Source organism: Chromobacterium vaccinii, from assembly GCF_000971335.1.
Lineage (GTDB): Bacteria > Pseudomonadota > Gammaproteobacteria > Burkholderiales > Chromobacteriaceae > Chromobacterium > Chromobacterium vaccinii.
In genome coordinates, this window is record NZ_JZJL01000030.1 from 1 (window position 1) to 55,437 (window position 55,437).

Genomic DNA, 55,437 nt, shown 5'->3' on the forward strand with positions numbered 1-55,437 from the left:
GCCGGCAACGCCGACCTGACCGTCAACGCGGCAACGATAGACAACAGCAAGGGCACGCTGCAAGCGGCCAGCCATCTGGAGCTGAGCAAGCAAAGCACGCTCACCAACGATGGCGGCCATATCGCCGCCCAGAATCTCAATCTCAAAACCGACACCCTCAGCAACCAGTCCGGGGACATCCGCCAGATCGGCGCCGGCGAGGCCAAGCTGAAGATCGGCCAGGCCTTCCACAACCAGCAGGGCCAGTTGCTGAGCAACGGCGGTTTGACGCTGGACGCCGGCCAGCTAGACAACCGCCAGGGCACGCTGGGCAGCCAGGGCGCGCAGGCCCTTACTGTGCGGCAGGATCTGAACAACCAGGGCGGCACGCTGGCCAGCGGCCAGGCGCTGACGCTGACCTTGCAGGGCGCGCTGGACAACCAGAAGGGCACAGTGCAGGGCGACAGCCTGCAACTGAACGCCGCCGGCCTGGACAACCGCGGCGGCGGCATCAAGGCGCTGGGCGCTGGCGATAGCCGGATTCAGCTGGATGGCAAGCTGGACAACTCCGCTGCCGGCGCGCTGGCCGCCAACGGCAACCTGACGCTGACCGCAAATCAGCTGGACAACAGCGGCAGCGTGCTGCAAAGCGCCGCCACGCTGGATGTCCAATTGAAGCAGGACGCGCAAAACGGCGGCGGCACGCTGCAGGCCGGCCAGCTGAAACTCAGCGCAGCCAGCCTGGGCAACCAGCATGGCCAGATCGGCCAGGCTGGCGCGGGGCAGGCCACGTTGGCCATCAGCGGCCAGATCGACAACAGCAAGCAGGGCAAGATCACCTCCGGCGGCCAGCTGCAAGTGACTGCCGGGGATCTCAACAACAACCAGGGCGTGCTCAGCAGCCAGGGCGACCTGACCTTGAGCGGCAAGGCGCTGAACAACCAGCAGGGCACGCTGGGCAGCAACGGCGCGCTGACGCTGAACGCCGGCAGCCTGGACAACAGCGGCGGCCTGCTGCAAGCCGGCCAGACGCTGCAACTGGACAGCGGCAGCCTGCGCAACGCCGGCGGCAAGGTGTTGGCGCTGGGCGCCGGCGACAGCCGGCTGACCGTGGCCGGCCAACTGGTCAACGGCGGCCAGATCGCCGGCAACGGCAACTGGCAGCTGAAAGCGCAGGACCTGGATAACGGCGGCGGCAGCGTCTACGGCCAGCGCAACCTAGCCATCGATACTGTGTCGCTGGCCAACGCCGGTAGCTTGCTGGCGGGGCAAGACCTGTCGCTGAAGCTGCAGGGCGACTTCGTCAACGCCGCTGGCACCCAGCTGCAAGCCAACCGCAACCTCAGCATCAGCGCCAGCGGCAACCTGGTTAACAACGGCCAGCTGCAAAGCAGCGGCAACCTCAGCCTGAGCGGCGTTAACTGGACCAATAACGGCAGCGTCAATATCGGCGGCACGCTGAGCACCCAGCTCAGCCAGAGCTTGGTCAATGCCGGCAGCCTGGGCTCCGGCGTGCTGGACATTCATGCCGCCAGCCTCAGCAACACCGCCTCCATCACCGCCGGCGACATCGCCATCCAGGCCGGTAGCCTGGACAACAGCGGCGGCAAGGCGCTGCTGGCTTCGGCCGGGGGCATGGCGCTGAATATCGGCGGCACGCTGAACAACCACGACGGCGCCTGGTTATATAGCCAGGGCGATATGCGGATTGGCCAATCCGGCGCGGCGGTCGGGCAGGTGGTGAATCACATCGCGACCTTGCAGTCAGATGGGAATATGTTTATCGAAGCTGGGCGGGTGAGTAATCAGTCGAATCCGGTTCAAGTGACCACAGAAACTTCTACCCGGCAGGAGACAAGAACAGTATTTTTGAAAGATATAGCAGCCTTGGTAGGCGGGAATGCTCTAGGGTCAAGCCTAGATTTCTCATTATTTGCGAAAGATGCAGCGGCTTTGGCAGGCGGAAATGCCCCAGTGAAAAGTCTAGATTTTTCATCTGGATCAAATGTCGAGGAGTCTGTGCTAAGGCAGGATGATCCATCATACCGAAATGGAGGTAAATATATTCCGGTATATAGCTATGTTAAGAGAGATGTTGTAGCGGTCAATGAGAGTGAAAAATACATAGATGTTTTGGTTTCAACTGCTTCGAATGTGTGGGGGGGTACTTCAAGCCCACGTTGGGGGATGGGCACTTTTTTATTCCCAGTTGCGGCACTTAATAGACCGGAGAGGATATATTATTTTAGAAAAGAGGGTAATGTTTACGATTTTATAAATGGCTTTGATCCTTCTAAATATTTATTGCCTAGCGACCTGAAGAATATAAACTCGGTTGTAGTGCCTGGGCGTGATTTTGTTGCTCTGCCTGGAGAGGGGAACCGTGTTTCAACCATTGCAACTACTATTGATCATATAAGTGAGACTGCATCGCCTGCTAAAATGCTGGTTGGGGGGAATGTTCAGGCTAATGTAGGAGGTTTTGTTAATCAATATAGTTCTATTGCTGCTGGTGGTAGTGTTTACGTCTCTTCGGGTGGGGTTGAAAATGTTGGCCAGCAGATAAAAAAAACAGTAACGATATCGTCCGTTGCTATGCCTTCAAACTTGGTTAATTCTGGTTTTTTCAGTGAATTCTGTCGCAATGGGATATTCCAGAATTGTTTGATGTCGCCAGTTGCATTACCGCCGACAACTACCACGGAAGTCATTGGTTCCCTCGACGCCACCGTAGCCACCAACCAGCACCTGAGCCTACAAGCCCCCACCATCGTCAATGGCAAGGACGCGGCGCGGGTGAGTGTGTCCACGGTGACCGGCAATGCCGTCAATAACCAGTCAGCGGTCAACCAAACCCAAGGGCAGGCGATCAATGGCGCCGGCCAGCAGGCCGCGACAGCGGGTCGAACTTTGCAAGGTAGCGTGGGTGAGGCGCAGGGCGCGCAATTGAACGGCGCGCTGTCCAGCGTGGCCGGCCAGGCCTTGGGCGGAACTGCGGTGCAGGGCGAGGCGGGCAAGAGCCTGCAGGGCATGGTGGGCCAGACCCAGGGCACGCAGTTGAACGGCGCGCTGTCCGGCGCGGATGGCCAGAAACTGAAGAATGGCGGGGTCGATGCCGCCGCGGCTAGCCAGTTGGCCAAGGCTTATCCTCCGGCCCCAGCCAACCAGCAGGTGACCCTGTCCGCCGGCGGCGCCAAGGCCGCCAATCCGGTGGAGAAGGGCTACGCCGTGCCGGACAACGGCCTGTTCCACGCCAAGCCGGTGCCGCAGCAGCCTTACCTGGTGGAAACCAACCCGCAATTCACCCAGTACAGCAATTTCATCTCGTCCGACTACCTGCTCAAGCAGCTGAATTACGACCCGAGCAAGGTGGAGAAGCGCCTGGGCGACGGCTTCTACGAGCAGCAGCTGGTCACCCGCGCCGTCACCGACATGACCGGCAAGCGCTTCCTGTCCGGCTATGGTAGCGCGATGCAGCAATACCAGCAGCTGATGAGCAACGGCGCGCAGTACGCCAAGCAGTTCCAGCTGACGCCGGGCATGGCGCTGTCGGCCGAGCAGATGGCCAAGCTGACGTCCGACATGGTGTGGCTGGTGAAGCAGAACGTGGGCGGCCAGGACGTGCTGGTGCCCATGGTCTATCTGGCCAATGCCGATCAGAAATCGCTGCGCGGACAAGGCGCGGTGCTGGCCGGCAACAGCATGAGCCTGTTGGCCAGCGGCGATCTGGTCAACACCGGCACGCTGAAGTCCGACACCACGCTGCTGGCGCAGGCCAACAACATCCGCATCGAAGGCGGTAAAGTGCAGGCCGGCGGCGATCTGGGCCTGCTCGCCGCGCAAAACCTGACCATCACCGACGACAGCCAGCACAGCCAGGCCGGCAGCAGCGTCAAGGCCGGCGGCGACTTGCAGCTGCAGGCCGGCAATGATCTGAAACTGCAGGCGGCGGCCATCGACGCGGCCGGCAATGCCAGCCTGCAGGCCGGCCACGATCTGGACATTCTCAGCCGTGAAACCCGTTACGACCTAGGAGGCGGCAACTGGTACAGCAGCTTCCAATACCAGCAGGCGGACCACGTCGGCAGCCAGCTCAATATCGGCGGCAGCCTGGCGCTTGCCGCCGGAAATGACCTGACCCTGTCCGGCAGCGCCGCCAAGGCCGGTGGCAGCCTGCTGGCCACCGCCGGCGACAGCCTGACGCTGTCGTCCACGCTGGACAGCAAGCACGGAGCGGGCAGCTGGTGGGGCGGCGGCTACGATACGCTGAGCCAAACCCGCAATGCCTCGTTGCTGCAAGGCGGCGGCGATGTATTGCTGAAAGCCGGCGGCGACCTGAGCCTGACCGGCTCCACCGCGCAATCCACCGGCGGCAGCCTGACGGCCCTGGCCGGCAAGCAGCTGAGCGTGCAGAGCGAGGTCAATACCCATCACGACATCGGCTACAACTGGGGCAACAGCCATAACTGGCAAGCCGACAGCCTGACCGTGGCCGGCCTGGCCGGCAAGGGCGACCTGCAACTGCGCGCCGGCGGCGACGCGCTGCTGAACGGCGCCAGACTGGCCAGCGGCGGCAAGCTGGCCCTATCCGCCGGCAATGACATCAAGCTGGGCGCGGTGGCGGCGGAAAGCCGCAACGACAACACCTGGGGTGAGACCATCCGCAACAATTACGACCTCACCCAGCACGGCACCGCCGCGCATGGCGAGGGCGGATTGATCCTGCAGGCGGGGCGCGACATTTCTACCCAGGCCGCCAGCTTGACCAGCAACGGCCAGGAAGCGTTGGTGGCCGGGCGCGACGTCACGCTCGGCAGCGCCCAGGAGCGGCACAGCGATTACAGCAAGACCGTGCACCACTCCAGCGGCTGGTTCAGCAGCAGCACCACCACCGACATCGTCGCCCACGATAGCACGCACGAAGCCGGCAGCACGGTATCGGCGGACACGCTGATCCTCAAAGGCCAGCGCGATATCAATATCCACGCCAGCCAGGTGGCGGGCAGCGGCGACGTGACGCTGGACGCCGGCCGCAATCTCAACATCACTTCCGGCACCGATACCAGCCGCCTGTTCCAGTACCACAAAGAGGAGACATCAGGCCTGTTCTCCGGCGGCGGCCTGGGCTTCACCATCGGCAGCAAGGAGTTGATACAGCAGATGGACGGCGCGGGCACCACCCAGAGCCAGAACCGAAGCCTGGTGGGCAGCATAGGTGGCAACCTGAACATCAAGACCGGCGACACCCTTACCCTGCAAGGCAGCGATGTCACCGCCGGCGGCAATCTGCTGCTGGACGCCAAGAAGCAGAACCTGGACGTGGCGGTGGACACCTGGCACAGCGTGCAGAAGACCGTCAGCAAGTCCAGCGGCCTGACGCTGCAGCTCACCAGCCCGCTGATCAACGGCTTGCAGGCGATGGAGTCCGCCTCCGAAACCGCGCTCAAGAGCAAGGATGACCGCGTCAAGGCGCTGTCCACCGCAACCGCCGCGCTGGCCGGCTACAACAGCTACACCGCTTACCAGCAAGCGATGAGCGACGCCGGCCAGAAGACCAAGGGCGGCATCCAGTTGAGTCTGACTGTCGGCGGCAGCCGCAGCGAAAGCACCACCGTCAGCGACAGCCATAACGAAAGCGGCAGCCTGCTCAAGGCCAGCGGCAATGTGATGGACCTGGCGCACGGAGCGGGCAAGGACAGCACCATCACCGCCAAGGGCGCGCAGTTCATCGCCGGCAAAGACCTCACCCTGCAGGCCGAAGGCGACATCACCCTGCTGGCGGCCAAAAGCACTAGCAGCGAACACACCACCAGCAGCGCCAGCAGCGGCGCGGTGGGTGTGGCGATTGGTTTTCAGGAGAACAGGCCGCAATTTGGCTTTACCGCCAACGGCAGCCTTAGCCGCGGCCGCGTGGATGGCAACAGCAGCCAATATCAGCTGAGCGAGCTGAATGCCGGCGGCAAGCTGAACCTGCAGTCCGGCGGAAACTTCACGCTGCAGGGCATCGCCAGCGGCCAGCAGGTGGTGGGCGATATCGCTGGCGACCTCAAGATTGATAGCCTGCAGGACACCAGTACTTATCACAGTCTGAATCAGTCGATCAGCGGCAATGTGACCATCGGGCCTATCGGCTCGGGCGGGAGCGTCAGCCTCAGCCAGCAGAAAATGGATGCCGACTACGCCAGCGTGCAGCGCCAGTCGGGCATCCAGGCCGGCGACGGCGGCTTCCAGTTGAAGGTGAAAGGCACCTCCACGCTGAACGGCGCGGAAATCGCCAGCACCGACAGGGCCGCGCGGGATGGCAAGAACAGCCTGCAAACCGGCGCATTGGTGCTGAAGGACATCGACAACCACGCCGACTTCACCGCCAGCAGCATCAGCGTCACCGCCGGCAGCAGCGGGGTAACCGGCATGGCCATGGCCGCGTCGGACCACGACAACAGCACCACCCGCGCCGGCATCAGCGCCGGCAGCCTGACCATCACCGATAGCGCGCTGCAACAGGCGAGAACCGGCCAAACGGCTGAACAGGCGGCAGCCTCGGCCAACCGCGACGTCAGCACTGGCCGCGACGGCAGCGGCAAGCTGGCCAACAACTTCAACGCCAGCGAAGTGCAGGGCTTGTTTGATGCCGCCAACGCCTTGAACCAGCAGGTGGGCACCTTCATGGCCAACAAGGCGGCAGAGGCCAAGGCCGCCGCGGACGATTTGAAGAAGGCGGATCCCAACAGCCCGGATTACGCCAGCAAGAAACAGGCAGCGGACGATGCCGCCAAGTGGGCGCCGGGCGGCAGCTACAGCCAGATCCTCACTGCTGTCACCGCCGGCATCGGCGGCAACCTGGCCAACGGTCTGACCGGCATGGCGCAGAACGCGGGCATTGCCTACCTGCAGGGATTGGGCGCGCAAGAGGTCAAGGCACTGGCGGATGATCTGGAACGGGCGCAGAGCAACGATCCGGATCATGCGGGCAAGAAGCCGGAAGGCGAAGTCGTCCGCGCGGTGCTGCATGCCGCCCTGGCTTGCGCCGGCGCGGAAGCCAGCGGCCAGAGCTGCGGCGCGGGCGCGGCGGGCGGCGCAGCCAGCGTGGCGTTGAACAACGCGTTGGACAAGCTGCAACATACCGATGCCGACAAGATGACGGCGGAAGAGAAGCTGCAGCGCGAGAATCTGGTCAACGGCTTGTTGACGGGGTTGTCGACCGCGACTGGCGGAGCTGAGACGGCAGCGACGACGGTGAATGCGGCGAAGACGGAGATGGAGAATAATTTCTTAGGCAAGAAAGCGACTAAGGCTCGTGATAACGCATTGGATGTACTCAAAGATAACCAAGGCTTGATTGGAATATTGACAGGGAAGGGCAATCCAGTACATGCCGCTGAGGTTGTATTGGCAGCGAATGATCTAGATCAGCGTAGTGACTACTTGTTGAGTAAATATAAAACTGATCCGACTTCGCTAAGTACGAGTGAAAAGCAGGAGCTTGCTGTATATTTGGGCGATTATCGAGCATCATATGGTGATGCTGCTGTTGCTAATCTGTTGAGAGGTAACTCTAGCCTAAGGTTGGATCGAGGAGATCTGGTTGAACTAACAGGGTATGCACAAGGTTTAGTAAGCTTAAGGGATCAGCATGATTGGCAGGCATTGGTTGGCACGCCTGCACTTTTTGCGTTGCCTGGAGGTGTTGGTATTGCTGTCAGATCGCTGGCTTCTGCTCAATCTGCAACTGAGTTTGGTATTGGTACTAAGCAGTTGACTGCTGGTGATGCTGATGGGTTGTATAATCTTGGCGTGCCTATTCTGAATATTGCTACTGAGGGAGTATATCAGACGCTTAAGTCTGGAAGTAAAGAGATGGCTTCTGGTAAACTGCCTGTTTCTGGATTTTCAGATGAATTGCTTCCAGATGCGGATTTTCTTGGTAAGACACCTGTTCGTCCTGGTAGCTTAGGTGATTTAAGTGGGCATTTAATCAATGCTGAAGTGAAAGTTGGAGCTAGGACTGGACTACCTTCTTCTATTGCTGGGGGACATAACGAAGTGAACTTTTTGAATGCGGTAGAGGCTGCCGGTGGTAGCGTTGTGAAAGAAACCGTTATAATTGAAGGAATTAAGCAGGTAGAGTATAAAATGCCAGGAAATGGATCAAAGATTCTTAATAAGACTGTTTATGATCCGGCCATATATCCAGATTCTGTAATGGCAAATTATGCAAATGAAGCAGGGCAAAAGGCAGCGTATATGTTTAGTAAGGGAGTTTCAGGTAATTTGAAAGGTGGTGATGGTTATGTTGTTGAGGTGGGTGGAATTCGGTGGGAAGTTCCTATTGGAAATTCGGGGCAGACAAGTATTTTGAATAATGGTGAGAAGTTTAGAAGTGGTGAGCGCTATGTTCCAACTGCATACCCATCAAAAAATCAGCGTGGAGTACAATAATGGCAAAGCTTGGTAGGTCTGATTTGGGAATGGCAGGTTTGTCGTGTGTGTCTCGGAGATTTTGTAAACAAGACCATCCTGATGCACCTTTAATGTATGCAATTAGTTATGCACTTGGAGATATGGAGAAGCTGGATACATACTTATACCCAGTATTTCCCCCATATCCTGATGATGTATTGGCGGGAGGTGATCCAGGATGGATCTGGTATGGTGAGCAAGATATTGATGGAAGTGTAGCAATCTATGCTGAGATTTATGATCTAATAGCGCCTCCTGAGGGTATTTGGAATAAGTATAGCCCGCAAAAGGTCAGGTATGAGATTAGAGCAGCTCTAAATAATTTGTTGATCAAATATCCCAATTTGTTATCAGAAGTAGATCAAGTGATTAAAAAGTTTGACTTAATAGAAGTGGAGACTATTGAGGGATTGATGCCTATTCCTAGATGGGATGGTAAGATTCCAGATTGTTTTATATTAAATGAGTCCAACTAAGGGTTTCATCGGAAACATAGGGATGAACCACAATTAAATCCATTTTAATCGAATGGATTGCCGGACTTAGGGCCGTAGGTTGGGGTAAGCTTGCGAAGCCCAACGTTTATCGCGAAAAGTAAAATGATTCCCATAAGGTGGAATCTATTCACTCTCGGTAAACGTAGGGCTTCATTTTATTCAGCCCAACCTACGGCCCTAAAAGCTATTGAGACCTTTGTTGGCGGGGAGTTGGTTTGGTCGCGCAGCGATCAAACCGGTGAATATGGCTTCCAACCAGTTGTGGCGCACAAGGCGACACCGTACCAAGCAATTTACCGCGTGGTAGTCAAAAATGGTTCAGGCTATCGGGAGACTTTTAGAACCACGGCAGAGCACCCGTTCTGGCTTAAGGACCAAGGCTGGTTGAAGGCATCGCTGCTGCAGGCAGGGATGATGCTGGTTGACCATACTGGCCAGCCGCTGATGGTGGTGAGCCAAGCAGAAGAAGGCGAGCTCGATACCGTCTTCAACATTCAGGTAGCTGAGTTCCAGACTTACCATGTGGGTGAGCTTGGGGTTTGGGTGCATAATGCGGATTGCTGTCTTGTTTCAAATAATGATGCTAATCCAATTGGTTATTTAGCTAAGGATGTGCCATCGGCTTGCCAAGGGATGAGGTCAGGTGGCGGTCATGCTATGCGTCATCTTATTGATGAGGGGTTAATTCCGAATGCAGGATCTTTGCAAAGTAGAGCAAAATCATTTGAGGATATAACTGCACCAATATTGGTTGCACCATCATCGACGTTTGATTGGAAAATTGGTGTAACCCAATCTAAAGCGTTTGTTGGTAATGTGGACGGAAAAACAGGGCCGTAGGTTGGGCTAAGCTTGCGAAGCCCAACGTTTACCGCGAGAAATACGATGATTGCCATGTGTGGAGTCTATTCGTTATCGGTAAGCGTTGGGCTTCATCCTATTCAGCCCAACCTACGGACCTTTGGATAGTAAGGGAGGTTGGTCTGCTAACCCAGTAGTTGGTCAGAGTTTAAATGGATTTGTAGGGGCGACGACAAATGTATATGGCAATCCTGACGGTATTCAGTCTCAGGCTTCAGTGAATGGAGGTGCTTTGTTCTCTTATGGGTCTATAACCGGTGTTAGTAAGAATGGGGCGTTCTTGCAAACGCAAGTTGGTGTGGGATTGGGGGGCTCTAAAGTGCAAGATTCTGTTTCGATTCCACTAAAATAGGTGTTTAGGTGATAGTTATGCTATTTGTTGCCTTGGCGGTGGTAGGGACAGTGTTTCAAAAAGGCTGTGTGAGTTGAATGGCGATGAGTTTCATTTTTTATTTACACCAGATAAAGCGGTTTCGTCAAAGCTGCATGTTGCATTGCTTTTTGGGTATCGTAAGTATGGTGATAAGGGGTTGACTTTTTGGGGGGTTATTACTCAGGTATTAGCTTTGGCAATTTTGATTGTTTTTCTAAAGATAGGGCCGTAGGTTGGATTGAGCTTGCGAAGCCCAACGTTTGCCGCGAAAGACACGATGATTTCTATGTGCGGAATTTACTCGTCCTCGATAAACGTTGGGTTTCATTTCATTCAGCCCAACCTACGGCCCTAATGGTATGGGGTAGATGGAAGGCATAGTTAATGGTGTTGATTATGTTTTGGGTGTTAATAAAGGACGAGTGGGTTAGTTGTATCCAAAAAAAATAGTCGGCTTTATTTTTGGCGGGTGTAATTAAAGGTGAATTTTTATGATTAATGTAAAAACCTTTTTTAAGGTTGGTAATGAATTTTTTGATGCGGAAGTTTGGGAAGGTAATGTTGATGATATTAATTACATATATGGAAGTATTTGTCTGATTGTTGATGGATGTGCTGTGTTTGATAAAGAGTTATGGGATTGTGTAGATCAGCTATGGTCTTATGTAGTGGATGGCCTTTATTGTTTGTCTAAGGGGCAGCCATTTTCTTTTTATTTTCCAGATCAGGCAGCATTTGTATCCTTTAATTTGACCCCCAAAGGAGATCAAGTGGAAATATTCATTGATCTTAATGGTGGTCGACATGTTTTGGTGAGTAAGGCATTGTTTTTGCAAAGCATGAAAAAGGGTGGGGAGGGTTTCTTTAATATTATGAGAAATAAGGTTCCAGAGTATGAAGACTCGTGGATGGAGTGCTTGAAGAAGTTAGGCCAGGTTAGCCAAACTGATATTTAGAGGATTGTAGATCGGGCTAAGCTTGCGAAGCCCAACGTTTACTGCGAAAAGTGCGATGATCTCCATGGATGGAGTCTATTCGTCCTCGGTAAGTATTGGGCTTCATTTCATTCAGCTCAACCTATGGCCCTATCCCAGTGAACAAGCCTGATAACAGGACTACAAGTTTGTCTTATCTAGTCTTTTCAGCACTTCTCTAGCGTCCATGTTTGCAAAAAGTAAGAATTCTTATCATTTCTTGCTACGTCCTGCATCAATCTCCCGCCTGATTTTCCTGCATATGGGCTTTATTTCTGTTCTATATGTTTCTCTATGAAAAAGTAGAAAACGCTCGGCTGCCAAATAGTTTTCTGAATTGAAAATTAATCTCAATTGTACACATTTGGCATGAGCGCAGGCCTCTGGAAACCAGGCTCTCACGCGCATGCGTTCCGGATTGCCGCGCCCATTTAGCAACAACTGAGACAGGAAGCGCCGCCCATGAAGAAAAATCTCCCCGTGGACAGCATTGAATTGTTTTTGCTGCCCCATCGTCCCATCGTTACCAAGACAGATCTGAAAGGCCAGATCACCTATGCCAACCGCGCCTTCATCGACATCAGCGGCTTCAGCGAAGAAGAGCTGATCGGCCAGTCGCACAATGTCGTGCGCCACCCGGATATGCCCGAGGAGGCGTTTGCCGATCTTTGGGACACCATCAAGTCTGGCCGCCCGTGGAAAGGGTTGGTCAAGAATCGCAGCAAGCAGGGGCATTTCTACTGGGTGGAGGCCTATGTCACCCCGATTTGCGAGAATGGCCGCCCTGTGGGCTATATGTCGGTGCGCAGGGCCGTAGGTTGGGCTAAGCTTGCGAAGCCCAACGTTTACCGCGAAAAACACGATGATTTCTATGAGTGGAATCTGTTCGTTCTCGGTAAACGTTGGGCTTCATTTTATTCAGCCCAACCTACGGCCCTGTTGTTGCTGTTCGTGATCCTGGGAGTGGTGCACAGTATTTTGTTCCGAAGGCAGAATTTGAATCAAAATTCTCAGGGCAGGTTGTGTTTACTGGGAAGAAGCCATGATAGGAGTTTGGTATGAACGTTTATGAAGCACTTAATGCAATGTCAGACCTTTCTGGAAAGTTGGTGACAATTGAAGCCATCTTTGTAATGAAAGGAGATGTTGGATACGTGGTTTCTAGTAAAGATGATATTGAAACAAGGGGTAAGGCAATCTATCTGGATGTGCCGGAGTTAAAGAAAATACTTTTAGCTAAAGTTCCTGCATTTGGTGGTGGTCTGTATAGCTATTGTAATGAAGCTGTGATTGAAGGGGTGTTGATTGCCAAGGCTGATGATGCGTTCTCTAGTGCGTTGGTTGAGGTGAGACAGCTGGATGTGTATGTGTGTGGTGAGAGAATGGTAGCCATTCCATAAGGACCGTAGGTTGGGCTGAGCTTGCGAAGCCCAACGCTTACCGTGAAAAGTACGATGATTTACATGTGCGGAATCTGTTTCGTCTTCGGTAAGCGTCGGGCTTCATTTCATTCAACCCAGCCTACGGTCCTGATTATTTGAATAATAATCTTCCGCAATTGGAAAATGCCATCAATGGTTGGATAAGAAAGAACTCAGATGCATCAATGGGTGATATGTATGCCGCTCAAGAGATGTTGAGGAATCTACAGAACGTTAAAGAGGAGATGCTAAATGATAGAAAATAAAGAGGCTTTGTTTGAGTTCTTGATGGGAAAATTTCCTTCATTTAAGGAACAGTGGACATCTGAGGGTAATTGCAATGTTGAGCAGGATGGTGGTTATACTTGTGCGGGGCTTTGTGCGGAATTTTCTCAGTTTTTTATTGATAGGTTTTCGGAAATAGATACTGCAAGGGCCGTAGGTTGGGCTAAGCTTGCGAAGCCCAACGTTTACCGCGAAAAGTACGATGATCTCCATGGGTGGAATCTATTCGTCCTCGGTAAACATTGGGTTTTATTTCATCAAGCCCAAGCTACGTCCTTGATCCGCTGGTGCAACCGCCTTGTCTCCAGCGGCGGTGAGCTTGCGGCGGCTGGCGCCGGCCATGGGCCAGCCCTCCGGCAGCCAAGAAGGCTGGCGGCTACTGGAACGGGAAGCTCAGCCGTAGATTGAAGGAATCGCCGCCGACATCGCTGCGGGTGTGGAAGCCGTAGTTGTAGATCGCCATCAGCTTCACTTTGCCAAGCTGATAGCCAAGCAGCGGGCCGATGCCGTAGTTGCTGGCGCGGCAGCCGCCGGTCTGCGTGCAGGCCGCGGCGCCGCTGCCGGAGTCGTCGCTCAGCTGGTTTTCCTGGTAGCCGCCCATGCCTATCGTCCATTTGCCTATGGTTTTGGCGACGGTGTAGTCGATGGCCAGCTGTTGACCGGACTTGTACTGGGTGTCCGGGTTGCGGAAATTGTAGGCGTAGGTGGCGTCCATGCTCAGGTTCCAGCCATTGTGCAGCCAGCTCAGCGCCAGACCAGGCTGCAGCGTCCAGAAACCGTTGGCGGCGCCGAGATAGGTGCCGCTCGGCAGCCGGCGCGGCGATGAGCTGCCGGTGGGCAGGTAGACCGCCAGGCTGGCCTTGAGGTGCAGGTTGTTGGGCAAGGCCCAGGACAGCTGTCCTGGAACCAGGATGGTGTTGAAGGTGCCCCAGCGGCCATTGGGGGGCAGGCCGTCGCCGCTAAGCGTGGTGTAGTCGATGGGCTGGGCGATGGCCACGGCGTAGTCGGCGCCAAACACCTTGATTCCGGTCGACCACAGCACTTCCGGCAATTCGATCAGCGCTCTGACCCGCAGGCCGGTTTTGTCGCCGTTGTGGTCGTATTTGTCCACCCAGGTCCAGTAGTTGTTCAGCACGCCATAGACGCCTTTCGGCGGCAGCACGCCTGCGGCCAGCCCTTCGTTGACGCCGCGCAGATGAGGATCCCACAGCTCCTGACCATTGGCGCTGGAGTGCGGCAATAGGCAGGCGATGGCGACGGACGCGGCCTGCGCGATCATTTTTGCTGGTTTCATCTTGAAAGTGTCCCTGTTCGGTTTTGCTTGGTGGTTGGCGGCATGCTGGGCAACTGTATGCAGGCTTGGCGTTAGGCAAACTGAGTATAGGCCGCGCATTCCAAAGAGGTGGCGCTTGCGAGTAGGCCATGATCATGGATTGTGGACAGAGGGGCATGCATGGACGGGATGCCCTCCCTGCATGCGTGGGAGAGCGGATTTGCCGGCGTGGGCGGTTCGGAAAATGTCGGCAAAAGGAATATCATGTGCCGGAATGCGAATGCGCATGAAAAGCGTTGTAGTTAGGCAACCCGGCCCCGCGCAGCGGCGGTTGGATGAGTGAACCATTAATGAGGGAAGCAGGGATGGAGCAGCCGTTGAAGGCTTATCAGGTTGGCGGCAACGATATCGTCGCCGCCGGTTCCGTGGAAGAGGCTTTGGCCGTGCTGGAGGAACTGGCAGGCGAGACCGATCTGACTATCGGGGATGTCGCTCCGATTGCGGAGGATGAACTGGATATTCCGGTGGAGGACGAGGAGGGCACCGCCTGTCCCACCATCCGCCAGATGCTGGCCGAGTTGAGCGAGCCGGCCTATCTTTTCGGCTGGGATTGACGTCGAGTGTCGCTCTCATGCGCCGCCTGGTTCATGCCGGGCCGGGTGCGGCTGAGGGCGGAAGTGCCAATAGGAAGGCGCCTTCGGCGGACTCCCGCAGTCTTGCATGCAAAACCGCCGGAGGCTCCGGCGTTCTTTCATTCTTGGCAAGCGCTGGATCTCATTTCATTCGGCCCAATCCGCAATCCCGATAGGATTGGGCGGCAAGCCAAAACGCCGCCTCGCCTCAAAACCACTGTCCCAGATTCCGCCAGAAATCGTCCGGCACCCACAGCAGGGCGGCGGTGGTGAGTACGTAGCGCAGGAATTTGCCGATCGCCATGTAGCACACGCTGGGCCAGAACGGGATGCGCAGCCAGCCGGCCAGGGTGCACAGCGGGTCGCCGATGCCCGGCAGCCAGGACAGCAGCAGCATCGGCGCGCCGCGCTTGCGCATCCAGCGGAAGTAGCGCGGATTCAGCGCCGGTTTGCCGCTGCGCGGCGGACGGTTTGTGGGTTCCGCGTGCGGATGGCTATGCGCGCGGTGGCTGCGGCGCAGGCGGTAACGCAGCAGCGCCACCTTGGCGCCGTAACCCATCCACCAGTCGATCATGCCGCCCAGGGTATTGCCCAGCGTGGCGACGGCGATCACCTGCCAGAACATGTCCGGCCTGAGCTTGATGTAGGCGAATACGGCGGGTTCGGACCCTAGCGGCAGCAGGGTGGCGGATACCAGGCTGATCATGAAAATGGCCGACAGGCCCACTTTGGGCAGGGCCAGGGTTCCGAGCAGCCAGTCGAGCAGTCCTTCCATAGGTGCGGGTTCGTTCTTGTGGGGGGCCGTCGATGATATCACCGGCTGGCCGGGGTTTCGCCGCGCATCGCGTGGTAAAGGCGGCTCTTGCGCGGCGGCCGGGAAGGCAGCCCTGCCTGCATCCGCGCGATCCGGCAATCTCGCTGGGAGAGATTAGGTCAGGAATTTAGGCCAGTTTGCAGCGCCGGATGGCGCGGGCATGCTGGCCTTTTCCATTTGCTATGGTTAAACGGCGTGCGATCAGGCGTCCGACACGCATAAAGATGCTTGGCATGGCGAATCGAGGACTGGACGCCTGGTCTTTTCGAAACCTGAAGGGGGAAAGACGATGAAATCATATGGCGCGGAGTTTCTGGGCACTTTCTGGCTGGTGCTGGGCGGCTGCGGCAGCGCGGTGCTGGCGGCGGGGTTTCCCAATCTGGGCATCGGCTTCGCCGGCGTGGCGCTGGCTTTCGGCCTGACGGTGGTGACGATGGCTTACGCGATCGGCCACATTTCCGGCTGCCACCTGAACCCGGCGGTGTCCATCGGTCTGTGGGCCGGCGGGCGCTTTCCCGCGGGACAACTGGCACCGTACATCGTGGCGCAGGTGCTGGGTGGCATCGCGGCGGCGGCGGTGTTGTACGTGATCGCCAGCGGCGGCGCCGGCTTTGATGTGGCCAAGGGCTTTGCTTCCAATGGCTACGCCGAGCATTCGCCGGGCGGCTATTCGCTGCTGGCGGCCCTGGTGTGCGAGGTGGTGATGACCATGTTCTTCCTGCTGGTGATCATGGGCGCCACCGACAAGCGCGCGCCTGCCGGTTTCGCGCCGTTGGCGATAGGCCTGGCGCTGACCCTGATCCACCTGATCAGCATCCCGGTCACCAATACCTCGGTCAATCCGGCGCGCAGCACCGGCGTGGCCTTGTTCGTCGGCGGCTGGGCGGTGCAGCAGCTGTGGCTGTTCTGGCTGGCCCCCATCATCGGCGGAGTGCTGGGCGCGAAGGTGTACCGCCTGATCGCCGGCGAGCCCGAGTAAGCTCCGCTTCTGTTGGCGTATGGAAAAAAAGCCGCGGCGTTTGCCGCGGCTTTTTCTTGTCCGCCCATGCGTCAATCGGCGAGGGTCGCCTGACGCGTTTTCAGCTGCGGCAGGATGCCGGCGACGATCTCGCAGCAGCGCAGCCGGTCGGAAAAGTCGTGGCAGTCGACCGACAGCATGACCTCGTCGACGCCGGTCTCGTCCAGCAGCTTTTGCAGCCCTATCCTCACCGTTTCCGGCCCGCCGAACACCGCCGCGCCCAGCCATTCGCTGCGGACGGAGAACTCCTCGCGCGGGCTCCACAGGCCGTCCATGCTGTCCACCGGCGGCGGCAGCGGGCGGCGGTCGCCGCGGATCAGATTGAGGAATTTCTGGTACGGCGTGGTGGCCAGGCGCTGGGCTTTTTCGTCGCTGTCCGCGGCCAGCACCGGGATGCAGGCCATCGCGTACGGTTGGCTCAGCGCGGCGGAGGGCTGGAACAGATGGCGGTACAACTGCAGCGCCTCATGCAACTGGGCCGGGGCGAAGTGGGCGGCGAAGGCGAAAGGCAGGCCCAGCTGCGCGGCCAGCTGCGCGCCGTACAGGCTGGAGCCCAGCAGCCATACCGGCACGTTGGTGCCGGTGCCGGGAATGGCGCGCACGGCTTGGCCCGGCTGTTCCGGCCCCAGGTAGCCGCGCAGCTCCGCCACTTGCTGCGGGAAGTCGTCGCCGGCGCCCAGGCGGTCGCGGCGCAGCGCGCGGGCGGTGAGCGGATCGGTGCCGGGCGCGCGGCCCAGTCCCAGGTCGATGCGGCCGGGGAACAGCGTGGCCAGCGTGCCGAACTGCTCGGCCACCACCAGCGGCGCGTGATTGGGCAGCATGATGCCGCCGGAGCCGACCCGCATGCGTTGGGTGTGGGCCGCGATGTGGCCTATCATCACCGCGGTGGCGGAACTGGCCACGCCGGCCATATTGTGGTGCTCGGCCACCCAGAAGCGGGTGTAGCCCAGTTGCTCGACATGACGGGCCAATGCGGCGCTGTCGCGCAGGGCCTGGGCGGCGTCGCCGCCGGCGACGATGGGCGCCAGTTCCAGCATGGAGAGGCGCGGGGATGCGGAGGGTGTCATTCAAATCAGCCTGTGTTGGCGCGCGCGGACGGCGCCGGCGCGGGATGAAGCCAGTATACGGAGCGGCGCCGTTCGTCAGAAGTAGGCACTTTCAGGTGGGATAGTTGCCTTCTGGTGCGTATGGTGGTGAAAGAGCTGTCTTGAATTATCCGGGTACGGCCATATTTGAGAACCATTCCTGTTTGAGAGAGCAAGCATCATGACGAATCGCAGCAATCTGGACATTGTCCGCGCCACTTACGAGGGCAAATCCGAAGACAATGGCCGCAACCTGCTGGCGGCGCTGGCGCCGGACGCCGAATGGACCGAGGCGGCGGGCTTTCCGTACGCCGGCACTTACGTTGGCCCGCAGGCCATCGTGGAAAACGTGTTCCAGCGGCTGGGCAGCGAGTGGGACGGCTACCGCGCGGCGGTGGATCATTACTACGTGGATGGCGACAATGTGGTCGCCCAGGGCTTTTACCACGGCGCCTACCGCGCCACCGGCAAGAGCTTCACCGCGTCCTTCGCCCATGTCTACACGCTGAAGGACGGCAAGATCGTCAAGTTCGAGCAGATTGTGGACAGCGCCAAGGTGTGGGAGGCGATGCACCCCTGATCGCTTAGCGCGATGAAAAACGGCCAGCTCCAAAGGGAGGCTGGCCGTTTTGCTTTGTCCGGATGCTTTACACCGGCTGGAGCTGTTCGCCGACGCCGGCGCGCAGCAGGCGCTTCACTATCATTTTCAGCACCACGCCGTACATGGGCAGGAAGAACAGCATGCAGATCAGCACCTTGAAGCTGTAGTCCACCAGCGCGATCTCCACCCAGTTGGCGGCCATGAACGGATCGCTGCTCTTGTAGAAGGCGATGAAGAAGAACGATAGCGTGTCGCTGATGTTGCCGAAGAACATCGCGGCGGCCGGCGCCACCCACCAGGCCTTGAGCTGGCGCAGCCGGTTGAACACCTGCACGTCCAGGATCTGGCCCAGCGCGTAGGCGGCGAAGCTGGCCGCGGCGATGCGGGCGACGAACAGGTTGAAATGCTCCAGCGCCCGGAAGCCTTGCCACGCTCCCTGATAGAACAGCGTGGACACCAGGTAGGAGATCGCCAGCGCTGGCACCATCGCCGCCAGGATGATGCGCCGGGCCAGGGACGCGCCGAAAATGCGCACGGTCAAATCGGTGGCCAGGAAGATGAACGGGAAGGTGAACGCCCCCCAGGTGGTGTGGAAGCCGAAGATGGTGATCGGCAGCTGCACCAGGTAGTTGCTGGAGGCGATGATGGCGATGTGGAACATCGACAGCTGTATCAGGGCGGACAGGCGTTGCCGGTCGGTAAACGCAAACATTGATGCATCCTTTTTGCTGAATGGGGTGAGGGAACCCAGTGAACACCCGCCGGAGGCTCAGGGCCCGGCGACAGAGGGGCGTGATGATACCGCTTTTTTGTCTATACATGAAAATATTTCCGCAAAATCAAGGCCATTGCCAGCTTATATCTGAATGGCGGCATGCAGAATGACTTGTTGTTTGTTGGACAAAGAAAGCTATAAATATTCTAAGTAAATTCTCGTACTCGAACTCGACGCGCCGGGCTTGCAAGGAGTTGGACATGACCATTACCAAAAGACTGCTGTTGACTACCATACTGGCGCTGCTGGCAATGCTGGCCCTGGGCGTGCAGGGTCTATGGAAACAGCAGCAGGCCAATGAGCGCTTCGACTACATGAAGATTAACACCTTCCCCAGCATCCACACGCTGGATGACGCCAAGGAGGCGCTGGCTGACGTGAGGCTGACGCTGGCGCGCAGCGTGGCGTTGTCGGACCCGGCGGCCAAGAAGGCCGAGTTCGCCGCGCTGGCGGATCTGGACAAGCGTTTTGATGCGGCATTGGACAAGTACGAGAAAGAACTGATCTCCAACGATGCCGATCGCAAGCTGCTGCAGGTAGACCGCGATGACATGAAAATGTATCGCCAGCAGCGCGACAAGTATCTGCAACTGGTCCAGGATAATAATGTGGCGGCGGCGGACAAGCTGATGACCGGCGACATGTCCAACGAGGCCAAGGCATTGAACCAGGCGCTGATCGATCATATCGAGTTCAACTACAAGCTGGCCGAGCAACTGAGCAAGGACAACGACTCCGCCTATGCCGCCGCATGGTGGCAATCGGCGATATTGATCGGGCTGGCCGTTCTGATATGCGGCTGGCTCAGCGGCCATCTGTTCCTCAATATCCGCAGCAGCCTGGAGCAGACGCTGAGCACCATGCAGGCGGTGCGGACTTCGCTGGACTTCCGCCTGCGCGCGCCGGTGGCGAGGATGGACGAGATCGGCAAGACCGCCACCGCGTTCAACGAACTGATGGCCAGGCTGCAGCAAAGCTTTCAGGAAATCCGCCGTAGCGTGGAGGACATGGAGGGCTCCATCATCCACATGGTGAATTCGTCCGGCGATATCGCGTCCAGCTCGGTGCAGCAGAGCGAATCGGCTTCGGCGATGGCCGCCGCGGTGGAACAGGTGACGGTCAGCATCAACCATGTGGCCGACCGGGCCCGGGAGGCCAACCATCAGGCGAGGGAGGCGGGCGAGATCGCCGATCATGGCAGCCGGGTGATGCTGGGCACGGTGGATGGCATCAGCGCGGTGGCGGAGTCGGTGGGCGAGGCGTCCGACCGCATCGGCAAGCTGCGCGACGACAGCGTCACCATCGCCACTGTGCTGGGCGTGATCAAGGATATTGCCGACCAGACCAATCTCCTGGCGCTGAACGCCGCGATCGAAGCGGCGCGCGCCGGCGAAACGGGGCGCGGCTTCGCCGTGGTGGCGGACGAAGTGCGCAAGCTGGCCGAGCGCACCGCCAGCTCCACCACCGAGATTTCCGCGGTGATAGACAAGATGCAGCAGGGCACCCAGGCCGCGGTGACCGGCATGCAGCAAGTGGTGACCAGGGTGAACGAAGAGGCGGAGAAAGCGCGCGACGCCGGGGATACCATCCAACAGATCAAGACCAACTCCTCGCACAGCATGCTGCTGATCGGCGAGATTTCCGACAGCATTGTCGAGCAGGGCAGCGCCAGCAATACCATCGCCCAGAAAGTGGAGCAGATCGCGCAGATGGCGGAAGCCAACTCCAAGGCGTCGTCCGATTCGGCCGATTCCGCCCGCGAACTGCGCGACCAGGCTGGCAATATCCAGCGCACGGTGGCGCAGTACAAAGTGTGAACCGAACAATGACAGGGATCGGGGAAGATCCGACAGGGCCGCAAGGCCCTGTTTTTTTTGGGCGGACGTTTTTGCAGGAAAAGCGATAAGCAAGCCAGGATTAATTGCTTAGCCGGGCGCGGCGCGCTTGTTAGATTGGAACGGTATTTCCAACTCGTACCAAATGGACAAGCCATGGCGAAACCGCGCGCATTTCTCAAACTGATCCTTTCCGCCGCATTGGCCGTTTCGGGCGTCGCCGCGGCGGCGGACGCCGTCACCGTCGGCTACCAGACCGGCATCGACCCCACCAAGGTGCCGCAGGCCGACGGCGCTTACGAGAAGGCCACCGGCAGCCGCATCAACTGGCGCAAGTTCGACAGCGGCGCCGACCTGATCGCGGCGGTGGCCTCCGGCAACGTGGCCATCGGCAACATCGGCTCCAGCCCGCTGGCGGCCGCCGCCAGCCGCGGCCTGCCGATCGAAACCTTCCTGGTGGCCGACGAGATCGGCTCGGCCGAGGCGCTGGTGGCGCGCAAGGGCAGCGGCATCGCCAAGCCGCAGGACCTGGTCGGCAAGAAGGTGGCGGTGCCTTTCGTCTCCACCACCCATTACAGCCTGCTGGCCGCGCTGCGCCATTGGGGCGTGGAACCGGCCAAGGTGAAGATCCTCAATCTGCGCCCCGGCGAGATCGCGGCCGCCTGGCAGCGCGGCGACATCGACGCCGCCTATGTCTGGGACCCGGCGCTGGGCAAGATCAAGCCCGGCGGCGCGGTGCTGACCAGCTCTGCGGAAGTGGCCAAATGGGGCGCGCCCACCTACGACATCTGGGTGGTGCGCAAGGACTTCGCCGCCGCGCATCCCGAGTTCGTCTCGCGCTTCGCCAAGGTGTCGCTGGACGCCATCGGCGCTTATCTGGCCGATCCGCAGGCCTTCATCGCCAATGCTTCCAACATCGCCAAGATCGGCCGGCTGACCGGCGCCGCCGCGCCGGACGTGGTGGCTGGGCTGAAGGGCAACCGCTTCCTCGGCCGCGACGATCAGGCCGCGCTGCTGCAGTCGCCGTTCGTGGCCGCGGTGGGCAAGACCGCCGCTTTCCTGAAGGCGCAGGGCAAGGTGGAATCGCTGCAGCCGGACTACGGCCCCTACGTGACCAACCGCTTCGTCAAGACTGCGAGGTGAGCATGGCGGCGCTGATCGCAGATAGGGTGTCGGTTCGCTATCCCGGCCAGGCGCAGCCGGCGCTGGACGGCGTGTCGCTGAGCGTGGGGCCGGGCGAGCTGGCGGTGGCGCTGGGGCCGTCCGGCTGCGGCAAGACCACCTTGCTCAATCTGTTCGCCGGCTTCCAGTTTCCCGACTCCGGCAGCGTGCGCTTCGGCGGCGCGCCGGTGGCCGGGCCGGGCGCGGACCGGGCGGTGGTGTTCCAGCAGCACGCGCTGCTGCCCTGGCTGAGCGCGCTGGACAACGTCGCCTTCGGCTTGCGCCTGCGCGGCGCGCCGCGCGCCGAACGCCGAGAATTGGCCGAGCGGGCGCTGGAGCAGGTGGATCTGGCCGATGCCGGCGCCCGCTATCCCTGGCAGCTGTCCGGCGGGCAGAAGCAGAGGATCGGCATCGCCCGCGCCTTGGCCGGCCGCGCCGGGGCCTTGCTGATGGACGAGCCCTTCGGCGCTTTGGACGCCTTCACCCGCGAGCAGATGCAGGAGCTGCTGCTCAAGGTATGGGCCGAGTCCGGCAGCAGCGTGTTCCTGATCACCCACGACATCGAGGAGGCGCTGTTCCTCGCCACCGAGCTGGTGTTGATGTCGCCGGGGCCGGGCCGCATCGTCAAGACGCTGCGCCCGCCGTTCAGCCGCCGCTGGCGCGCCGGCGACAGCGCGCGGGCGATCAAGTCCGATCCGGAATTCATCGCCTTGAGAGAACAACTGCTGGCCGACGTGTTCGCCCAGCGCCGACAGGAGGCATGGGCATGAGCGGCGTCGAAACCACCGCGGAGCGGGAGCTGTTGACGGTTTCCTCCCGCATCGAGGCCGGCCCGAGGCCGGGGCGCGAGCCGTCCCGGCTATGGCTGGGCGCGGCCAGCCTGGCGCTGCTGCTGGGCGGCTGGTGGCTGCTGGCGCATAGCGGCTGGGTGCCGGCGTTGTTTCTGCCAGCGCCGGAGGCAGTGTTGGGCAAGCTGTTCGTCGTCGCCGGCCAGGGCTTCATGGACGCCACGCTGTGGCAGCATCTGGAGGCCAGCCTGCAACGCATCGCGCTGGCCTTGAGCGCCGCGGTGGCGGTGGGCGTGCCGCTGGGCGCGCTGATGGGGCGCAGCCAGCTGGCACAGGGCTTGCTTGATCCCATGTTGGAAGCATATCGTCCGGTGCCGCCACTCGCCTATCTGCCGCTGATCGTGATCTGGTTCGGCATAGGCGAGCTGTCCAAGGTGCTGCTGATTTTCCTGGCCATCCTGGCGCCGGTGGCCATCGCCACCCGCCACGGCGTGGCCCAGGTCAGCCGCAACCGGCTGCGCGCGGCGCAGAGCCTGGGCGCCAGCCGCTCGCAGCTATTGTGGCTGGTGGTGTTGCCCGAGGCGCTGCCGCAGATACTGACCGGCATCCGCATCGGTTTGGGCGCCGGCTGGTCCACGCTGGTGGCGGCGGAGCTGGTGGCGGCCACGCGCGGGCTGGGCTTCATGGTGCAGTCGGCGGCGCAGTTTCTGGTCACCGACGTGGTGGTGCTGGGCATTCTGGTGATCGCCGCGGTGGCCTTCGCGCTGGAGCTGGGCCTGCGCGCGCTGCAGGATCGGCTGGCGCCTTGGCATGGACAACAAGACTAAATACAAGCAAGAGGGGATTTGAATGAGTTTGCAATTGACCCGCCTGAGCCCGGCGCTGGGCGCGGTGGGGGAGGGGATAGACCTGGCGCGGCCGTTGGACGATGAGCAGCGCCGGGCATTGAACGAGGCGCTGCTGCGCCACCAGGTGCTGTTTTTCCGCGGCCAGGACATCACGCCGCTGCAGCAGCGCAATTTCGCTGTGCGCTTCGGCGATCTGCACACCCACCCGATCTACCCGCAACACCCGGACGCGCGCGAGATCGTGGTGCTGGACACCGATGTGGTGGACTTGCAGGACAACGCTATCTGGCATACCGACGTCACCTTCATAGAGACCCCGCCGCTGGGCGCGGTGCTGGCGGCGCGGCAGCTGCCGGAGCTGGGCGGCGACACGCTGTGGGCCAGCGGCATCGCCGCCTACGAGGCGCTGTCGGCCAGCCTGAAGGCCAGGTTGGAAGGCTTGAGCGCCGTCCACGATTTCGCCAAATCGTTCCCGCTGGCGCGCTACGGCCTGACCGACGACGATCGCCGCCGCTGGGACGAAACGCGGCGCAAGCATCCGCCTGTCAGCCACCCGGTGGTGCGCATCCACCCGGAAAGCGGCCGCCGCGCGCTGTTCGTCAACGAAGGCTTCACCATCGCCATCAACGAATTGCCGGACGGCGAGGGCAACGCGCTGCTGCAATTCCTGTTCGCCCACCAGTCCAAGCCGGAGTTTTCGATCCGCTGGCGCTGGCAGCCGGGCGACGTGGCGTTCTGGGACAACCGCTGCACCATCCATTACGCGGTGGACGACTACCGGCCGGCGCGGCGGGTGATGCACCGGGCGACGATACTGGGAGACCAGCCGTACTAGTTTGGCGGAGTTGAGTCTTGCAGGCAGCAAAAAGGCCATCCTCAGGGATGGCCTTTTCATTTGAATGACGACGGGACGGATCAGCCGACCAGCCGCATCTTGAACTGCTTGCCCTTGATCTTGCATTGCGACAGCTTGGCCAGCGCGTCTTCGGCGATGGAGCGCTCCAGCGCGACGAAGCTGGCGAACTCGAAGATATTGATCTTGCCGATCTGGCTGCCCTGAAAGCCGGCGTCGCCGGTCAGCGCGCCCAGCAGGTCGCCCGGGCGCAGCTTTTCGCGTTTGCCGCCGGCGATTTCCAGCGTCACCATCGGCGGCAGCAGCGGGCCGCCGGGGGCCGGAGTCAGCTCTTCCACGTCGGCCCAGGTCAGGTCGGCCTGCTGGTAGTTTTCGATCTGCACCAGGCGCTTGGCTTCGCTGTCGGTGGCCAGGGTCAGCGCCAGGCCGTGCTGCTCGCCGCGGCCGGTGCGGCCGATGCGGTGGATGTGCACTTCCGGATCATGGGTGACGTCGACGTTGATCACCACGTCCAGTTCCTTGATGTCCAGGCCGCGCGCGGCCACATCGGTGGCAACCAACACGGTGGCGCTCTTGTTGGCGAAGCGCAGCAGGATCTGGTCGCGCTCGCGCTGTTCAAGGTCGCCGTGCAGGGTCAGCGCGTTGAAGCCCTGTTCCTGCAGCTCGCGCACCAGCTCCTTGCAGCGTTCGCGGGTGTTGCAGAAGGCCAGCGCCGAAGTGGGGCGCAGATGGCGCAGGATGCGGCTCACCGTTTCCAGCCGGGTTTCCGGCTTCACCTTGTAGAACCACTGCTCGATGTGGTCGGCGTTGTGCAGCGACTCCACCTTCACTTCGACCGGGTTTTTCAGGAACTGCGCGCTGGCCTTGCGGATGTCTTCCGGATAGGTGGCGGAGAACAGCAGGGTTTGGCGGGTCTTCGGGCAGGCGCGGACGATGCCGACGATCTCCTCGATGAAGCCCATGTCTATCATGCGGTCGGCCTCGTCTAGCACCAGCGTCTTCACGCCGGCCAGGTTCAGCGTTTCGCGGAACAGGTGGTCCTGCAGCCGGCCCGGCGTGCCCACCACGATGTGGGCGCCGTGCTCCAGCGAGCCGATCTGCGGGCCCATCGGCGTGCCGCCGGTCAGCGTCACCACCTTGATGTTGTCGATGGCGCGCGCCAGGCGGCGGATTTCCTGAGCCACCTGGTCGGCCAGTTCGCGCGTCGGGCACATCACCAGCGCCTGCACGCCGAACCAGCGCGGATTGAGGCTGGCCAACAGGCCCAGTCCGAACGCAGCCGTCTTGCCGCTGCCGGTCTTGGCCTGGGCGATCAGGTCGCGGCCTTCCAGAATGGCGGGCAGGCTGGCGGCCTGGATGGCGGTCATCTGGTGGTAGCCCAGGCTGTCCAGGTTGGACAGCAAGGGGGCGGGCAGGGGCAGACTGGAAAAAGCGGCTGGTTTCACAATGACTTGGCGCGGTTGGCTAAAGGCTGGGCAGTGTAACAGCAGTGAGGCTCGCGGCCAAATGCCCGGCGCATTTCCGGTTGGGAAAACGCCCGGCAGAGCCGGGCGCGGGGAACTGTCTATCTTGTTTTATCAGATGCAGCCGGTTTTGCCGGGTTAAGCGCTCACACCCGGAAGCGCGACACCGAGTCGGTCAGCCGCTTGGCCAGCGCCTCCAGCTCCGCGGCCGCGCCCACGGTCTGGCGGATGTCGGCGTCGTTGGTGCGCGCCATGCCGGCGATGGCGTCGATGTTCTCGTTCACCGTCTGGCTGGTGCGGCGCTGCTGTTCGGTCACTTCCACGATCTGCCTGAGGCCGCTGCGCACCTCGGCCACCGACTGGTTGGCCGCGTCCAACACGCCGGCCACGCTGTCGGTGGCGTGGCGGCTGGCCTCCAGTGATTGCAGGCCGGCGCTCACCGCCTGGCGCACCGCGTCGGTCTTGTCATTGAGCGAGCCGGTGACTGCGTCGATCTCGCTGGCGGACTTGGCCGACTTTTCCGCCAGCTTGCGCACTTCGTCGGCCACCACGGCGAAGCCGCGGCCTTGCTCGCCGGCGCGGGCGGCTTCGATCGCCGCGTTCAGCGCCAGGAGATTGGTCTGCTCGGCGATTTCGCGCACTTGTTTGGTCATGTGGGTGATCACGGCGGTGGAGTTGACCAGCTCGCTCTCCGCCTGCGCCATCAGCTGCACCGCGCTTTCCGCCTGGCCTACCTCGCGCTGCAGCCGGTGCAGGCTTTGCCGGCCTTGTTCCGAGCGCTGCAGGCTTTCCTCTGCGCCGCTGCTGACGTGCTCGGCCTTGCCGGCGATCTCGCCGATGTGGGCGGCCAGCTGGTCCACCGCCTCGGCGGCGGCTTGCGACTGGCTGTTCTGGCGATGGGAGCTGGCGGCCAGCTGGCCGGCGCCGTCGGACAGGCTGCGCGCAGACAGCGCCACCGCGTCGGCGCTGTCGCTGACCTGGCGCACCAGGCCGGCCACGGTGCCCAGCATCTGGTTGAACAGGCCGGCGGTGACGCCGATTTCGTCCCGGCTGCGTTCCGGCAGGCGGCGGGTGAGGTCGCCTTCGCCCTTGGCCAGCTCGGCCAGGCCCTCGGACATCTCCCGCAGCGGACGGGTGACGAAGCGGCGGATGAACAGATAGACCACCGCCAGCATCGGCAGCGAGGCGAACAGCGCGAACAGGATGCTCTGGGTGCGGAAGGCATCGACGGACGCGTATGGTTTAGCAAGCGATGTCAAAGGTGGATATAGCGTTTGGACAAAAAAATCCCCCGGCGCAAGGCTGGGGGCAAGGGGTAGAACCTGATTCATGCGGCGGGGATGGTGCCGCGTCCTTCACAGAATGGGCAGGGGATGCGAACGCTCGCGTCTCCTTTGCAGATCGGGCAATGCGATGGATGCCGTTGTGTCAGGAATGGAAGACTGCAAGGCACATGGCGCTTTCCTTTGCATTGTGGGCAGGTGATGAGTCGCATGGCGTCCTTTCCTGACGACGGACATATGACAAGTTGCGCGGTCTAAACATGTCCTGAAATTAACTTAATACATCAATAGTGAACATAACATGTCATTCCACTAATGGGCAAGCTAAGGCAACGTTAAACATCATATGTAGATGCGAAACGTCAAAGAAAATGGGAACAACGCTTGCGGTTAGAGTTGGGGCGAACATCGCAGAGGCCCGGAAGCGTGCAGGGCTGGCACAAAAAGTAGTTGCTGAGCGCATAGGGATGGAAACTGAGTCTTTGTCGAGGATTGAGCGCGGTAATGCATTGCCAGGCTTGGCGACTCTTGATCGGCTCGCGGATATCTTGGGTATCTCGCTGCAGCAGTTGCTGAGCGGGGCCTCCGTGGGGTTGTCGTCACTGGCGGCAACAATTCAAGAGGAAATTGCGCCACTTGATGACGCGGATCGCCTGTTTGTGGTTGAGCAAATCCGGGTGTTGTCTAGGAAACTGGCGGAAAAATCAAAGTAGAGTCCTAGACTTTGTATTAAGCTGCTAGCTTTGGTGGTTTACTGCGCTTAGCTGATTTCTTTTCAATAGTAAGGAATTTCAGTCCGGGTGGGGAGGTGTGGACTCGCATATGCCCTTCCCCTATTAGAAAATTCTTGTAGCTTGCGATTGCAACATTCCACGCTTCTTTTGCAACCTTTTCACCTGTTTCAATAATATTGCCATCTTCATCCACAATGGCCAGCAGTGCAGGCTTTCCCTCCGCTGTTTGAATTGTAAGACCTTCAAATATGACTGCGCTCATGTTGGCACGGTCAAGACTTCCTACCTGAATATTCCCGATACACATTTTATTCCCCTAAGTTAATTAAGCTATGGCTAGGTTGGTTTCTTGCAGCCTTTTTAGCCTGCATCTAAGATTTTTAATTGCTCTTTTCTCTCTTGTATGGTGTGGGATTCCTGTTTTTTTTCCATTAGGAAAGATCAGGACTGGATTTTTTCGTCCTTGCCGTAGCTGGCCTCCGGCTGCGAGGATTGGCGCAATAATAGCGTGGATTTCTTTTTGCATATCAATTGGTGAGGTGGGGTAATTAAACAGCCCGCTATGTGGCGGGCTGTTTGTTACGCTGCGTCAGGAAGAGTGAGAGGCAAGCTGAGCATGGTGTCGCATATGGCTAGCACTGCCCATGGTTCGCTATGGATATATATATCGCCGGTTTCTATTGAGTAATGCATTGAAAGATTCCGTTTGGCTGCTAACGCTTTTACTACGCTAAGCTGTATACCTCTCGTTATGACAATTATGCGAATGTGTGGGCCGGCATTCGTTTGAAGGTGTGCGTTTATATGTTCAATGCAGATAAGAGACTGGCCCTGAATGTCTGCTAGCAGTTCTTTCATCAACCGTAAATGCCTATGGATTTCTGGCATGGCTTTTTGTAGGTTATGGAATTGTTGTTGAATGTCGTCTTGAATTTTCATTGAGTGGAGTCCTGATGGTATAAGCCTGTTGGGAATTGATTATTGCTTTATTTTTTCCAGTACATAGAAGTTTTGCCATTTGCACTATGCTGGCGCTGTATGTGCAATGCGCCTATTGCCATGAGCTTAGCGATATCGCGCCTAGTTTGGTCAGCATGCTCATTTTTGGTTTGTGCGTGCAGCTGGGGAAAGGTATACCGCTGGCGCGATTCCATTGCATCAAAAAGCATTAACTGCCTTTCAGTCATTTTGACTCGTAGTGGATTGGTGAAGCCGCAGGCTAATAATTGCGACATCATCCCCTGCAGCGGAATGACGTTATGAGGGCGCGCTATCATGCGGCTAGCCCTTCCGGCAGTCCTTGCGTCAGGATCGGCCTAAGCTGCTGCAGGTAATCAGCCCATACCATTTGCAGCCGGTGTTTCGGCATGCGCCCCCATTCCGGACTTGCCAGGGCTTCGGCAAAGGTTTGGCCTTTGATACTGAGTTCTGCGATATCGCGGCCAGCCAGATCGGCATTTGGGCGGCGCAGTGTGACAATGCCGGCGATGCGCTCGCGGTTTTCGTGATAGACGCTGGAATCCCGGAATCTGCGGCCGTCTCGTTCAACCGGGCCAAAGTGTTCGTTTTCCCATACCACTATGGGGGCCGAAGTGCTGTCCAGTAGCGCCGCTAGGCCGTCTATGGTGTCGTCCATCGCCTGGCCGCCGACAAGTACGGTATGGATAAACACGCGGCGGCCTGCCGCGTTGAGTACGTCAATGGCGCCGGTCTCTGCTAGATAGCCCGTCGCTGGAATGAACGATGTCGCGCCGTTGTCGATGACTGCAGGGCCGTCATGCTCAAGCAACCACTCCACCATGGTGTCAAACTGGCGGCTGTTAATCTGGTTATCGTGGTTCAGGATATCCAGCCCCCGCGCTTGCAAGGCAGGGAAATGCATCAGGGTTTTGTTGACGGGATCGGTATCGACTCCCAACGGACGAATGCCAAAAATGGCCCAAATCGCTTGGGCGAGAAGGCTTGTGATGTGCGACTTGCCTACGCCGCCTTTGCCTTGAAGCGTAATGTGGGTGTCGTTGTATGTCATGAGTTCACCATTTTGTTTTTCCGTCTCTGAATTTCCCGTAGTCAAAGCGACCTGATCGGATTGACTGAGGCGAGGTCTTGGTGGCCGGCGTGGTTGCGATGGACATATTGGCCGCGCTGGCCGGGATGTTTTGGGTTGCTTGGGCATGGGGTGCTTTCTTGTTTTCCTCGCGGCGGCGTTCACGATAGAGCGCGTTCCGGAATTCAACGTGGCTCATGTGCAGGCCATCGGCCGCCAGTGCCTCGATGATTTGGGCGTGCCTGACTCCGCGTTCTATTGCCGCCTTGATTTGTGGTAGGAGGCTGCGGAATCGTGCCGCTTTGCTCTCGCCTGTTCCTGCTAGAGCCGCAAGCAACTGGTTGGCGTCTGGTTTGCTCATGGGGGCTAACAAACTGCTCACTTTCCGCTAACGGGACGCTTTCGGCGCGCTCACAAACTGCTAACGGCCGGTGACGCGTGCTAACGGAAATGAGCGTAAAAAAACGGCTGGTTAATCCCAGCCGTTGGCGGTGTCGGCGCGCAGGTAGATCCGTTCTGCACGGTCGTTGATTCGTTGTCTTGTGCGATTCCTGCGGGTGGCCATTTCTGGCGGTAGGCCCGGAGGGGCAAAGACGCGCAGCAGCTGTTCGCGTCGATGCATCTGCCGCACGATGTAATGGCGCAGGCTCATTCCATTTCGTCTATCAACTGCGCTTGCTCTGCAATGGCTTCTCTGAGCCAAGTGAGCGAGGAATCCAGATTGTCGGCCATGGCTTCCAGTGATTGGCCGTGAGCGGATCGCAGCTGACTTTCCGGCATTTCGCTGATTGCCTTGCGGGCCTCGTTGAGTTTGGCTTGCAGTTGCTCTTGCAGCTGCTCAAGCCCTTGCTTGAAGGCTTCCAGCGATGTCTTGTCCAGGTGGTGCATTTTTCATTCTCCTTAGATTCGGCAGCGCATGGCTGCATCCGATAACGTCCAATTGGGCGCTATCGGGTGCAGGCTTATGCCGACCAGCGGTTCAGGGACGCGCACGTTGTTTATCGTGCGGCTGGCCGGCATAAGCTTGGTGTCCATGCCTGACTATGTCGGGCATGCGGTTACGGCATCGGAACGGATGCCGTGACGTTTTCATAGATTGTTAATGAGCGGTCTACTTAAAGTAGGTTTGCACATTTTACAATCAAAAGTAGATGTGTCAACTAAAAGTTCATTTAAATGAACTTTATTTCTTCGCTTAGATGGTTCTATTCTAGGTAAGTTGTTATTATTCATTAACTTAGGATGTGTTGGCTGGTTGGCCTGCGCGTCAAGCCCTATTCTTTGGAGGGAAATTGTAGGTTGCAAGGTATATGCGAATGACACCGGAAGTTGTTTCGATGTTGCGAGAGGTGACGCCTTTGGCCATGGCCCAGCTGGTGCCCTGGCAGCGGTCGTTGCTGGCAATGTCGGATCAGGATGATTTGAGGGCGTTCTTGCTTGGGCTGCAGTACAGCTTGCCTGGCTCGCCTCCTTTGCTGCTGGCCAGGATGTCGCGTGACATCCCGTCACGAACACCTATCTTGGCTATCGATTTGGGATGGCCAGGGCGTTGGCTCGACTTGTATCGGCGTCGCTCATGGCATGAGGTCGATCCGGTGATCTTGGCCGGGGCGGGGAGGCCGATAGTATGGTCCGACGAACTGGTGCCGCAGGAAGGTGATAGTAGGCGGCTGCGTGATTTCAAATCAGCCTGCAAGCGGGCAGGGATGATGCATGGTCTGACCTATATTGCGGATCGTGATGAATGTAGGGTGATCATTTCGATGATCGGTGAATCGGTCGAGCGCGAGGCTTACACGAGGCAGATGCTGTCTTTGTTGCTGCCGTCCCTGGCAGATGTTGCCGCCCGCGTATTGGCGCGGGATGCACGAATGGCTAAGTTTACGGATAGAGAAAGGGAGGTTTTCGACTTGCTGGTATGGGAGGGGCTAACGCAAAAGGAGGTGGCCAAGCGCCTGGACATTGGCCTGAGTACGGTAAAGCTGCACCTGAAAAATATGAGAAAGTTACATGGAGTCAAGACTTTATCTCAGCTTGCGTATCGAGTTGCCGCTGTGGAAGGGAGTTAGAGAATCGTTGAAGTAAGTACAAACACGTAATTAGACGAAAGTCTAGTTTTGCTCGTTTGTTTGAACGCGTATAGTTCGCGCTGCATCTTCGAACTACCCAAAAAGCAGAAATAAAAATGCACAAAAATACGGAAAACACAGAGTTAGTTGCTGAGATACGAGTAAGAATTAGAAGTGATGGCAGCATTCTTGTTGACGAGTGGGGCGATGCCTCGCGCGCGTGGGCCTTTATGCTCAGTTCGGCGTCTATGATGGCGCAGCGTCGTCCCTTGCCTGCAAACGCGGCATAGGAAATTACCCTGAATAGAAAAAGCGGCCAACTGGCCGCTTTTACTTTTTCTTCTGCAGGGTGTCCGCCAAGCCTCTCAAAAAGTCCGCTAGCGCGTCGTCGCCCTGGGCGACTAGCCAACTGGCCAGTTCTTTCGGGTCGGATATGGCAATGGTCCGATCCGGGGGCGTGGTCGGTTCTGCCATGGGGGCATCGTGTCGGGTGATGGTGATGCTGGGGCTGGTCACGGTGATGTCTGCCGTGAAGCTGCCATATTCCAAATCTGCTGGTTTTACGCCAAAGAGTTCGGCTAGCTTTGCAAGCTTTTCCGGACGCGGTCGGGCTGCGCCGCTCATGTAGCGCCGCATCATCTCGTAAGTGACTGGAACCTGCGTGGAAAACGCCTTCGGTGCGAGGCCGTGCAGCTGCATTAGGGTGCAGATGTTCCGGGATAGCTGCGTTTCAGTGTTCTTTTCTTCAACCATAAGTTGAATGTTATCTGGATTAGGTAGCATGGTCATGTCTATTTAAGGTTGCTTTTTATGAACTTTGGATCGATAATCCCGGCCCATGAAAGAAGCAACACCTATTGACGCCGTTTTTGCCTTGCTGGATGGACCTTCCGCTGTCGGTCGTGCTCTCGGTGTAACGCCGTGGGCAGTCTGCAAGTGGCGGGTCAAGGTTCCTGCAGGTCGCTGTATCGACTTGGAAAAACTCACTGACGGACGTGTCCGTTGTGAGTCCCTGCGGCCCGATATCGATTGGGCCTATCTGCGCGGGACCGCCCCCTCTGCGGTATCGACTCCAACTTAGATTACTCCTCGTTCCCTTGCTGTCAGCGGGAGCGCTTGCCGGCGTGTCCGGCTTTTTTCTTGCGCGGGGTCGCCTGTTGCGGCCTCTGTAAATGACATTGGTAAATATGCTATCTGGAATGAACATGAATTGCATGCGCCATAGTTCGCACAAAACGCCAATAGCGGTGATACGGGATTACGTAGACCTTTGGCGCAAGCAGGAGGGCTTGAGCCGTCAGGCTGCAGCCGCCCGGATGGTGGAAACCTATTTAGTCATGGGTTTCGAACGCGTGTGGCCCATTGATTTCATGGTGGAGGGCGATGCGTATCAGGTGCTTAAGGCCAATTCGGATCGGATATGGCGTTGGCTGGATGATCAGATGAAAGAAAAGAACCTGCTCAATTGCAATGCCATGCCGGTGGTCCTGATGACATTGCCGCTGAGCATCCGCTTGCAGTGCTTGACCGAGTTGCTGGCGCCGCTGGGCATGGTTCCGGCTCAGTTGCTGATGCATGAGCCAGCTGGTAGCCATGCCGCATTGATGATGGTGGCCACGAAAGAAACTGGACTAGGTCTGTCAGCGTTTGCGGCCTTGGCCGAGGACATGACGCGAGAGCAGTTGACGAGAGCAAGAGCGGGCTTGTCTGAGTCGATCAGCGCCAATGCCGAGTTATTGCGGTTTGTGGACTGCGCTTTGGCTCAGCCGGCTGAAGGAAGGTAGCGCGCAGATGTCCGACTGGCTGCGCATGGAGTTGTACCGCATGGCTTGGAAGGTATCCAAGGCCAAGCCGGAGGATAAGCCGCGGCTGCGGCGCCGCCATATTGAGCTATTGAAAAAATCCTTGGGGAGCCGGGATGGAGTGGGTGAGGGTAAGCGGTGACGTCGTCGCTGATGCCGCCTATGTGCTGAGCTTGCCGACCATACAGCTACGAGAACGCGAGTTGAGGCGCTTGGGCCGAGTCTACGGCGCTGGGCATCGTGAAAGCGTGAGCCGGGCAGCTAAAGAGAACTGGCCGGCGGCAGAGTCGAAATTGCCGCCGTTGCCGATGGAAAAACACAGTAACCCGCGACTTGCCGCGCTTGCGGCGGTTGGGGGGAAAGGGGGGCTATGAGAATTCTGCTATCTGAACTAGAGCAGGCGACTTTGTTGGAATGCAGCTTGGAAGCATACCGACTGTATGTGGCCGGTTTGCGGCCGTGCATGGACATGCAGACAGGCATTGTCGGCCGAGGCTATCCCGTTAGCCGCGCCGTGCTGGCCATCAATTGCCAGTACGTGCCGCCGCGTGGCAGCCAGCGGCCGGCCTGGCGGCCGTCGCATAAGCAGGTTGACGCCTTGATTGAGGAGCTGATCCGGGTTGGATTGGTCAAGCGTGCCGCTGCAGTGCAAGAGGTGCAAAAGCTGGTGGTGAAACTGCCGTTGGCATTGGTGCGTCCGCAGGAGGAACGGGACATGAAAGGGAAAGGCAGAGGGGGAGAGCTTAAGGCGCTGAAAACCCTTGTCTGGAAACATTTTCCTGACCGTTTGAGGCGACTGGAACAGGACGGGAGCGGGTTGAATGAACGGGACATATCGGAGAATCAGGGAAATAAATATACATACCCCGCGCATGAGAGAGGGGCCGCAGGACCGACGAGCCCGGCGGTGACGCTGGTGATTGCCGCGCGTCGGCTGGGGGTGAAGGTCGGTGGCGCTGCCCACCCTGCCGTGCAGGCATGGGCAGATGCCGGGGTGACGGTTCCGACGTTGGAAGAAGGCATCGCCCGCTGTCGCGCTTACATCCCAGCGGATGAACAGATTCCGGTCAAATATCTCGCCAGCGTTTTGAAGTCGATGGATGGGGAAGGAAAACTGTCTGCAGGGCATGCCATACGCCGTGGGCTGCGAGCGGTGAAGGGTGGCCAAGCTGGACGGTCTGCGCCGGGTTGGCTAAGCCTGCCATCTACGGAAGCGCATGAGGGGGCGGCGGTGGCGGGGAATGTGAAGGGGGGCGCTGATGGATGGATTGAATAAGGCGCTGCGATATTTTGATGGGCTGGCTGTCTTGGGGCGCATGGTGCCGGCGACGGGCATTTGTACCGTGCATGGCGAGTATGAAGCCGAGCTATTGCCGGGGCGGAAGCCGATTTGCTTGAAGTGCAGTCAAGAGCGGGAGCGGGAACGCAGAATGCAGGAAAGGCGCGATATGTTGTTGTGGGGGTGCGGTATTCCGGGGCGGTATCGACAGGCGAAGTTCCGGGACTTGCTGCCAGTGTGTGAGGCGCAGGCAGCAGTCATTGAGGCATTTAAGGGCTGGGTGGCTTGGGTGGGGCGGGACCGCAACGCCGGCAACGTGGTGATAACCGGCGGGCCGGGAACGGGCAAAACCCATATGGCCAGCGCCGCGACCTTGAACCTGATTGGACATCGTGGCCTTGGGGTACGCTATGTGACGGCGGATCAGATGCGGACGGAGATATGCGAAACATGGGGGAGGCCCGGACGCAGCGAGCATGCCGAGCTTAGCCGCTTCGCCTCCTATCCGGTGCTGATCATTGATGAAGTCGAAATCCTGGACCCGAACGGGCATGGCCTGCGCTATTTGAATCGGGTGGTAGATAGCCGGTCGGCGGAAGGGCTGCCAACGGTCTACATCAGCAACCAGACAAAGGACGGTCTGCGGGACATGATCGGCTATCGGGCCGTGAGCCGGATGTATGAAAACGCCCTGATTCTGCAATGCAGCTGGGGGGATTATCGGGACCGCCGCCTAGCTGGCTGAGCGCGCCCGCATGGTAAAATTCAGACTAAAACAAAGCCCGGCGCGGATCGGGCTAAGGGGTTTCCTCGCTGACAGATTTGGGGGAATCGTAATGGTTGTTGATGTTGTGGGTGCGGTACGTTGGGCGCTGGAGCTTGTTGGGGCGGGTGGTTTGAAGGCTGCGCCATCCTTTGGCGAGGTGCGTGACGGGATGGTGTCGCGGGGGCCGGAATTGGCGCTGATGAACGCGCATGAACTTCATCGGGCATCGCTGATGATGGAGCAACGTTTCCATGTGGCGTTGATGGCAAGGGTGTTGAGCGGCAGCTTGCCGCACCTGGAAGGATCGTTCAAAGAGTTGACTGCCTATGTTGCTCATTATGGCCAAAAGGGAGGCTTGAACGCCTTGCGGTTTGGCCGGGAGGGGATTGCGTATTGGGTCCGTTACTGGTTGACCGGCATGGGGTCGTTTCGAGAGTTCGGCCGTGAGTTCGGGATCGATGGCCAGACAGCGGCAGCCTTCTACCGGAGCCATATCGAAGTCTTGCTTGATGGCTGGCTATCGGCGGGCTGTGGCGCACTGGAGCCGATTGTATTGCGGCAGATGGAGGATGATGTGTTGCGTGTGGCTTGACGTGGGATAAATTCCGCAATAACATGCCGTCAACACCGCCAGAGGTGCGTCCAAAGCCCAAGTCAACGACTTGGGCTTTTTGCATTTCTGGCCTATCTTCAACTTCCCTGTACTGCATTTTTTTCAAGCCCCGGCCAGTTGGTCGGGGCGTTTCTTTTTCTGGAGCTTCTATGCCTGTCGCACCTTCCCGCCCTTGCCGCTACGCGATGCAGGGTTGTCGCCAGATGGCCGCGCCGGGCAACAGCTGCTGTCCGGACCATGCATCCCATGTACGCCGGGTGGCAGATCAACGGCGGATGTCGGATGAAACCGTGGCCAAGGTCCGACGCTGGTATCGGCAACGCATCTGGTTTGCCCGGCGCGATGCCTGCCTGAAGGCGGCGCTCTATCGCTGCGCCACGGCGGGATGCGTGGAGCGGGCGACCGATTGCGACCACATCCGCCCGCATCGTGGCGACTGGTCGTTGTTCATCGAGTCGTCCAATCATCAAGCGCTTTGCCATTCCTGCCACTCGCGCAAGACCGCGCGGGAGGACGGCGGGTTCGGCAATCGGCGGCGCGAGGCCGGCCAGGGGGTAGGGGGGTGAAATCCTTCAGCCCGACCGCCTGGCCAAGACCGCGTGCCTAACCGCGTTTTTCTCCACGCTGGATTTTCATAGGGGGGGGGTCTAAATCCCCCCAACAAGCCCCGAAAGGGGCTTTTTTGTTTTCTGTCGCGTTCAACTTGCTGAAAGGCTCTGAAATGGCCGGAAAAACCCCTTTGCGAGCGGGTTCCGGCGTGATGCCCAAACCGCCCGCCTTTTTGACTTCGAAGCGTGGCCGCGATGTCTGGAAATACACCATCAACGCGCTGGACAGCGCCGGTCTGGACTGGACATCCGCGCTGCTGCAGATCGCCTTGTTGGCGGACAAGGTCGATGACTGGCGGACGCATGTCGAGGAAGTGGACCGCTACGGCCATCGCTACGACGAGGACGCCAACGGCGGTTCACTGGAAACCGATGAGTCCCGCGCCGAGCGGCGGGCGCGGGGCGAGGTGATGAAAGACCTGGACGAAGGCGGCTTGACGGTGATGGCCGCCGGCCAGGTGCGCGCCCTGGATCGGATGTTGACGGCGGACTTATTCGCCTCCGACCCGTTCGCGGTGATGGACCAGCTGGGCGAGGGCGGCGCCAATTTGCCGAAAAAACCGCCCTGGTCGATGACCAAGGCGGAAGCGCGTGCCTGGCGCGAGATACAGCCGCTGCTGCAGGCGTCGGGCTTCGACTATTCGTCGGCCGGCATCGCGCTGGGCCTGATCTGTGCGGCTATTGCCGACTGGCAAGCCTGCAAGCAGTGGATTTTGGACAATCGGGGCAAGATTTTCGCGGCGGCCAAGGAGACCGGCCGCCGGTATGAAGTCAGCGCCAGCTACAACCGGGCAAAGATCGCCAAACAGATACGCGAATTGCTCAAACGAAATGGAATGACGGTGGCCTCATGCGCAAAAACCAAGGCGCTAAGCAAGGGCCGGGTGATCAGCGAGGACTTGGCCGAGCTGCTGGGGTACATCAACGACAGGCCGGATTGATTCCGGCCTGTTACGTTTTACAGCCGTGGGATCAGTACGGCGTGGACGTGCTGGAAGGCCGCATCAAGGTCGGCCGCTATGTCCGGCTGGCGGTGGAGCGGCATTTCCGCGACCTGCAGCAGCAGGAAGCGCGCGGCCTGGTCTGGCGGCCGGAGATGGCCGCCCATGCGCTGGCCTTTTTCCCGCGCTACTGCCGCCATTTCGAGGGCGAGTGGTCGGGCCAGCCGGTGGAGCTAGCGCCGTGGCAAGCGTTCTGGATCGCGGTCGAGTTTGGTTGGTACAACCGGGACGGCCGGCGCCGCTTCCGCACCTTTTATGAGGAGGTGGCGCGCAAAAACGGCAAGTCCACCAAGCTGGCCGGCCTGGGCTTGTACCTGTTCGCCGCCGACAAAGAGGCCGGCGCGCAGGTTTACACGGCGGCGACGAAGCTGGAGCAGGCCAAAATCACGCACGCGGCGGCGGAAATGATGGTCGCCAAGTCGCCCGCCCTGCGCCAGCTTGTGCAGAACCACAAGAACAAGCTGTGGATACCTGGCACAGCGAACAAGTTCGTGCCGCTGGGCGCGGACGCCAAAACCCTGGACGGCTTGAACGTCCACGGCGCGATTATCGACGAATTGCACGCGCATCCCTCCCGCGACCTATGGGACGTGATCGATACCGGGCGCGGCGCGAGGCGCCGCAGTGTGATGCACGCGATTACCACGGCCGGTTTCAACCAAGAGGGCAGCATCTGCCTGGAGCAGCGAAATTACCTGATCCGGATTCTGGAAAATCAGGGCAAAGACCCGGCGTTGGAAGACGATAGTTTCGGTGGCGTGATCTACACGCTGGACCCGGATGACGATTGGTTTGACGAGTCGGTATGGTGCAAGGCCAATCCGAATCTTGGCGTGTCGGTATTTCTGGAAGAGTTGCGCACGCAAGCCCAAAAAGCGCGCGTGGTGCCGACCGCACTGTTCAACTTCCTGACCAAGCGGCTGAACATCTGGACGCAGTCGGTTGAAAGCTGGATTTCCCTGGACAGCTGGGATAAAGGCGCTGCGGTGGTTGATGCCGAGGCGCTGCGGCATCGGCGCTGCTATGGCGGTCTGGACTTGGCCAGCAAGACAGACATTGCCGCCTGGGTGTTGCTGTTTCCCCCGGAAAAATCAGGGGAACCATGGCACGTTCTACCGCGCTTTTTTGTGCCGGCGGACAACATGCTGGTGCGCGACCAAAAAGACCGGGTGTCTTACTCGACGTGGGCGCGGCAAGGCTATATCACGGCCACCGCAGGCACGCGGATTGATCAGGATGTGATCCGCGCCCAAATCCTGCAGGATGCGGCGAACTTTGATCTGCAGGCCATCGGCTTTGACGAATGGAACGCCGGCAAGCTGGCCAGCGAACTGACGGAAGACGGCTTGCAACTGGTCGCGCTATCGCAGAATTTCCAGAACCTATCTGAACCGACCAAAGAGCTAGAAGCCATGATCTGTTCGCAGTCACTGGCCCATGGCGGGCATCCGGTATTGCGCTGGATGGCCGGCAATGTGGTGGTGCTGCGCGACTCCAACGACAACTATCGCCCTAACAAGGGCAAATCGAGGGAAAAAATCGACGGCATCGTGGCGTTGATCATGGCGTTGAATCGGGCGCTGTATCACCCCATGGCGGAATCGTTTGTTTCCGCCTACGAAGACGAGGTGTGTTTGTGAGTAAGTTGGATTATTTGACGCTGCTGGTCGGACTGGCCGGCGCGGCGGCGGTGACGGTCGGCATGTCGCTGTTGCACGTGGCGGCCGGTTGGATGGTGGGTGGCGGCTTCGCGTTGGCCTGGTCCTGGATGACGGCGCGCAGCGCGGGAAGGGCGTGCTGATGTTCATGTCGCAGCAGTTTGGCCAGTCTGCGGCATCGCCCGATCCGGGGTGGCTGTCCAGCCTGCTGGGCGGCGGCGCCCGGAGCGCGGCCGGGGTGGCGGTATCGCCGGACAAGGCGCTTTCGATTACCACGTATCAGGCATGCATTACTACGCTGGCCGAGTCGCTGGCGCAGCTGCCGTGCGAACTGTATCGCCGCAACGGCGACCAGCGCGAGCGGGTAACGGATCATCCTGTTGCCCAGCTTCTGCGCCAGCCCAACGGCTGGCAAACGCCGTTCGAGTATGCCGAAGGCGCGCAGATCGCTGCCGCGCATGATGGCAACGCTTATTCCTACATCGAGCGCGACGAGGCCGGGCGGCCGGTGGCGCTGTTGCCGATGGAAGCCGGCAAGGTGGCGGTGCTGCGCGGTGCGGATTTGATGCCGTATTACCAATTTAATGGCCAAGAGCCGATGCCGGCGCGCATGGTCCATCATGTGCGGTGGTTTACGCGCAATGGCTATACCGGCATCAGCCCGGTACAGCTGCATTGCGATAGCCTGGGCCTGGCCCTGGCGACGCATGGCCACGCCAGCGCGGTTTTTGCGAATGGGACGCACCTGGCCGGCGTGTTGGAGCGGCCGGCGGTGATCGGCGGCCAGGATGTGAAGCCGCTGAGTGCGGAACGGGTGCTGCAGATCAAAGCGGCGTGGAAGAGGGAGTACGCCGGCCGGGACAACGCGATGAAAGTCGCGTTGCTGCAGGAGGGTATTACCTTCAAACCGCTTTCGATGACGAATGCCGATGCCCAACTGATCGACGCGCGTAAGTTGTCTGCCCTGGAGGTGGCGCAGATTTTCAAAATGCCGCCACACAAAGTCGGTCTCTTGGACCGGGCGACAAACAACAACATCGAGCATCAAGGCATCGAGTATGTGATTTATTGCCTGATGCCCTGGATCAAACGCCACGAACAGGCCCGCATGCGCGACCTGTTGTTGCCGTCCGAACGTGGCGAGCTGTATATCGAATTCAACGTGTCCGGCCTGCTGCGCGGCGACACGCAGAGCCGCTATGCCGCGTATGCGATTGGGCGGCAATGGGGCTGGCTGTCTGCCAACGACATCCGGCGTTTGGAAAACCTGCCGCCGATCCCCGGCGGAGATGTCTATATGCAGCCGCTCAATATGGTGGACACGCGCGGGTCGTCGCTGCAGGGCAAGCCTGATGCCAAAGTCTTGGCGGAGATCGAACGCATTCTGGTGTAGCCGACTGAAAAAAGCTTATTCCTATCTCAGGATCGTTTACCCGAGTATCATTCTTCTCTCCTATGGCGTTCAAGTGTGAGTCAAAGAGAGCGATGAAAAAACACGAATCGGTGTACAACATATACGCATTTTTTGAGGCTGAACAACTGCGAGCGATGGGTATCAAGAAGTATTATCGACAAGGCAGTGACCAGAAAAAATTAGATTTTTTACGTGAGCGCGCTATGCTCGATTTCTCATCGGTGCAAAGAGTGCCATTGGCGCAGCCTATATCCAAAGGGGAGTATTACTCAAGAGAGCGGTTAGGCAATACCCCAGAGATATTTGAACCCCTTTTTGCCTCCGTAAATGCGGGACAGACACCGCTTTACTGTGTAACACATATTGTGGATGGAGTTCCTGTGGTTGATCAGGTTATACCATTGGGGCCACTCGATGTGTCGGAATTGCCCGATGGTATGGGAAGGGCGGAAAGAATGGACGACTACCTGTTCAAGTATTTAGATAAAGAAACAGGCAAGTTTGATATGACGGCTTTGATAAATGATGACTATTTTGAAGCGATGCGACTGCTATTTAATAGTCGGCATTTTATATCATGCTTTAAGCTGTTGGTGTCATTTTTGGATACTGTTGCTTATGTCGAGTTTGGTGATAGACCGCCACGCACCACGCCAGTATTTATTGATTGGATTCGTGCCTTTTCCACTGCTGGTATCGCCGGGGCAACACCGGAAGAATTATGGGAGCTTCGCAATAGTCTATTGCATATGTCGAACCTTGAGTCACGAAAAGTTGCTGAAAGGAAGATTGTAAGATTATTACCTTATGTCGCTAGTAAAGACCGTGCGCCTAGCACTGATCCGATGACCAAGTACATCAACTTCAAGAATGTGATTGAAGACGTGGGAGAGGCAGTCGCTAAGTGGATTGCTACATACAACGAGCATCCAGAGAAGTTGAACACTTTTATCTTGCGCTATGATTTGGTGGTGTCTGATGATCGTTGGGCAACTATCACTAATACACTTGCAGAGCAATAACTAAGAACTTGCCCGTTTTTTTAACCGACCCGCCGCCAGGCGGGTTTTTTTATGCGGGAAGGTAAGGCATGCAGCCAATTGACTCGGAACTGGCGCGGGAAGCCGGCGAACAAATCATCGAGGCGGTGAAGGAGGGCCGTCGCGACGTGATGGATTTGGAATGCCCGGTAAGCGGTTGGGGAGCCGAATGAATGAGCTGGCTCTTTTCGGCGGGGCTGGTGGCGGAATACTCGGTGGCTACCTGTTGGGATGGCGCACCGTCTGCGCCGTTGAGCGTGATGCCTACGCCGCACAAGTTTTGGCGCAACGACAAACCGATGGATGTCTCGCGCCTTTCCCAATTTGGTCTGACGTGTGCAGTTTTGACGGAAGACCGTGGGCGGGATTTATTGACGTGGTATCGGGCGGTTTTCCTTGCCAAGACATCAGCGCCGCAGGACGGGGCGCCGGCATTGAGGGCGAGCGGTCGGGACTATGGGCCGAAATGGCAAGAATTATCGGTGAAGTACAGCCCCGATTCGTCTTGCTGGAAAACTCACCTTTGCTTGTGGGAAGAGGTTTGGCTTTGGTCGTCGGTGATCTTGCCGAAATGGGGTTCGATGCGGAATGGACTTGTTTATCAGCATCCGACCTTGGAGCGCCCCATAAGCGGGATCGGATCTGGCTCGCCGCCGTGGCAAACCGTGGTCGCGGACGACGCGATAGAGCGAGCGGCGGGCAAGTGGAACAGCCGGGGGGAGCCGAGGCTGAGCGCACAAGTGAAGCTGTGGCCAACGCCGACAGTTCATGGGAATTACAACCGCCCATTCCTAGGGAAGAAGTCTGGGATGGGATTGGCGACGGCGGTACGGTGCCAGAGTCCTCAAAACTCGCCCCCTGGTGTGCTGAATGGCCAGCTGAACCCGGAGTGGACAGAGTGGTTGATGGGCTGGCCCATCGGGTGGACCGGATTAGGGCGCTTGGAAATGGACAGGTTCCGCGCGTGGCAGCGGCAGCATGGACCTGTTTGAAACCAAACGCTGAATTGAGCTAATCCGGTCTTTGTTCTTATTGTTTTTTAAACTTTATTGATTCCTGCATGGCTTTTTCTGCCCGAATAACCTTGGGAGCGTCTTTTAACATGGCAAAAGAAGCGGTAAAAAATAGTAGAATTAAAAATATGTATACAGCTAAAACTGATGGTCCTGCACCGATTAAAAGCGTGGATGAATTTGCTACTAAGAGCATAGCTATGTAAAAGAAGGCTGCGTACCAAATGAATCTTATTGCTCTGCCTCTTTTTCTTTGTTTTGTGGTTTCAAATCCCTTTTGATATATATATTGACCTAGGGTGCTATCAAACTTAATAAAGTCACTAGCGTCTTTGAGCAATTTGACGAATAGGGTTGGATTATTTAACTTTAATATGTGCTCAATTTCTTCATATGGTATTTGTCTGCCAAAGAAGATTTCGAAAGCCAGTTCTACTGAAACTGGATGTCTTTTTTCTATATCGAAAGCCAGGTATGCGTTTATGAAGTCTAAACGGATGACCCGTTTGTCTTTGCGTAGGGTTATATTTTGAGTTTTAAAGCGACTGGTTATCCAGGGGAGAAGAATTAGGCTAATTACAGGTATAATTAGCTGCTTAAAAATCACACTCCAAGTTTCACTGTCCATCTTATTTTCCTGGTTGAAAGATGGCGATGCTATATCAAATTTTTACAATGCGCAAAATTTATCAAGCTGCCACGGTGGTGATAGGAGTGGCGTAGCAATCGGCAAAATTTTACGAGAGATTTTTTGTTGACCGGTCTGAAGAAATTGAGGCGATGCGATTGCATGGAATATATGGAAAAGGATGAGTGATATGAACGTCCAGAATCAAATGCTGCCACAGCTGGCCACGCCGTCGGCAAAGGCTGGCCAGTGAGGGGGCAATTCTTGCTGTCGCAGCTGTTCAATCAGCCGCACATGGTATTGCCGGACGTGCTGCATGAGGCGGTGGCTTGGGCTGGGGAGCGGGCCGGCGTCGAGTTGCGCCAGCTGGGCGTCCACGTCGCCGCCGCGCTGCAGCCTGCCGCCTGGCGCGATGACGGCGGCCGGGCGTCGATGGCCAGCCTGGCGGAACAGCGGATGCAGTCCGCGCAGCAAACGGGCCTGCTGGTGATTCCGGTGCAAGGGCTGTTGGTGGCGCGCGAAGCGTCCGTCAATTTGTGCGCCACGCAAACCAGCTATGAAGGCATCCGCAGCCAGATACAAGCGGGCCTGAACGATCCGCGTGTTAGCGCCATAGTGCTGGAGCTGGACAGCCCTGGCGGCGCGGTGGTCGGCTGTTTCGAGCTGGTGGCCGACATTGAGGCGGCCAAGGCGGTCAAGCCGATTCACGCCCTGGTGCATTTCAACGCGTTTTCCGCCGCCTACGCCATCGCCTGCGCCTGCAGCGATATCACGCTGTCCGAATCGTCGGGGGTGGGGTCCATCGGGGTGATCATGAAGCATGCCGACTTCAGCCAGCAACTGGCCAGTTCCGGCGTAGCTGTCACCACGTTTTACCGGGGCGCGCGCAAAAACGACATGGCCAGCGATGCGCCGTTGTCGGACGACGCCCGCGCGGCGGTCGAAAAGCGCATGGATGCCTATTACGACAAGTTCGCCGGGGTGGTGGCGAGCAACCGCGGCCTTTCCGTCGCGGCGGTCAAGGCGACCGATGCCGGGCTGTTCTTCGGCGCTGAGGCCGTGCTTGTCGGCCTAGCCGACCGGGTGGAAAGCCAGCAATTGGCAATCAACCGGATGGCGGCCGAGGTGGCCGCGAGCCGGCCGCCGCCGCTTGCGGCTTCCCGGCGCGCGACCGCCGCCGCGATGGCGATGGCCGCCCAGCTGTAACCCTGCACAAACCCAATATACCGCGCCTTCGGGCGCGTTTTTCATTTCAGCCGCTTCCAGCGGCTTTTTTTACGTCTGGAGTCTGGATGACCGTAGTGCTTGAGTTGAAAAAACGCCGTGCCGAACTGTCCGCCGCTGTGAACCAACTGGCCGCGCTGGAGGCGACCGGCGCCGCGCTGAGCGCCGAACAGGTGGCCAGCATCGACGCGATGCAAAAAGAGTTTGACGACATCGGGGCCAAGATCGCCCGCGCCGAAGCCGCCGAGCGCATGACGGCCGCCACGGCGCAGCCGGTGGACAGCTCGCAAGGCCCGCGCGCGGGCGCTGCGCCGATCCACGCGACGCCGGCCGCGCCGACCGTGAAGGGCGGCGGCATGGCCCGCATGGCGGCTGCGTTGATTGAGGCGCAAGGCAATTACCGTCAGGCCGCCAACATCGCGGATGAGCGCGGCTATGGCCAGGAAGTGGCGGCGGCGCTCAATACTGGGTCGCCGTCCGCTGGCGGCGTGCTGGTGCCAACCAATATGGCGCGCGAAGTGATCGAGCTGCTGCGTCCTAAAACCGTGGTGCGCAAGCTGGGCGCGCGCTCGCTGCCGCTGAACAACGGCAATTTGACGATTCCGCGTCTGCGAGGCGGGGCGACGGTTGGCTATATCGGCTCTGACAGCGACGCGCCCGTAACCGGCGTGAAGTTCGATGACCTGAAGCTGTCGAGCAAAAAGATGTCGGCGCTGGTCCCGATCAGCAATGACTTGCTGAGCAATGCCGGCATCAGCCCGAACGTCGATCAGCTGATTGTTGATGACCTGACATCGTCGGTGGGCGCGCGCGAGGACAAAGCGTTTTTGCGCGACGATGGCAGCGGCAACCTGCCCAAGGGCCTGCGTCATTGGGCTTTGGCCAATAGCGTGTTTACCGCGCCGGAGCTGAGCGCCATCGATGCGGCTGCGCTGCAGGTGCTGGAAAACTTCCTGAACAAGCTGATTCTGTCGCTGGAAGGCGCGGACGCCAATATGGTGTCGCCGGGCTGGGTGATGTCTCCGAGGACTTTCCGTTTCCTGGAGGGCCTGAAGGACATGAAGGGCAGCAAGGTCTATCCGGAGTTGGCCAATCGAACGTTGAAGGGCTACCCGGTCGGCGTGACGACGCAAATCCCGAACAACCTGGGCAAGGATGGCGACGAGTCAGAACTGTATTTCGCCGACTTCGGCGATTGCTTCATCGGTGAAGACCAGTCCCTGGTAATCGATTTTTCCAAGGAAGCCACTTACAAGGATACCGACGGCCAGATGGTAAGCGCCTTCCAGCGCGACCAGACGCTTATCCGCGTGATCGCCAAGCATGATTTTGGCCCGCGCCACCAAGAGTCGATTGCGGTCGGCGTCGGTATCAAGTGGGGCAAGTAAGCACGGTTCAAGGCTCGCTACGGCGGGCCTTTTTGCATTTGAAGGGTACAGCATGATTGCAGTGAGGTTTACCGCGCCATACGGCATTTATACGCCGGGCGATGTGGCTGGATTTGAGGGACAGGCCCGCGTCGATGAACTGATTGCGCGTGGCGTGGCCGCCTTGGAGGGCGAAGACGACGAGGGCGAGCCGGCGCCGGTAGAAACCAAGCCGGCGGCCAAGAGCAAGGCCAAGGCGCAGCCAGGCGGCGAGTAATGGCGGCCGAGGTGATCCGACGCAACACGGCGGCGGTGCTGGCGCTGGATGAAGTGCGGGAGCAGTGCCGGATTGATGCCGACTTGACCGACGACGACACGCTGCTGCAGATGATCGAGCGCGCGGCCGTGGCCAGCGCCGAGGCCCGGATCGGCGGGCCGCTGTTGCTGGCTGAATGTCGCGAAACGCTGGACGCGTGGCCGGGCCTGCCCTGGTTGTATCTGGATATCGCGGGCGGGCGGGAGGTGGTCGCCATCGAGGCGTTGCAGCAAGGGCAGCGCCAGCCGCTGCCGCTGGAAGCCTTTCACATCGAGCGCGGCGAGCGGCGTTTGTGTATCAAGCCGCTGAAAGGCTGGCCGACGGTGGACTCGGTGCCGGGGGCGATTGCCATCGTTTACCGCGCTGGCTTTGCCGAGGCCGGGCAGGACGTGCCGGAGGATATGCGGCAGTGGCTGCGTTTTCGCGTGGCGACTCTGTACGCCTATCGCGAGGAAGTTAGCGCCGGCAGCGTGGTGGCGTTGCCTGACAGCCTGGTGGACAGCCTGATTGCCCATTACCGGCCGACGGAAAGTCCGCTATGAACGCCAGCATGCTGAACAGCCGCATCCGGCTCAGCCAGCCCATCAAGTCGCGCCAGCCGTCCGGCGCGGTGCGGGACAGCTGGAGCGAGCCGAAGCCGGTGCACGCCAAAGTGGACTACCTGGGCGCGCGAACCTATACGGCCGCGCTGGCCGAGCAAACCGGCTGCAGCGTGCGCGCCACCATCCGGCGCCGGCTGGTGGCGCAGGGGTGGCGGGCGTGGGTGGACGGTCTGCCGCTGAAGGTCAAAACCATCGAGCCGCACAAGGACCGGGGCTATCTGGTGCTGATGCTGAGGACGGACGATGGCAACGGTTGAGGTTCATGGTCTGGATCTGGTAATGCGCCATCTGGACGCGGTGCCGCGCAAGCTGCAGCGCAAGATTTTACGGCGTGGGCTGCGCAAGGCGGCCGCCCTGGTGCGCGACGAGGCTCGCCGCCGGGTGCGGCGTCGATCCGGTGTGTTGGCAAAGTCCATCATGGTTGCCAGTTCGCGCGGCAGCGGCCAGCGCGGCGCGGTGGCCTACAAAGTCGGCTTGCGGTCGCGCGCCTGGTACGGCCGTTATCTGGAATATGGCCACATCAAACGAGGGAGGGGGCAAAAGATCGCAGGCGGGGAACGAAGACGCGCCGCGACGCGGGAAGTCTTGAAAGGGGCGGGGCAATTTGTCCCGCCCTATCCATTTATGCGGCCTGCCGCCGACAAGTTGCCGCGCGCCTTGGACGCGGTGGCGGATGAAGTGCGCGGCGCGCTGATTAGCGGGGAGTTGTCGAGTTGATAGGGGCGGTGCTGGTGGAGCTGCTGGCCGCGCCGGAGGTGGCCGCCCTGGTCGGGGATCGGGTGTTTCCGGTGCATCTGCCGGATGAGCCGGTTTTGCCGGCGATTGCCTATCAGGTGTTGGACGAGAAGCGGCAGCAGATCGCGCGCCGGCCATCTGGCCGCGTGCGCAGCCTAGTACAGCTGTCCATCGTCGCGCCGGACTATGACGCCGCCTATGCGGTGGCCTGGGTGATCCGGCGCCGCCTGGAGCGCTGGCGCGGCCGGGCCGGCGGGGTGTTGGTTTACGACACATTGGAAGAGTCGTCGCAAGACGTTGGGGACGGCGCGCCGCATATGGTGGCAATGACTTGGCGAATTTTTTGGAAGGAATAAAAATCGGCAGAAAAAATTCTGCCGTTTTTTGTTTAACTCCACTCGGATTCTTTTCGTGGTTTCAGAGAGCACAGCCAGTATGAGGTTTTATTTTTTTCAAGGTCTTGCGTGGGGATTGAACTTATATTTGGATTGTTTTGTGCGATTTTAATTGACTGTGGGCTAAATTCTTCTTCTAGCCTGTCAATTTTTACTCTTCCATTTTCATGGATAAAGTTCAAAACTTGTTCAGCTTCGATTGTGAAGTTTTCAAGCTGGTTATTCATAAAGAAAATCCTCTATTAGGCTTTATTTCATCTGAGGGATTCAGGTGATGTGCCAAGGATATGGCCTGGTGGAGGTGGGTGTCAATAGCCGTTTTGGCTAAGGTGGGCTTTTATTTTTTGTTATTGGCTGTTCTGCTTTGTTGAATAGCTAAAATAAAAAAACCAATATTTTTTTCATTGTTTTATTTCAGAGTGTGTTTTGCAATTTTGCACTTTTTGAAAAAATGATTTTATTTGAATTGGTAAGGTAAATGAGTAAAGTTGAAAAGTTGATGCGGGCAATGGAAGAGGCATTGCGGGGCGCAACGCCGGCAGCGGATCGCGTCAGCCGCGATGTCGAGAAGGGTTACAGCTTTGGCGAGTTTCCGGCCATCGTGCTGCATCAGCTGCGCGATGTGCCGCTGTCTGGCAGCCCGGTCGGTTACGAGTACCGGCAATTGTCGGTGGAGTTGGAAATTCAGGCGGATGGCGATGAACCGCATGCGGCCTGCGATGGCGTGCTGACGGCGGCGCATCTGGCTTTGCATGACTCGCTGTACAGTCTGCAAGACCTGCAGCAAGGGATGATCGATTGGGACTATGACGAGGAAAACCCCGCGCTGGGTGTCTGCCGCGCGCAGTACCTGCTGACGTACCGGCGCAGGGAAGGGGAGATGTGAATTTCCAATGAACACTAATTGGAAATTGAAAATGTTCTGGCTCGCTTCGGCGGGCTTTTTTGCGTTTTGGGGGATCTGATTTATGCCGCTGAACAGTAAGCGGGTGGCCATTGTCGCCAAAGTGGAAAGCCAAGAGGGTATCGATGCCGTACCGACAGGCGACGCGAACGCGATCCTGGTCGCCAACCCGAAAATCACGCCATTCGAGAGCGACAAGGCAGAGCGCAATGTGGTCCGGCCCTACTTCGGCAATGCCGAATCGGTTGTGACCGGGGTACGGATGAAGGCGGAATTCGAGGTCGAGCTGGCCGGATCGGGGACGCGTGGCACGGCGCCGGCCTGGGGCGTGCTGTTGAAGGGCTGCGGTTTTGTCGAGGCCATCGACAAGGATGCGGTGAGCTATGCGCCGGTTTCCACCGGCCATGAGTCATTGACCATTTACTACAACCTGGACGGCGTTCAGCACAAGCTGACGGGCGCGCGCGGCACGGTGTCCTTCGATCTGCAGAACAAAGCGCTACCGCGCATGAAATTCGTGTTTACCGGCGTCCATGGCGGCATTGTCGATGAGGTGGCGCCGGCCTTGAAGCTGACGCCGTTTCAGACGCCCATGCCGTTCGATGCCGCCAATGTCGCCAGTCTGCAAGTTTTCGGCTTCAGCCCGGCCGTGCAAAGCCTGTCGATTGATATCGCCAACGAGGTCAAGCACAGGAGTTTGCCCGGCGGTGCTGAACGGGTGCTGATTACTGGCCGCAAGCCGACGGCTTCCCTGCAAATCGAGTCCACCCGCATTGCCGAACGCGACTGGTTCGGCTTGGCGCGGCGCGTGATGAACAGCCCGCTGTCACTGGTTCACGGCAAGGCGAAAGGCAACATCATCCAGCTAGATGCAACCGTTAGCATCGGTAACGCCGACTACGGCGACAGCGACAACATCAGCATGACCACGCTGCAACTATCGCTGCTGCCAACCAATGGCGACGACGAATTCAGGCTGACGGTGCGCTAACCGTCTAAATCCACCCCTTATTCCACCAGCTAGGGGCTGCAATAGTGACTGGGCTTTTCAAACAAAGGACCAGTCATGTCGAGAAATTTTCAATTCAAGTTTTCCATCCGGGGTTGTGTTATCGAGCTTTCGTTCCCTGTCGATATCGGTGCAGCACTCGCTTTTGCGTTGCGTGTCAGGGCGGTTGTTGCGGCGGTTCTGATTTTCTGGCCCTGGTGAAAGGTATGCATGTTCATCATCAAAAACGACGGTCTGGCGCGAGTGCCGGCCGAAATCCATGCGCGCGCAGAGTCCGGCACCGAACGCGTCATCACCATCCATCTGACGGGCCGGCTGTTGTCGCAACCGGCCTGGGACGAGCTGTTTCAGCGCCATGCTGGCGCGGACGAGGCCGCCGACCTGTCGGCCATCTATCGCCAGAATGCGCGGTTGTACGCCGAAACCTTCACGGCCTGGGACGGCGTATGCGGCCCGGATGGCCAGCCGGTGCCGTTGTCCCTGGCGGCGCTGGAGGTCGCGCTGTTGTCAGTCGATGGGCCGGCCGTGAATGCCGCGCTGCAGCGCGCCGTCCACGAGCTGCGATTCGGCGGCGCCGTCAGAAAAAACTGATAGAGGCGGTGCGCTGGCAATTTGGGGAGCGCGCCGCCACGCAGTCGGAAAACCGCCGCGCGCTGCTGGATGCCGGCGTGCCGGCGGATCAGGTGGATGCGCTGCTGCCGGCCGAAGCAGCGCCAGAGGCTTTCGAGCTGCTGGCCGAAGGCTTGCCGGCGTGGCGGGTTTGGAGCGCGATGCAAACGCAATGGCGGGTCGGCCCGGTCGGGGCGTATGGGCTGGACTATGCCGCGCTGCCGGTGGTCGAGACCCGCTGTGGGGAGGCGTTGGATAGCGGGTTGTTTGATGCGCTGCAGGCGATGGAGCGGGAGGCGCTACGCCTGATGTCGGGGAAAGGGGGGTAAATGGCGGCGCAAAACGTTGGCTCGCTGGTAATCAATCTGGAAGCGCGCGTCGGCCAGCTGCAAAGCGATATGGCTGCGGGTAAGAAGGCGGTGGAGGACGCCGCCGCCAACATCGAGCGCGACAGCAAGCGGGCAGGCAAGGCACTCGAAAGCATGGCGTCCAGCGCGGCGATGCTTTCGCAAGGTGGGCTGTTTGCTGCTGCAGCGCTTTCGCTGCAGGCGATGAAAGACAGCGTTCTTTCCGTTGTACAGGCACTGAATGGTGCGCAGATCGCCAGCGAGCGGCTGCAGAAATCGCTGTTTTACGCCAGCGGCGGCGACCTACGGGCGATTGCTTCGGATATCGCCTGGCTGCGTCAATTGGCGGCCGAGCTGGGGGCGGACTTTGGCCAGGCGTCAGCGTCCTATGCGCAGTTTGCCGGCGCAGTGAAGGGGACGCCGCTGGCGCCGTATGCGCGCCAGGTGTTCGACTCGCTGGCCACGGCCGCCAGCGCCTTCGGCCTGTCGGCAGAAACGGCGCAGGGGGCGATGTTGGCCCTGGTCCAGATGTCCGGCAAGGGCGTGGTATCGGCGGAGGAGTTCCGGGGCCAGCTGGCCGAGCATTTGCCGGTGGCAACGCAGGCAGCGGCGCGCGCGCTTGGCGTCACAACGGGCGAATTCAGCAAGATGCTGGAGTCCGGCCAGCTGCTGGCCGCCGACTTCCTGCCTAAGTTCGCCGCCGAGCTGAAGCGCATGAGCGCGGACGCGGCGGCTTTCGGCGGCGAGGCGCAAAAGGCCAGCGCCAATTTCGTCAATTCTTGGGAAGCGATGAAAACCGAGGTCGCGCAATCGGGCGTCGCGTCCTTCATTTCTGGCCAGTTGGCCATTTTGACGGACGCTTTCGACGATGTTGCAGAGTCGATGCGCCAGGCCCGGAAAGAGGGGGCGGGGTTCTGGGGACAGGCGCAGGCGGCCGGCGGTGCCGCGCTGCGCTTCCTGAATCCGGTCAACGCGCTGCACTACGACGCATCGAGCGACAACGCCAGGGCGGCTCAGCTGAAGGAGCGGATCAAGGATGGCGAAGCCAATCTGTATGAATGGTCGTTTTCGCAGACGCTGGAACAAAAGCGGGCGGGCCTGGTTGCGATGCGGTCGGAGCTGGCCGAGCTGGAGAAGCGGGCAAAGGTGGTATCGAAGGATGCCGGCGCGGCGCAAAAAGCCAGGGAAGCGGCGGACGCGGCGCGCAAGGATGCCGAGGCCCGCGCGAAGAAATACGCCGAAGACGATAGCCGGCTGAGCGACCGGGAGCAATACGACAAGCGCGTCAAGAAAGAGGAGGAAGCGTTTAAGTCGATCGTGGCCGAGCTGCAAAAAGGTAGCAAGGCGTATCTGCAGGCAGAGAGAGCGCACCAAACCGCCGTCGGCAAGCTGCGCGACGACTTCGACAAGAAGCAGGCCGCCGAGCGCAAGCGGGCCGGCGCGCAGGGCCGGAGAGAGGATGCCGCAATCGATGCGATGCAGCGTGAGCTGATGGGTGTCGAAAAGCTGTCAGCTGCTGAACGCATGCGCTTTGAGATTTTGGAAGGCAAGTATGCAGGGTGGGGCGCGGCGAGCCAGCAAAGGCTGTTGGCCATGGCGGCTGAGTTGGACGCGATGCGCCAGTTGCGCGCGGAAAACAAACGCTTCCTAGACGAGCTGAACCGGGATGTCGAGCGCTACGAGGCGCAGCAGCGCGACACGGCCCAGCGACTACGCGGCGGCGAGTACGACAACGCCGCCGAGCGCCTGCAGCGCGAGCATGGTCAACGCAAAGTCGATATCGAATACAACGGCAATCTTTCGCAGGAGGAGAAAGGCAAATTTGGCGCGGCCGAGGACAAGCGGCATGAACGGGCGACCGAGGCGCTTCGCAGTAGCGAGCGGCAGGGGATCGGGCTGCAGTCCGAAGACCAGCAGTTACGCGACCAGTACGAAAACCGGCATCGGCTGATCATGGAAGCGACCACGCTGACAGAGACCGAGCGCGCGGACTACATCAAACGCAATCAAGAGCAGTTGAATGCGGATCTACTGAATCTTGAGCGCAACCGCGCATCCGCGATGCTGTCGAGTTCCAGTCAGCTGTTTGATGGGCTGGCCGGTTTGGCTGCTGGCTTCAAAGGCAAGCAATCCGGCATATACCGCGCCATGTTCGCCATGAGCAAGGCGTTTGCCGTTGCGGACGCCATCATCAAAATTCAGCAAGCCATTGCAACGGCTGCGGCAAGCGCGCCCTGGCCCGCGAACATGGGCGCGATGGCGTCGGTGGTGTCGTCTACGGCCGGCCTGGTGTCCACGATCAGCAGCACGAACTTGTCGGGGATGGCGCACGACGGTATCGACACTATCCCACGTGAAGGGACGTGGTTGCTCGACAAGGGCGAGCGCGTAATAGATCGCCGGACGAATGCCGATCTGAAGGACTTTCTAACCCGCGTCAACGCGCCCGCCGCCGGGGGCGCTGCGCCGGCTCAGCCGGTGAAGGTAATCATCAACAACCTTGCGCCAGGTGCGACGGCGCGAACAGAGGAGCGGCAGGGCGCAGACGGCGGCCGGGAAATTCTTGTTCTGGTTGAACGCGTAGTAGAAAACAAGTTGGCCGAATCGATGAGACCTGACGGCCAGATTTACGATTTTGTCAGGGGGTAATGTGGCGGAGGTTTTTAGCTGGACGCCGTTGTTTGGTGGTGCGTCGTCAATCCGGGCGCGAGTGAAGGAAGCCCGGTTTGGCGATGGCTATGGCCAGCGGGTGCCCGACGGCATCAACAGTATGCCGCGCGTGCGCAAGCTGTCTTTCGCAGTTAGCCAGGCCGAAGCGGATGCGATTGAGGCGTTCTTAATGCGCCATGCCGGCGCGCGCTGGTTCTGGTTCACCTACCCCGGCGCGGCGCGGGCCAAGTTCCGCTGTAGTGAGTGGGACCGCTCATATCTGGCGGCCGGAGATGAGGTAGTCGCGGTGACGTTTGAACAGGTTTTCGATCCGGGGGAATAAATGGGCGTGATACACGCGGAAAAGCAAAAGCTAGTTCCGAACGCGATTGTGCAGCTGTTTGAGCTGCGGCCGCCGCCTGGCGTGTCGGTGCCGGCGATGCGGTTTACCGCCAGCGGCAACGGCCAGGCGGTGACATTCCAAGGGTTAGCTTACGAGGCGTGGGCCATCGAGGCCAAGGGATTTGAAAGCAGCCAGAAAGGCGCACCGCGCCCGAAGCTGTCTATCGGCAATGTCGCGACGCTGTCGGATGGGCGAGAGGTGCGGGGGATTTTCACGGCCCTGGTGATGCAGCATCAGGGCCTTGTCGGCTGGCAGTTGGTGAGGCGGGTGACGCATTCCAAGTTTTGCGCGGGTGGCGAACTAGCCGACTTCCCGGAAATGTACCCGGAGGAAACCTGGCTGATTAATCGCCGCGAGGCCGACAACGGCGATGCCATCACGTTCGAATTGCGCAGCCGGCTAGACCTGGCTGGCAAGCGCGCGCCGGGGGTGCTGGTGACACGCTATTGCCCGGCGCATGTTGTCTATCGGGGGGCGCATTGCGGCTATCAGGGCGTGGCGATGTTCGACGCGCGGGAACAGCCGGTGACTGACCCGCGATTAGACAAATGCGGCAAACGGTTGGCCAGCTGCCGTATCCGGGACAACCTGCCGCACTATGGCGGTTGCCCCGGGATGCGTCGTTACAACTAGCGAGGTTTATCAGTTTTTTTGGTTGGTTTAATGCAATCTTTTTGAGGTGTGTTATTGCAAAAACATTCTAGCGTGTAATCCTTTTTAGGTGACTTTAATGAGTAGCTAAATTGTAGGTCTACGCGCCGGTTCACTGCATTGCATTCTTTGGCCAAATCTTTATCTTTGATTGCAGAGCAATCTTTGAGTGGTGAGCGTGCCCCCATGGTTTTTATTTCTATGTTGGCGTTTTGAATGTCTTTGTATAGGTTATCTGTGCATAGCATGGATAATGCATGGGTTGCGCGCTCACG

Annotated in this window: 62 protein-coding genes (1 of these 62 only partly in view); 45 read left to right on the forward strand and 17 right to left on the reverse strand. The window is 59.0% G+C overall.

Annotation, left to right across the window (positions count from 1 at the left end; all coding sequences use genetic code 11):
- Positions 1–36: 36 nt before the first annotated feature.
- From VL52_RS14775 to VL52_RS24630, 7 genes are all read left to right on the forward strand, one after another.
- Positions 37–8,418, forward strand: coding sequence for a hemagglutinin repeat-containing protein (locus VL52_RS14775; protein ID WP_369094642.1), 8,382 nt, complete (start codon positions 37–39; stop codon positions 8,416–8,418).
- Positions 8,418–8,915: a hypothetical protein gene (locus tag VL52_RS24620; RefSeq protein WP_144410271.1), complete on the forward strand. Its 498-nt coding sequence runs from the start codon at positions 8,418–8,420 to the stop codon at positions 8,913–8,915. The genes VL52_RS14775 and VL52_RS24620 overlap by 1 nt, the downstream gene beginning before the upstream one ends.
- 90 nt (positions 8,916–9,005) lie before the next feature.
- Positions 9,006–9,776: a polymorphic toxin-type HINT domain-containing protein gene (locus tag VL52_RS24095; RefSeq protein ID WP_144410272.1), complete on the forward strand. Its 771-nt coding sequence runs from the start codon at positions 9,006–9,008 to the stop codon at positions 9,774–9,776.
- An 885-nt stretch (positions 9,777–10,661) separates the two neighbouring features.
- Positions 10,662–11,126, forward strand: coding sequence for a hypothetical protein (locus VL52_RS24625; RefSeq protein WP_144410273.1), 465 nt, complete (start codon positions 10,662–10,664; stop codon positions 11,124–11,126).
- Positions 11,127–11,606: 480 nt separating this feature from the next.
- Entirely contained in the window at positions 11,607–12,206 is a 600-nt protein-coding gene (locus VL52_RS14785) for a PAS domain-containing protein (RefSeq protein WP_046157742.1), read from the forward strand.
- The gene (locus tag VL52_RS14790; protein ID WP_046157743.1) at positions 12,203–12,544 is read left to right on the forward strand and encodes a hypothetical protein; all 342 of its coding nucleotides are present in this window, start codon (positions 12,203–12,205) and stop codon (positions 12,542–12,544) included. The genes VL52_RS14785 and VL52_RS14790 overlap by 4 nt, the downstream gene beginning before the upstream one ends.
- A 273-nt stretch (positions 12,545–12,817) precedes the next feature.
- Entirely contained in the window at positions 12,818–13,258 is a 441-nt protein-coding gene (locus tag VL52_RS24630) for a hypothetical protein (protein WP_144410274.1), read from the forward strand.
- Here the strand turns inward: VL52_RS24630 and VL52_RS23395 are convergent.
- Complete coding sequence (locus VL52_RS23395) at positions 13,227–14,144, reverse strand: SphA family protein (protein ID WP_160298949.1); 918 nt, start codon at positions 14,142–14,144, stop codon at positions 13,227–13,229. The genes VL52_RS24630 and VL52_RS23395 overlap by 32 nt on opposite strands.
- Before the next feature lie 344 nt (positions 14,145–14,488).
- Between VL52_RS23395 and VL52_RS14800 the strand changes: the two genes are divergently transcribed.
- Positions 14,489–14,737: a hypothetical protein gene (locus tag VL52_RS14800; protein WP_046157744.1), complete on the forward strand. Its 249-nt coding sequence runs from the start codon at positions 14,489–14,491 to the stop codon at positions 14,735–14,737.
- 226 nt (positions 14,738–14,963) lie between these two features.
- On the opposite strand, the gene VL52_RS14805 is transcribed toward VL52_RS14800, so the two are convergent.
- Positions 14,964–15,530 (reverse strand): YqaA family protein, encoded by a 567-nt coding sequence (locus tag VL52_RS14805; RefSeq protein ID WP_046157745.1) that lies wholly within the window; start codon positions 15,528–15,530, stop codon positions 14,964–14,966.
- 328 nt (positions 15,531–15,858) lie between these two features.
- On the opposite strand from VL52_RS14805, the gene aqpZ reads away from it, so the two are divergent.
- Positions 15,859–16,548 (forward strand): aquaporin Z, encoded by a 690-nt coding sequence (aqpZ, locus tag VL52_RS14810; protein ID WP_046157746.1) that lies wholly within the window; start codon positions 15,859–15,861, stop codon positions 16,546–16,548.
- A 71-nt stretch (positions 16,549–16,619) separates the two neighbouring features.
- On the opposite strand, the gene VL52_RS14815 is transcribed toward aqpZ, so the two are convergent.
- Positions 16,620–17,654, reverse strand: a complete 1,035-nt coding sequence (locus tag VL52_RS14815) for an LLM class flavin-dependent oxidoreductase (RefSeq protein WP_046157747.1) — start codon at positions 17,652–17,654, stop codon at positions 16,620–16,622.
- 199 nt (positions 17,655–17,853) lie between these two features.
- Between VL52_RS14815 and VL52_RS14820 the strand changes: the two genes are divergently transcribed.
- A complete protein-coding gene (locus tag VL52_RS14820; RefSeq protein WP_046157748.1) occupies positions 17,854–18,252 on the forward strand; it encodes a nuclear transport factor 2 family protein in 399 nt (132 codons plus the stop codon).
- A 67-nt stretch (positions 18,253–18,319) separates the two neighbouring features.
- Here VL52_RS14820 and VL52_RS14825 read toward each other — a convergent pair whose 3' ends face one another.
- Positions 18,320–18,985: a 7-cyano-7-deazaguanine/7-aminomethyl-7-deazaguanine transporter gene (locus VL52_RS14825; RefSeq protein ID WP_046157749.1), complete on the reverse strand. Its 666-nt coding sequence runs from the start codon at positions 18,983–18,985 to the stop codon at positions 18,320–18,322.
- 263 nt (positions 18,986–19,248) lie between these two features.
- Here VL52_RS14825 and VL52_RS14830 point away from each other — a divergent pair, with 263 nt between their 5' ends.
- The 5 genes from VL52_RS14830 (at position 19,249) to tauD (ending at position 24,515) form a co-directional block, all read left to right on the forward strand.
- The gene (locus VL52_RS14830; protein WP_046157750.1) at positions 19,249–20,865 is read left to right on the forward strand and encodes a methyl-accepting chemotaxis protein; all 1,617 of its coding nucleotides are present in this window, start codon (positions 19,249–19,251) and stop codon (positions 20,863–20,865) included.
- 174 nt (positions 20,866–21,039) lie between these two features.
- The gene (gene tauA / locus VL52_RS14835; protein WP_046157751.1) at positions 21,040–22,026 is read left to right on the forward strand and encodes a taurine ABC transporter substrate-binding protein; all 987 of its coding nucleotides are present in this window, start codon (positions 21,040–21,042) and stop codon (positions 22,024–22,026) included.
- A 2-nt stretch (positions 22,027–22,028) separates the two neighbouring features.
- On the forward strand, positions 22,029–22,814 hold the full coding sequence (tauB, locus tag VL52_RS14840) for a taurine ABC transporter ATP-binding subunit (protein ID WP_046157752.1): 786 nt from the start codon (positions 22,029–22,031) through the stop codon (positions 22,812–22,814).
- Positions 22,811–23,659, forward strand: a complete 849-nt coding sequence (gene tauC / locus VL52_RS14845; protein ID WP_046157753.1) for a taurine ABC transporter permease TauC — start codon at positions 22,811–22,813, stop codon at positions 23,657–23,659. Before tauB ends, tauC begins: the two co-directional genes overlap by 4 nt.
- A 22-nt stretch (positions 23,660–23,681) precedes the next feature.
- Positions 23,682–24,515, forward strand: a complete 834-nt coding sequence (tauD, locus tag VL52_RS14850) for a taurine dioxygenase (protein ID WP_046157754.1) — start codon at positions 23,682–23,684, stop codon at positions 24,513–24,515.
- Positions 24,516–24,595: 80 nt separating this feature from the next.
- Here tauD and dbpA read toward each other — a convergent pair whose 3' ends face one another.
- Positions 24,596–25,978 (reverse strand): ATP-dependent RNA helicase DbpA, encoded by a 1,383-nt coding sequence (gene dbpA, locus VL52_RS14855; RefSeq protein ID WP_046157755.1) that lies wholly within the window; start codon positions 25,976–25,978, stop codon positions 24,596–24,598.
- A 164-nt stretch (positions 25,979–26,142) separates the two neighbouring features.
- On the reverse strand, positions 26,143–27,255 hold the full coding sequence (locus tag VL52_RS14860) for a methyl-accepting chemotaxis protein (RefSeq protein ID WP_235429308.1): 1,113 nt from the start codon (positions 27,253–27,255) through the stop codon (positions 26,143–26,145).
- Positions 27,256–27,650: 395 nt separating this feature from the next.
- On the opposite strand from VL52_RS14860, the gene VL52_RS14865 reads away from it, so the two are divergent.
- Positions 27,651–27,992, forward strand: coding sequence for a helix-turn-helix domain-containing protein (locus tag VL52_RS14865; RefSeq protein ID WP_046157756.1), 342 nt, complete (start codon positions 27,651–27,653; stop codon positions 27,990–27,992).
- A gap of 16 nt (positions 27,993–28,008) precedes the next feature.
- Here the strand turns inward: VL52_RS14865 and VL52_RS24100 are convergent, their stop codons facing one another.
- The 7 genes from VL52_RS24100 to VL52_RS14880 form a co-directional block, all read right to left on the reverse strand.
- A complete protein-coding gene (locus tag VL52_RS24100; protein ID WP_186009496.1) occupies positions 28,009–28,320 on the reverse strand; it encodes a hypothetical protein in 312 nt (103 codons plus the stop codon).
- Positions 28,321–28,592: 272 nt separating this feature from the next.
- Positions 28,593–28,952 (reverse strand): hypothetical protein, encoded by a 360-nt coding sequence (locus VL52_RS24635; protein ID WP_144408871.1) that lies wholly within the window; start codon positions 28,950–28,952, stop codon positions 28,593–28,595.
- Between the two features lie 47 nt (positions 28,953–28,999).
- Positions 29,000–29,290, reverse strand: a complete 291-nt coding sequence (locus VL52_RS14870; protein ID WP_046157757.1) for a hypothetical protein — start codon at positions 29,288–29,290, stop codon at positions 29,000–29,002.
- The gene (locus tag VL52_RS14875) at positions 29,287–30,042 is read right to left on the reverse strand and encodes a P-loop NTPase family protein (RefSeq protein WP_046157758.1); all 756 of its coding nucleotides are present in this window, start codon (positions 30,040–30,042) and stop codon (positions 29,287–29,289) included. Before VL52_RS14875 ends, VL52_RS14870 begins: the two co-directional genes overlap by 4 nt.
- 4 nt (positions 30,043–30,046) lie before the next feature.
- Positions 30,047–30,421 (reverse strand): hypothetical protein, encoded by a 375-nt coding sequence (locus VL52_RS24640; RefSeq protein ID WP_144408873.1) that lies wholly within the window; start codon positions 30,419–30,421, stop codon positions 30,047–30,049.
- Between the two features lie 111 nt (positions 30,422–30,532).
- A complete protein-coding gene (locus tag VL52_RS24645) occupies positions 30,533–30,712 on the reverse strand; it encodes a hypothetical protein (protein WP_144408874.1) in 180 nt (59 codons plus the stop codon).
- Positions 30,709–30,948 carry a hypothetical protein gene (locus VL52_RS14880; RefSeq protein ID WP_046157759.1) on the reverse strand — a complete coding sequence of 80 codons (240 nt, stop codon included), beginning with the start codon at positions 30,946–30,948 and terminating at the stop codon, positions 30,709–30,711. Before VL52_RS14880 ends, VL52_RS24645 begins: the two co-directional genes overlap by 4 nt.
- A 428-nt stretch (positions 30,949–31,376) precedes the next feature.
- Between VL52_RS14880 and VL52_RS14885 the strand changes: the two genes are divergently transcribed.
- Positions 31,377–32,129 (forward strand): helix-turn-helix transcriptional regulator, encoded by a 753-nt coding sequence (locus VL52_RS14885; protein ID WP_160298950.1) that lies wholly within the window; start codon positions 31,377–31,379, stop codon positions 32,127–32,129.
- 330 nt (positions 32,130–32,459) lie between these two features.
- On the opposite strand, the gene VL52_RS14890 is transcribed toward VL52_RS14885, so the two are convergent.
- Positions 32,460–32,918, reverse strand: coding sequence for a helix-turn-helix domain-containing protein (locus VL52_RS14890; RefSeq protein ID WP_115617295.1), 459 nt, complete (start codon positions 32,916–32,918; stop codon positions 32,460–32,462).
- Positions 32,919–32,967: 49 nt separating this feature from the next.
- Between VL52_RS14890 and VL52_RS25685 the strand changes: the two genes are divergently transcribed.
- The 14 genes from VL52_RS25685 to VL52_RS23405 all read left to right on the forward strand — a co-directional run bounded on the left by VL52_RS25685 (position 32,968) and on the right by VL52_RS23405 (position 43,325).
- Entirely contained in the window at positions 32,968–33,210 is a 243-nt protein-coding gene (locus VL52_RS25685; protein WP_082113771.1) for a transcriptional regulator, read from the forward strand.
- 124 nt (positions 33,211–33,334) lie between these two features.
- Positions 33,335–33,913 (forward strand): toxin YdaT family protein, encoded by a 579-nt coding sequence (locus tag VL52_RS23400; protein WP_052717616.1) that lies wholly within the window; start codon positions 33,335–33,337, stop codon positions 33,911–33,913.
- A 7-nt stretch (positions 33,914–33,920) separates the two neighbouring features.
- Positions 33,921–34,073: a hypothetical protein gene (locus VL52_RS25035; RefSeq protein WP_158021054.1), complete on the forward strand. Its 153-nt coding sequence runs from the start codon at positions 33,921–33,923 to the stop codon at positions 34,071–34,073.
- Between the two features lie 228 nt (positions 34,074–34,301).
- Positions 34,302–35,207 carry a hypothetical protein gene (locus VL52_RS14900; RefSeq protein WP_046157762.1) on the forward strand — a complete coding sequence of 302 codons (906 nt, stop codon included), beginning with the start codon at positions 34,302–34,304 and terminating at the stop codon, positions 35,205–35,207.
- The gene (locus VL52_RS25420; RefSeq protein WP_046168266.1) at positions 35,191–35,955 is read left to right on the forward strand and encodes an ATP-binding protein; all 765 of its coding nucleotides are present in this window, start codon (positions 35,191–35,193) and stop codon (positions 35,953–35,955) included. The genes VL52_RS14900 and VL52_RS25420 overlap by 17 nt, the downstream gene beginning before the upstream one ends.
- A 91-nt stretch (positions 35,956–36,046) precedes the next feature.
- Entirely contained in the window at positions 36,047–36,568 is a 522-nt protein-coding gene (locus tag VL52_RS14910; RefSeq protein WP_046157764.1) for a hypothetical protein, read from the forward strand.
- A 170-nt stretch (positions 36,569–36,738) separates the two neighbouring features.
- Entirely contained in the window at positions 36,739–37,155 is a 417-nt protein-coding gene (locus VL52_RS14915) for an HNH endonuclease (protein WP_144410276.1), read from the forward strand.
- A gap of 155 nt (positions 37,156–37,310) precedes the next feature.
- Positions 37,311–38,138: a hypothetical protein gene (locus tag VL52_RS14920; protein WP_144410277.1), complete on the forward strand. Its 828-nt coding sequence runs from the start codon at positions 37,311–37,313 to the stop codon at positions 38,136–38,138.
- 41 nt (positions 38,139–38,179) lie between these two features.
- The gene (locus tag VL52_RS14925; RefSeq protein WP_160298951.1) at positions 38,180–39,838 is read left to right on the forward strand and encodes a terminase large subunit; all 1,659 of its coding nucleotides are present in this window, start codon (positions 38,180–38,182) and stop codon (positions 39,836–39,838) included.
- Positions 39,835–39,999: a hypothetical protein gene (locus tag VL52_RS25240; RefSeq protein WP_186338638.1), complete on the forward strand. Its 165-nt coding sequence runs from the start codon at positions 39,835–39,837 to the stop codon at positions 39,997–39,999. Before VL52_RS14925 ends, VL52_RS25240 begins: the two co-directional genes overlap by 4 nt.
- Positions 39,999–41,249, forward strand: a complete 1,251-nt coding sequence (locus VL52_RS14930; protein WP_046157766.1) for a phage portal protein — start codon at positions 39,999–40,001, stop codon at positions 41,247–41,249. The genes VL52_RS25240 and VL52_RS14930 overlap by 1 nt, the downstream gene beginning before the upstream one ends.
- A gap of 92 nt (positions 41,250–41,341) precedes the next feature.
- The gene (locus tag VL52_RS24650) at positions 41,342–42,292 is read left to right on the forward strand and encodes a hypothetical protein (RefSeq protein ID WP_144410278.1); all 951 of its coding nucleotides are present in this window, start codon (positions 41,342–41,344) and stop codon (positions 42,290–42,292) included.
- A 68-nt stretch (positions 42,293–42,360) separates the two neighbouring features.
- Positions 42,361–42,483: a hypothetical protein gene (locus tag VL52_RS25585; protein ID WP_268753714.1), complete on the forward strand. Its 123-nt coding sequence runs from the start codon at positions 42,361–42,363 to the stop codon at positions 42,481–42,483.
- A complete protein-coding gene (locus VL52_RS23405) occupies positions 42,480–43,325 on the forward strand; it encodes a DNA cytosine methyltransferase (RefSeq protein ID WP_082113773.1) in 846 nt (281 codons plus the stop codon). Before VL52_RS25585 ends, VL52_RS23405 begins: the two co-directional genes overlap by 4 nt.
- A 14-nt stretch (positions 43,326–43,339) precedes the next feature.
- Here the strand turns inward: VL52_RS23405 and VL52_RS24655 are convergent, their stop codons facing one another.
- The gene (locus VL52_RS24655; RefSeq protein ID WP_144410279.1) at positions 43,340–43,951 is read right to left on the reverse strand and encodes a hypothetical protein; all 612 of its coding nucleotides are present in this window, start codon (positions 43,949–43,951) and stop codon (positions 43,340–43,342) included.
- A gap of 249 nt (positions 43,952–44,200) precedes the next feature.
- Here VL52_RS24655 and VL52_RS14950 point away from each other — a divergent pair, with 249 nt between their 5' ends.
- The 7 genes from VL52_RS14950 to gp17 all read left to right on the forward strand — a co-directional run bounded on the left by VL52_RS14950 (position 44,201) and on the right by gp17 (position 48,551).
- Complete coding sequence (locus VL52_RS14950) at positions 44,201–45,157, forward strand: S49 family peptidase (RefSeq protein WP_160298952.1); 957 nt, start codon at positions 44,201–44,203, stop codon at positions 45,155–45,157.
- An 86-nt stretch (positions 45,158–45,243) separates the two neighbouring features.
- Complete coding sequence (locus VL52_RS14955) at positions 45,244–46,563, forward strand: phage major capsid protein (RefSeq protein WP_046157768.1); 1,320 nt, start codon at positions 45,244–45,246, stop codon at positions 46,561–46,563.
- 52 nt (positions 46,564–46,615) lie between these two features.
- Positions 46,616–46,819 carry a hypothetical protein gene (locus VL52_RS14960; protein ID WP_043616884.1) on the forward strand — a complete coding sequence of 68 codons (204 nt, stop codon included), beginning with the start codon at positions 46,616–46,618 and terminating at the stop codon, positions 46,817–46,819.
- An 11-nt stretch (positions 46,820–46,830) separates the two neighbouring features.
- The gene (locus VL52_RS23410) at positions 46,831–47,400 is read left to right on the forward strand and encodes a head-tail connector protein (protein WP_160298953.1); all 570 of its coding nucleotides are present in this window, start codon (positions 46,831–46,833) and stop codon (positions 47,398–47,400) included.
- Positions 47,397–47,717 (forward strand): phage head completion protein, encoded by a 321-nt coding sequence (locus tag VL52_RS14970; protein WP_046157769.1) that lies wholly within the window; start codon positions 47,397–47,399, stop codon positions 47,715–47,717. Before VL52_RS23410 ends, VL52_RS14970 begins: the two co-directional genes overlap by 4 nt.
- Positions 47,704–48,177, forward strand: a complete 474-nt coding sequence (locus VL52_RS14975; RefSeq protein WP_082113774.1) for an HK97-gp10 family putative phage morphogenesis protein — start codon at positions 47,704–47,706, stop codon at positions 48,175–48,177. Before VL52_RS14970 ends, VL52_RS14975 begins: the two co-directional genes overlap by 14 nt.
- Positions 48,178–48,185: 8 nt before the next feature.
- Positions 48,186–48,551, forward strand: a complete 366-nt coding sequence (gp17, locus tag VL52_RS14980; protein ID WP_046157771.1) for a tail completion protein gp17 — start codon at positions 48,186–48,188, stop codon at positions 48,549–48,551.
- A 32-nt stretch (positions 48,552–48,583) separates the two neighbouring features.
- On the opposite strand, the gene VL52_RS24660 is transcribed toward gp17, so the two are convergent.
- Positions 48,584–48,817: a hypothetical protein gene (locus VL52_RS24660; protein ID WP_144410280.1), complete on the reverse strand. Its 234-nt coding sequence runs from the start codon at positions 48,815–48,817 to the stop codon at positions 48,584–48,586.
- A gap of 251 nt (positions 48,818–49,068) precedes the next feature.
- Between VL52_RS24660 and VL52_RS14985 the strand changes: the two genes are divergently transcribed.
- The 7 genes from VL52_RS14985 to VL52_RS15015 all read left to right on the forward strand — a co-directional run bounded on the left by VL52_RS14985 (position 49,069) and on the right by VL52_RS15015 (position 55,144).
- Complete coding sequence (locus VL52_RS14985; RefSeq protein WP_144410281.1) at positions 49,069–49,476, forward strand: hypothetical protein; 408 nt, start codon at positions 49,069–49,071, stop codon at positions 49,474–49,476.
- 82 nt (positions 49,477–49,558) lie between these two features.
- On the forward strand, positions 49,559–50,485 hold the full coding sequence (locus tag VL52_RS14990; RefSeq protein WP_046157773.1) for a phage tail tube protein: 927 nt from the start codon (positions 49,559–49,561) through the stop codon (positions 50,483–50,485).
- Positions 50,486–50,713: 228 nt separating this feature from the next.
- Positions 50,714–51,094, forward strand: a complete 381-nt coding sequence (locus VL52_RS25245) for a hypothetical protein (protein WP_046157774.1) — start codon at positions 50,714–50,716, stop codon at positions 51,092–51,094.
- An 8-nt stretch (positions 51,095–51,102) separates the two neighbouring features.
- A complete protein-coding gene (locus VL52_RS24110; protein ID WP_052729322.1) occupies positions 51,103–51,441 on the forward strand; it encodes a DUF1799 domain-containing protein in 339 nt (112 codons plus the stop codon).
- On the forward strand, positions 51,442–54,108 hold the full coding sequence (locus VL52_RS15005) for a tape measure protein (protein WP_046157775.1): 2,667 nt from the start codon (positions 51,442–51,444) through the stop codon (positions 54,106–54,108).
- Position 54,109: 1 nt separating this feature from the next.
- A complete protein-coding gene (locus VL52_RS15010) occupies positions 54,110–54,451 on the forward strand; it encodes a phage tail protein (protein WP_046157790.1) in 342 nt (113 codons plus the stop codon).
- On the forward strand, positions 54,452–55,144 hold the full coding sequence (locus VL52_RS15015) for a phage minor tail protein L (protein ID WP_046157776.1): 693 nt from the start codon (positions 54,452–54,454) through the stop codon (positions 55,142–55,144).
- Here the strand turns inward: VL52_RS15015 and VL52_RS24665 are convergent.
- Positions 55,141–55,437: the end of a hypothetical protein gene (locus VL52_RS24665; protein WP_144410282.1), read on the reverse strand. It continues 1,608 nt past the right edge of the window; 297 of the gene's 1,905 nt are visible here — the last part of the coding sequence; its start codon lies off the right edge, out of view; the stop codon is at positions 55,141–55,143. The genes VL52_RS15015 and VL52_RS24665 overlap by 4 nt on opposite strands.

Coding starts and splice junctions, on each gene's coding strand:
- VL52_RS24620 (WP_144410271.1), top strand. CDS start 8,418: ATGGCAAAGCTTGGTAGGTCTGATTTGGGAATGGCAGGTTTGTCGTGT.
- VL52_RS24625 (WP_144410273.1), top strand. CDS start 10,662: ATGATTAATGTAAAAACCTTTTTTAAGGTTGGTAATGAATTTTTTGAT.
- VL52_RS14785 (WP_046157742.1), top strand. CDS start 11,607: ATGAAGAAAAATCTCCCCGTGGACAGCATTGAATTGTTTTTGCTGCCC.
- VL52_RS14790 (WP_046157743.1), top strand. CDS start 12,203: ATGAACGTTTATGAAGCACTTAATGCAATGTCAGACCTTTCTGGAAAG.
- VL52_RS24630 (WP_144410274.1), top strand. CDS start 12,818: ATGATAGAAAATAAAGAGGCTTTGTTTGAGTTCTTGATGGGAAAATTT.
- VL52_RS23395 (WP_160298949.1), bottom strand. CDS start 14,144: ATGAAACCAGCAAAAATGATCGCGCAGGCCGCGTCCGTCGCCATCGCC.
- VL52_RS14800 (WP_046157744.1), top strand. CDS start 14,489: ATGGAGCAGCCGTTGAAGGCTTATCAGGTTGGCGGCAACGATATCGTC.
- VL52_RS14805 (WP_046157745.1), bottom strand. CDS start 15,530: ATGGAAGGACTGCTCGACTGGCTGCTCGGAACCCTGGCCCTGCCCAAA.
- aqpZ (WP_046157746.1), top strand. CDS start 15,859: ATGAAATCATATGGCGCGGAGTTTCTGGGCACTTTCTGGCTGGTGCTG.
- VL52_RS14815 (WP_046157747.1), bottom strand. CDS start 17,654: ATGACACCCTCCGCATCCCCGCGCCTCTCCATGCTGGAACTGGCGCCC.
- VL52_RS14820 (WP_046157748.1), top strand. CDS start 17,854: ATGACGAATCGCAGCAATCTGGACATTGTCCGCGCCACTTACGAGGGC.
- VL52_RS14825 (WP_046157749.1), bottom strand. CDS start 18,985: ATGTTTGCGTTTACCGACCGGCAACGCCTGTCCGCCCTGATACAGCTG.
- VL52_RS14830 (WP_046157750.1), top strand. CDS start 19,249: ATGACCATTACCAAAAGACTGCTGTTGACTACCATACTGGCGCTGCTG.
- tauA (WP_046157751.1), top strand. CDS start 21,040: ATGGCGAAACCGCGCGCATTTCTCAAACTGATCCTTTCCGCCGCATTG.
- tauB (WP_046157752.1), top strand. CDS start 22,029: ATGGCGGCGCTGATCGCAGATAGGGTGTCGGTTCGCTATCCCGGCCAG.
- tauC (WP_046157753.1), top strand. CDS start 22,811: ATGAGCGGCGTCGAAACCACCGCGGAGCGGGAGCTGTTGACGGTTTCC.
- tauD (WP_046157754.1), top strand. CDS start 23,682: ATGAGTTTGCAATTGACCCGCCTGAGCCCGGCGCTGGGCGCGGTGGGG.
- VL52_RS14865 (WP_046157756.1), top strand. CDS start 27,651: ATGGGAACAACGCTTGCGGTTAGAGTTGGGGCGAACATCGCAGAGGCC.
- VL52_RS24100 (WP_186009496.1), bottom strand. CDS start 28,320: ATGTGTATCGGGAATATTCAGGTAGGAAGTCTTGACCGTGCCAACATG.
- VL52_RS24635 (WP_144408871.1), bottom strand. CDS start 28,952: ATGAAAATTCAAGACGACATTCAACAACAATTCCATAACCTACAAAAA.
- VL52_RS14870 (WP_046157757.1), bottom strand. CDS start 29,290: ATGATAGCGCGCCCTCATAACGTCATTCCGCTGCAGGGGATGATGTCG.
- VL52_RS14875 (WP_046157758.1), bottom strand. CDS start 30,042: ATGACATACAACGACACCCACATTACGCTTCAAGGCAAAGGCGGCGTA.
- VL52_RS24640 (WP_144408873.1), bottom strand. CDS start 30,421: ATGAGCAAACCAGACGCCAACCAGTTGCTTGCGGCTCTAGCAGGAACA.
- VL52_RS24645 (WP_144408874.1), bottom strand. CDS start 30,712: ATGAGCCTGCGCCATTACATCGTGCGGCAGATGCATCGACGCGAACAG.
- VL52_RS14880 (WP_046157759.1), bottom strand. CDS start 30,948: ATGCACCACCTGGACAAGACATCGCTGGAAGCCTTCAAGCAAGGGCTT.
- VL52_RS14885 (WP_160298950.1), top strand. CDS start 31,377: ATGACACCGGAAGTTGTTTCGATGTTGCGAGAGGTGACGCCTTTGGCC.
- VL52_RS14890 (WP_115617295.1), bottom strand. CDS start 32,918: ATGACCATGCTACCTAATCCAGATAACATTCAACTTATGGTTGAAGAA.
- VL52_RS25685 (WP_082113771.1), top strand. CDS start 32,968: ATGAAAGAAGCAACACCTATTGACGCCGTTTTTGCCTTGCTGGATGGA.
- VL52_RS23400 (WP_052717616.1), top strand. CDS start 33,335: ATGAATTGCATGCGCCATAGTTCGCACAAAACGCCAATAGCGGTGATA.
- VL52_RS25035 (WP_158021054.1), top strand. CDS start 33,921: ATGTCCGACTGGCTGCGCATGGAGTTGTACCGCATGGCTTGGAAGGTA.
- VL52_RS14900 (WP_046157762.1), top strand. CDS start 34,302: ATGAGAATTCTGCTATCTGAACTAGAGCAGGCGACTTTGTTGGAATGC.
- VL52_RS25420 (WP_046168266.1), top strand. CDS start 35,191: ATGGATGGATTGAATAAGGCGCTGCGATATTTTGATGGGCTGGCTGTC.
- VL52_RS14910 (WP_046157764.1), top strand. CDS start 36,047: ATGGTTGTTGATGTTGTGGGTGCGGTACGTTGGGCGCTGGAGCTTGTT.
- VL52_RS14915 (WP_144410276.1), top strand. CDS start 36,739: ATGCCTGTCGCACCTTCCCGCCCTTGCCGCTACGCGATGCAGGGTTGT.
- VL52_RS14920 (WP_144410277.1), top strand. CDS start 37,311: ATGGCCGGAAAAACCCCTTTGCGAGCGGGTTCCGGCGTGATGCCCAAA.
- VL52_RS14930 (WP_046157766.1), top strand. CDS start 39,999: ATGTTCATGTCGCAGCAGTTTGGCCAGTCTGCGGCATCGCCCGATCCG.
- VL52_RS24650 (WP_144410278.1), top strand. CDS start 41,342: ATGAAAAAACACGAATCGGTGTACAACATATACGCATTTTTTGAGGCT.
- VL52_RS25585 (WP_268753714.1), top strand. CDS start 42,361: ATGCAGCCAATTGACTCGGAACTGGCGCGGGAAGCCGGCGAACAAATC.
- VL52_RS23405 (WP_082113773.1), top strand. CDS start 42,480: ATGAATGAGCTGGCTCTTTTCGGCGGGGCTGGTGGCGGAATACTCGGT.
- VL52_RS24655 (WP_144410279.1), bottom strand. CDS start 43,951: ATGGACAGTGAAACTTGGAGTGTGATTTTTAAGCAGCTAATTATACCT.
- VL52_RS14955 (WP_046157768.1), top strand. CDS start 45,244: ATGACCGTAGTGCTTGAGTTGAAAAAACGCCGTGCCGAACTGTCCGCC.
- VL52_RS14960 (WP_043616884.1), top strand. CDS start 46,616: ATGATTGCAGTGAGGTTTACCGCGCCATACGGCATTTATACGCCGGGC.
- VL52_RS14970 (WP_046157769.1), top strand. CDS start 47,397: ATGAACGCCAGCATGCTGAACAGCCGCATCCGGCTCAGCCAGCCCATC.
- VL52_RS14975 (WP_082113774.1), top strand. CDS start 47,704: ATGGCAACGGTTGAGGTTCATGGTCTGGATCTGGTAATGCGCCATCTG.
- VL52_RS24660 (WP_144410280.1), bottom strand. CDS start 48,817: ATGAATAACCAGCTTGAAAACTTCACAATCGAAGCTGAACAAGTTTTG.
- VL52_RS14985 (WP_144410281.1), top strand. CDS start 49,069: ATGAGTAAAGTTGAAAAGTTGATGCGGGCAATGGAAGAGGCATTGCGG.
- VL52_RS14990 (WP_046157773.1), top strand. CDS start 49,559: ATGCCGCTGAACAGTAAGCGGGTGGCCATTGTCGCCAAAGTGGAAAGC.
- VL52_RS25245 (WP_046157774.1), top strand. CDS start 50,714: ATGTTCATCATCAAAAACGACGGTCTGGCGCGAGTGCCGGCCGAAATC.
- VL52_RS15005 (WP_046157775.1), top strand. CDS start 51,442: ATGGCGGCGCAAAACGTTGGCTCGCTGGTAATCAATCTGGAAGCGCGC.
- VL52_RS15015 (WP_046157776.1), top strand. CDS start 54,452: ATGGGCGTGATACACGCGGAAAAGCAAAAGCTAGTTCCGAACGCGATT.